The organism is Quatrionicoccus australiensis (genome assembly GCF_020510525.1).
Lineage (GTDB): Bacteria > Pseudomonadota > Gammaproteobacteria > Burkholderiales > Rhodocyclaceae > Azonexus > Azonexus australiensis_B.
On sequence record NZ_CP075188.1, the window covers coordinates 3452465 to 3510135 of the forward strand.

General features: G+C 59.5%; 50 protein-coding genes, 3 tRNA genes and 3 rRNA genes (1 of these 56 cut by a window edge). 14 read left to right on the plus strand and 42 right to left on the minus strand.

The window, feature by feature from the left end; all coding sequences use genetic code 11:
• The 3 genes in view from KI612_RS16440 to KI612_RS16450 are tightly spaced (each overlapping or abutting the next) and all read left to right on the plus strand, a layout consistent with a single transcriptional unit that may run on beyond the window.
• On the plus strand, positions 1 to 486 hold the final stretch of the coding sequence (locus KI612_RS16440; RefSeq protein WP_226441147.1) for a sensor histidine kinase. 1344 nt of this gene lie to the left of the window's left edge; only the last 486 of its 1830 coding nucleotides appear in the window; the start codon falls outside the window, past its left edge; it ends in the stop codon at positions 484 to 486.
• The gene (locus KI612_RS16445) at positions 467 to 829 is read left to right on the plus strand and encodes a 5-carboxymethyl-2-hydroxymuconate Delta-isomerase (protein ID WP_226441148.1); all 363 of its coding nucleotides are present in this window, start codon (positions 467 to 469) and stop codon (positions 827 to 829) included. The genes KI612_RS16440 and KI612_RS16445 overlap by 20 nt, the downstream gene beginning before the upstream one ends.
• Positions 822 to 2156 carry a sigma-54-dependent transcriptional regulator gene (locus KI612_RS16450; protein WP_226441149.1) on the plus strand — a complete coding sequence of 445 codons (1335 nt, stop codon included), beginning with the start codon at positions 822 to 824 and terminating at the stop codon, positions 2154 to 2156. Before KI612_RS16445 ends, KI612_RS16450 begins: the two co-directional genes overlap by 8 nt.
• Here the strand turns inward: KI612_RS16450 and KI612_RS16455 are convergent.
• The 16 genes from KI612_RS16455 to KI612_RS16530 form a co-directional block, all read right to left on the minus strand.
• Complete coding sequence (locus KI612_RS16455; RefSeq protein WP_226441150.1) at positions 2150 to 2842, minus strand: 4Fe-4S dicluster domain-containing protein; 693 nt, start codon at positions 2840 to 2842, stop codon at positions 2150 to 2152. The two genes, KI612_RS16450 and KI612_RS16455, sit on opposite strands and share 7 nt — an antisense overlap.
• Positions 2843 to 2863: 21 nt before the next feature.
• On the minus strand, positions 2864 to 3607 hold the full coding sequence (locus tag KI612_RS16460) for a flagellar brake protein (protein WP_226441151.1): 744 nt from the start codon (positions 3605 to 3607) through the stop codon (positions 2864 to 2866).
• Between the two features lie 3 nt (positions 3608 to 3610).
• Positions 3611 to 4468 carry an NAD(P)-dependent oxidoreductase gene (locus KI612_RS16465; protein WP_226441152.1) on the minus strand — a complete coding sequence of 286 codons (858 nt, stop codon included), beginning with the start codon at positions 4466 to 4468 and terminating at the stop codon, positions 3611 to 3613.
• The gene (locus KI612_RS16470; RefSeq protein ID WP_226441153.1) at positions 4465 to 5334 is read right to left on the minus strand and encodes an NAD(P)-dependent oxidoreductase; all 870 of its coding nucleotides are present in this window, start codon (positions 5332 to 5334) and stop codon (positions 4465 to 4467) included. The genes KI612_RS16465 and KI612_RS16470 overlap by 4 nt, the downstream gene beginning before the upstream one ends.
• Positions 5335 to 5390: 56 nt before the next feature.
• Entirely contained in the window at positions 5391 to 7262 is a 1872-nt protein-coding gene (locus KI612_RS16475; protein WP_226441154.1) for a putative bifunctional diguanylate cyclase/phosphodiesterase, read from the minus strand.
• 176 nt (positions 7263 to 7438) lie between these two features.
• Positions 7439 to 7666: a YgaP family membrane protein gene (locus tag KI612_RS16480; RefSeq protein WP_226441155.1), complete on the minus strand. Its 228-nt coding sequence runs from the start codon at positions 7664 to 7666 to the stop codon at positions 7439 to 7441.
• Positions 7663 to 10881 carry an efflux RND transporter permease subunit gene (locus KI612_RS16485; protein WP_226441156.1) on the minus strand — a complete coding sequence of 1073 codons (3219 nt, stop codon included), beginning with the start codon at positions 10879 to 10881 and terminating at the stop codon, positions 7663 to 7665. Before KI612_RS16485 ends, KI612_RS16480 begins: the two co-directional genes overlap by 4 nt.
• Before the next feature lie 3 nt (positions 10882 to 10884).
• On the minus strand, positions 10885 to 11874 hold the full coding sequence (locus KI612_RS16490; protein WP_226441157.1) for an efflux RND transporter periplasmic adaptor subunit: 990 nt from the start codon (positions 11872 to 11874) through the stop codon (positions 10885 to 10887).
• 513 nt (positions 11875 to 12387) lie between these two features.
• A complete protein-coding gene (locus KI612_RS16495) occupies positions 12388 to 12690 on the minus strand; it encodes a c-type cytochrome (protein ID WP_226441158.1) in 303 nt (100 codons plus the stop codon).
• 76 nt (positions 12691 to 12766) lie between these two features.
• Complete coding sequence (locus KI612_RS16500; protein WP_226441159.1) at positions 12767 to 14158, minus strand: cation:proton antiporter; 1392 nt, start codon at positions 14156 to 14158, stop codon at positions 12767 to 12769.
• Between the two features lie 72 nt (positions 14159 to 14230).
• On the minus strand, positions 14231 to 14542 hold the full coding sequence (locus tag KI612_RS16505) for an STAS domain-containing protein (RefSeq protein WP_226441160.1): 312 nt from the start codon (positions 14540 to 14542) through the stop codon (positions 14231 to 14233).
• Between the two features lie 105 nt (positions 14543 to 14647).
• The gene (locus KI612_RS16510) at positions 14648 to 15691 is read right to left on the minus strand and encodes a potassium channel family protein (RefSeq protein WP_226441161.1); all 1044 of its coding nucleotides are present in this window, start codon (positions 15689 to 15691) and stop codon (positions 14648 to 14650) included.
• A 9-nt stretch (positions 15692 to 15700) separates the two neighbouring features.
• Positions 15701 to 16195, minus strand: a complete 495-nt coding sequence (locus KI612_RS16515) for a DUF3124 domain-containing protein (RefSeq protein ID WP_226441162.1) — start codon at positions 16193 to 16195, stop codon at positions 15701 to 15703.
• 133 nt (positions 16196 to 16328) lie between these two features.
• A complete protein-coding gene (locus tag KI612_RS16520) occupies positions 16329 to 16697 on the minus strand; it encodes a response regulator (protein ID WP_226441163.1) in 369 nt (122 codons plus the stop codon).
• Complete coding sequence (locus KI612_RS16525; protein ID WP_226441164.1) at positions 16694 to 19408, minus strand: response regulator; 2715 nt, start codon at positions 19406 to 19408, stop codon at positions 16694 to 16696. Before KI612_RS16525 ends, KI612_RS16520 begins: the two co-directional genes overlap by 4 nt.
• A 35-nt stretch (positions 19409 to 19443) precedes the next feature.
• Complete coding sequence (locus tag KI612_RS16530) at positions 19444 to 19857, minus strand: hypothetical protein (protein ID WP_226441165.1); 414 nt, start codon at positions 19855 to 19857, stop codon at positions 19444 to 19446.
• Between the two features lie 140 nt (positions 19858 to 19997).
• Between KI612_RS16530 and KI612_RS16535 the strand changes: the two genes are divergently transcribed.
• Complete coding sequence (locus KI612_RS16535; RefSeq protein WP_226441166.1) at positions 19998 to 20705, plus strand: response regulator; 708 nt, start codon at positions 19998 to 20000, stop codon at positions 20703 to 20705.
• A 101-nt stretch (positions 20706 to 20806) separates the two neighbouring features.
• On the opposite strand, the gene KI612_RS16540 is transcribed toward KI612_RS16535, so the two are convergent.
• The 3 genes from KI612_RS16540 to KI612_RS16550 form a co-directional block, all read right to left on the minus strand.
• On the minus strand, positions 20807 to 22669 hold the full coding sequence (locus KI612_RS16540) for a TolC family outer membrane protein (protein WP_226441167.1): 1863 nt from the start codon (positions 22667 to 22669) through the stop codon (positions 20807 to 20809).
• A gap of 157 nt (positions 22670 to 22826) precedes the next feature.
• A complete protein-coding gene (locus KI612_RS16545; RefSeq protein WP_226441168.1) occupies positions 22827 to 24011 on the minus strand; it encodes a HAMP domain-containing sensor histidine kinase in 1185 nt (394 codons plus the stop codon).
• Positions 23953 to 24648: a response regulator transcription factor gene (locus KI612_RS16550; RefSeq protein WP_226441169.1), complete on the minus strand. Its 696-nt coding sequence runs from the start codon at positions 24646 to 24648 to the stop codon at positions 23953 to 23955. Before KI612_RS16550 ends, KI612_RS16545 begins: the two co-directional genes overlap by 59 nt.
• Before the next feature lie 16 nt (positions 24649 to 24664).
• On the opposite strand from KI612_RS16550, the gene KI612_RS16555 reads away from it, so the two are divergent.
• Both KI612_RS16555 and KI612_RS16560 read left to right on the plus strand, forming a co-directional pair.
• Entirely contained in the window at positions 24665 to 24841 is a 177-nt protein-coding gene (locus tag KI612_RS16555) for a hypothetical protein (RefSeq protein ID WP_226441170.1), read from the plus strand.
• Positions 24842 to 25011: 170 nt separating this feature from the next.
• On the plus strand, positions 25012 to 25689 hold the full coding sequence (locus tag KI612_RS16560) for an EF-hand domain-containing protein (protein WP_226441171.1): 678 nt from the start codon (positions 25012 to 25014) through the stop codon (positions 25687 to 25689).
• Between the two features lie 103 nt (positions 25690 to 25792).
• Here the strand turns inward: KI612_RS16560 and KI612_RS16565 are convergent, their stop codons facing one another.
• Together KI612_RS16565 and KI612_RS16570 are read right to left on the minus strand one after the other, a co-directional pair.
• The gene (locus KI612_RS16565) at positions 25793 to 26239 is read right to left on the minus strand and encodes a cytochrome c (protein ID WP_226441172.1); all 447 of its coding nucleotides are present in this window, start codon (positions 26237 to 26239) and stop codon (positions 25793 to 25795) included.
• A 54-nt stretch (positions 26240 to 26293) separates the two neighbouring features.
• Entirely contained in the window at positions 26294 to 27613 is a 1320-nt protein-coding gene (locus KI612_RS16570; protein WP_226444275.1) for a sigma-54 interaction domain-containing protein, read from the minus strand.
• A 282-nt stretch (positions 27614 to 27895) separates the two neighbouring features.
• Here KI612_RS16570 and ccoG point away from each other — a divergent pair, with 282 nt between their 5' ends.
• Positions 27896 to 29308, plus strand: a complete 1413-nt coding sequence (ccoG, locus tag KI612_RS16575; RefSeq protein ID WP_226441173.1) for a cytochrome c oxidase accessory protein CcoG — start codon at positions 27896 to 27898, stop codon at positions 29306 to 29308.
• A 58-nt stretch (positions 29309 to 29366) separates the two neighbouring features.
• Here ccoG and KI612_RS16580 read toward each other — a convergent pair whose 3' ends face one another.
• A complete protein-coding gene (locus tag KI612_RS16580; RefSeq protein ID WP_226441174.1) occupies positions 29367 to 30230 on the minus strand; it encodes an alpha/beta hydrolase in 864 nt (287 codons plus the stop codon).
• A gap of 190 nt (positions 30231 to 30420) precedes the next feature.
• On the opposite strand from KI612_RS16580, the gene KI612_RS16585 reads away from it, so the two are divergent.
• On the plus strand, positions 30421 to 30696 hold the full coding sequence (locus KI612_RS16585; RefSeq protein WP_226441175.1) for a hypothetical protein: 276 nt from the start codon (positions 30421 to 30423) through the stop codon (positions 30694 to 30696).
• 3 nt (positions 30697 to 30699) lie between these two features.
• Here KI612_RS16585 and KI612_RS16590 read toward each other — a convergent pair whose 3' ends face one another.
• Genes KI612_RS16590 through KI612_RS16615 form a run of 6 tightly spaced genes read right to left on the minus strand, consistent with a single transcriptional unit; the run spans position 30700 to position 35386 of the window.
• Entirely contained in the window at positions 30700 to 30915 is a 216-nt protein-coding gene (locus KI612_RS16590; protein WP_226441176.1) for an RNA-binding S4 domain-containing protein, read from the minus strand.
• A complete protein-coding gene (locus tag KI612_RS16595; protein ID WP_226441177.1) occupies positions 30912 to 31562 on the minus strand; it encodes a LutC/YkgG family protein in 651 nt (216 codons plus the stop codon). Before KI612_RS16595 ends, KI612_RS16590 begins: the two co-directional genes overlap by 4 nt.
• The gene (locus KI612_RS16600; protein WP_226441178.1) at positions 31559 to 32515 is read right to left on the minus strand and encodes a D-2-hydroxyacid dehydrogenase; all 957 of its coding nucleotides are present in this window, start codon (positions 32513 to 32515) and stop codon (positions 31559 to 31561) included. Before KI612_RS16600 ends, KI612_RS16595 begins: the two co-directional genes overlap by 4 nt.
• On the minus strand, positions 32515 to 33213 hold the full coding sequence (locus tag KI612_RS16605; protein WP_226441179.1) for an aldehyde dehydrogenase family protein: 699 nt from the start codon (positions 33211 to 33213) through the stop codon (positions 32515 to 32517). The genes KI612_RS16600 and KI612_RS16605 overlap by 1 nt, the downstream gene beginning before the upstream one ends.
• A gap of 2 nt (positions 33214 to 33215) precedes the next feature.
• Positions 33216 to 34658, minus strand: coding sequence for a LutB/LldF family L-lactate oxidation iron-sulfur protein (locus KI612_RS16610; protein ID WP_226441180.1), 1443 nt, complete (start codon positions 34656 to 34658; stop codon positions 33216 to 33218).
• Positions 34658 to 35386, minus strand: coding sequence for a (Fe-S)-binding protein (locus KI612_RS16615; RefSeq protein WP_226441181.1), 729 nt, complete (start codon positions 35384 to 35386; stop codon positions 34658 to 34660). Before KI612_RS16615 ends, KI612_RS16610 begins: the two co-directional genes overlap by 1 nt.
• Positions 35387 to 35516: 130 nt before the next feature.
• On the opposite strand from KI612_RS16615, the gene KI612_RS16620 reads away from it, so the two are divergent.
• Positions 35517 to 36245, plus strand: a complete 729-nt coding sequence (locus KI612_RS16620) for an IclR family transcriptional regulator (protein ID WP_226444277.1) — start codon at positions 35517 to 35519, stop codon at positions 36243 to 36245.
• Positions 36246 to 36286: 41 nt separating this feature from the next.
• Here KI612_RS16620 and pbpG read toward each other — a convergent pair whose 3' ends face one another.
• Both pbpG and KI612_RS16630 read right to left on the minus strand, forming a co-directional pair.
• Positions 36287 to 37369, minus strand: coding sequence for a D-alanyl-D-alanine endopeptidase (pbpG, locus tag KI612_RS16625; RefSeq protein ID WP_226441182.1), 1083 nt, complete (start codon positions 37367 to 37369; stop codon positions 36287 to 36289).
• A gap of 103 nt (positions 37370 to 37472) precedes the next feature.
• Positions 37473 to 39752 carry an NADP-dependent malic enzyme gene (locus KI612_RS16630; RefSeq protein WP_226441183.1) on the minus strand — a complete coding sequence of 760 codons (2280 nt, stop codon included), beginning with the start codon at positions 39750 to 39752 and terminating at the stop codon, positions 37473 to 37475.
• A 244-nt stretch (positions 39753 to 39996) separates the two neighbouring features.
• On the opposite strand from KI612_RS16630, the gene KI612_RS16635 reads away from it, so the two are divergent.
• Positions 39997 to 41841, plus strand: coding sequence for a phosphoenolpyruvate carboxykinase (GTP) (locus KI612_RS16635; protein WP_226441184.1), 1845 nt, complete (start codon positions 39997 to 39999; stop codon positions 41839 to 41841).
• A 73-nt stretch (positions 41842 to 41914) separates the two neighbouring features.
• Complete coding sequence (locus KI612_RS16640) at positions 41915 to 43075, plus strand: pyridoxal phosphate-dependent aminotransferase (protein ID WP_226441185.1); 1161 nt, start codon at positions 41915 to 41917, stop codon at positions 43073 to 43075.
• Here the strand turns inward: KI612_RS16640 and ampD are convergent.
• From ampD to ispB, 6 genes are all read right to left on the minus strand, one after another.
• On the minus strand, positions 43052 to 43621 hold the full coding sequence (gene ampD, locus KI612_RS16645) for a 1,6-anhydro-N-acetylmuramyl-L-alanine amidase AmpD (RefSeq protein ID WP_226441186.1): 570 nt from the start codon (positions 43619 to 43621) through the stop codon (positions 43052 to 43054). The two genes, KI612_RS16640 and ampD, sit on opposite strands and share 24 nt — an antisense overlap.
• Positions 43618 to 44970, minus strand: coding sequence for a sigma-54-dependent transcriptional regulator (locus tag KI612_RS16650; protein WP_226441187.1), 1353 nt, complete (start codon positions 44968 to 44970; stop codon positions 43618 to 43620). The genes ampD and KI612_RS16650 overlap by 4 nt, the downstream gene beginning before the upstream one ends.
• On the minus strand, positions 44961 to 46538 hold the full coding sequence (locus tag KI612_RS16655; protein WP_226441188.1) for a sensor histidine kinase: 1578 nt from the start codon (positions 46536 to 46538) through the stop codon (positions 44961 to 44963). The genes KI612_RS16650 and KI612_RS16655 overlap by 10 nt, the downstream gene beginning before the upstream one ends.
• Entirely contained in the window at positions 46535 to 46765 is a 231-nt protein-coding gene (locus KI612_RS16660) for a PP0621 family protein (RefSeq protein WP_226441189.1), read from the minus strand. The genes KI612_RS16655 and KI612_RS16660 overlap by 4 nt, the downstream gene beginning before the upstream one ends.
• 300 nt (positions 46766 to 47065) lie before the next feature.
• Positions 47066 to 47142 (minus strand) — tRNA-Pro (locus KI612_RS16665).
• A 17-nt stretch (positions 47143 to 47159) separates the two neighbouring features.
• Positions 47160 to 48089: an octaprenyl diphosphate synthase gene (ispB, locus tag KI612_RS16670; protein WP_404818062.1), complete on the minus strand. Its 930-nt coding sequence runs from the start codon at positions 48087 to 48089 to the stop codon at positions 47160 to 47162.
• A 180-nt stretch (positions 48090 to 48269) separates the two neighbouring features.
• On the opposite strand from ispB, the gene KI612_RS16675 reads away from it, so the two are divergent.
• Positions 48270 to 49373 carry an HD domain-containing phosphohydrolase gene (locus KI612_RS16675; RefSeq protein WP_226441191.1) on the plus strand — a complete coding sequence of 368 codons (1104 nt, stop codon included), beginning with the start codon at positions 48270 to 48272 and terminating at the stop codon, positions 49371 to 49373.
• Positions 49373 to 50137, plus strand: a complete 765-nt coding sequence (gene tcdA / locus KI612_RS16680) for a tRNA cyclic N6-threonylcarbamoyladenosine(37) synthase TcdA (RefSeq protein WP_226441192.1) — start codon at positions 49373 to 49375, stop codon at positions 50135 to 50137. Before KI612_RS16675 ends, tcdA begins: the two co-directional genes overlap by 1 nt.
• Before the next feature lie 39 nt (positions 50138 to 50176).
• On the opposite strand, the gene KI612_RS16685 is transcribed toward tcdA, so the two are convergent.
• Entirely contained in the window at positions 50177 to 51124 is a 948-nt protein-coding gene (locus KI612_RS16685; protein ID WP_226441193.1) for an MBL fold metallo-hydrolase, read from the minus strand.
• A gap of 64 nt (positions 51125 to 51188) precedes the next feature.
• Here KI612_RS16685 and KI612_RS16690 point away from each other — a divergent pair, with 64 nt between their 5' ends.
• Positions 51189 to 52034, plus strand: a complete 846-nt coding sequence (locus tag KI612_RS16690) for an alpha/beta fold hydrolase (protein WP_226441194.1) — start codon at positions 51189 to 51191, stop codon at positions 52032 to 52034.
• Between the two features lie 100 nt (positions 52035 to 52134).
• Here KI612_RS16690 and rrf read toward each other — a convergent pair.
• The 5 genes from rrf to KI612_RS16715 form a co-directional block, all read right to left on the minus strand.
• Positions 52135 to 52248: ribosomal RNA gene (gene rrf, locus KI612_RS16695) — 5S ribosomal RNA — on the minus strand.
• Positions 52249 to 52350: 102 nt separating this feature from the next.
• A 23S ribosomal RNA gene (locus tag KI612_RS16700) occupies positions 52351 to 55231 on the minus strand.
• 206 nt (positions 55232 to 55437) lie between these two features.
• Positions 55438 to 55513: transfer RNA gene (locus KI612_RS16705), tRNA-Ala, on the minus strand.
• 96 nt (positions 55514 to 55609) lie between these two features.
• Positions 55610 to 55686, minus strand: a tRNA-Ile gene (locus KI612_RS16710).
• A 62-nt stretch (positions 55687 to 55748) separates the two neighbouring features.
• Positions 55749 to 57286 (minus strand): 16S ribosomal RNA (locus KI612_RS16715).
• Together the 16S, 23S and 5S rRNA genes with 2 tRNA genes alongside form the textbook arrangement of a ribosomal RNA operon.
• Between the last annotated feature and the right edge of the window lie 385 nt (positions 57287 to 57671).

The window sequence follows — 57671 nt, forward strand, 5'->3', positions numbered from 1 at the left end:
GCGACGCCGCAGGCGGTCACCGTGGCCAGCGCGATCGAGCACGCCCTGCTCATCGTCGAGCCGCGCCGGCGAGAAATCGGCGCCCGCATCGAGGTCGCGCCGCCGGCTGCCGACCTGCTGGCGCTGGCCGAAGCCGGCCGCCTCGAACAGGTGCTGGTCAATCTGCTGCGCAACGGCCTCGACGCCATGGCCGGCCAGCCCGAACCGGTGCTCGAGGTTTGCGCCAAGCGTGTCGATGAGCGCATCTGCATCCATGTCCGCGACCATGGCGCCGGCCTGGCCGACGAAGTGCGCACTCACCTTTTCGAACCTTTCTACACCACCAAGCCGGCCGGCGAAGGCCTCGGTCTCGGCCTGGCCATTTCACTGACCATCGTCGAAAGTTACGGCGGCACGCTGGGCGCGCACAATGCGCCGGATGGCGGCGCCGTGTTCGTTCTGACGCTGCCCGCCGCAGGAGAACCCGATGCCCCATCTGACCCTTGAATACAGCACCAATCTCGCCAGTTTTTCGCCGGCGCGCGCCCTCGCCGCACTGAATACGGCGATGTTCGATTCCGGCCTGTTCAGCGAACCCGACATCAAGAGCCGGGCGCTCGCCCTCGAGCATTTCCAGGTCGGCATCCGGCCGGCGCCGCGCGCCTTCGCACATGTCCGCATCGCGCTGCTCGCCGGGCGCAGCGACGCCGAACGCAAGGAACTGGCCGAAGCCGTGCTCGCCGCACTGCGCTCAGCGGTCGACGCATCCACGGAAGCAGAAATCCAGCTCAGCGTCGAGACCGTCGATCTCGACCGCGGCAGCTACGCCAAGGCCGTGCTCAATGGCTGACTTCCCGGTTTTCCTGGTTGAGGACGACGCGGCCGTGCGCAAGGGCTGCGAACAGGCGCTCTCCATCGCCGACATCCCGGTGCGCGCCTTTGCCGATGCCGAGAAATTGCTCGCCGCACTGGCCACGGCAACGCCGGCCCTGGTCGTCAGCGACGTCCGCCTGCCCGGCCGCGACGGCCTCACCCTGCTGCGTGAACTGCGCCAACATGACCGCGAGCTGCCGGTGCTGCTGATGACCGGGCATGGCGACGTGGCCATGGCGGTCGAGGCGATGCGCGAAGGCGCCTACGACTTCATCGAGAAACCTTTCCCGTCCGAGCGCCTGGTCGCCGCGGTCAGGAGCGCCCTGGAAAAGCGCGCCCTGCTGCGCGAGAATCGCCAGCTCAAGGAACGCCTGGGCAGCGGCAGCCAGATCATCGGCCAGTCGCCGGCGATGCAGCAGGTGCGCCAGTTGGTCGGCACGCTCGCCCCGACCGGCGTCGACATCCTGATCAACGGCGAAACCGGCTGCGGCAAGGAAGTCGTCGCACGCGCCATCCACGATGCCAGCGGCCGGCGCGGCCCCTTCGTCGCGATCAACTGCGGCGCGCTGCCGGAAACGGTGTTCGAGAGCGAACTCTTCGGCCACGAGGCGGGCGCCTTCACCGGCGCCGGCAAGCGCCGCATCGGCCGCATCGAGCACGCCAACGGCGGCACGCTGTTCCTCGACGAAATCGAGTCGATGCCGCTCAACCTGCAGGTCAAGCTGCTGCGCGTGCTGCAGGAACGCAGCGTCGAGCGCCTGGGCAGCAACACCGCGATCCCGGTCGATTGCCGCCTGGTCGCGGCGAGCAAAACCGACCTGAAAACGGCGTCGACCGCTGGCCAGTTCCGCGCCGACCTGTATTACCGCCTGAACGTGGTCAGCATCGACCTGCCGCCGCTGCGCCAGCGCCGCGAGGATATCGCGCTGCTCATGGCGCAGTTCCTGCAGGATGCCGCGACGCGCTACCAGCGCCCGGCCGCGGCGATGACGCCAGCCGACCTGGCGCGCTGGACGGCGCACGACTGGCCGGGCAATGTGCGCGAACTGAAGAATGTCGCCGATCGCTGGGCGCTCGGTCTGCCCGATGGTCTGGCGCAGCCGGCCAGTGCGACACAGCCCGGCGGTTCGCTCGCCGAGCAGGTCGATGCCGCCGAAAAGGCCGCCATCGAGAAGGCCCTGCAGGCGGCTGACGGCAATGTCGCGCGCGCCGCCGAGGCGCTGCAATTGCCGAAGAAAACCCTGTACGACAAGTTGACGCGGCACGCCCTCGTCGCCGAGGATTTCCGCCGCCAGGCTCAGTAATACTGCTCGATCATGCGCAGCGAGATGGCGTAGCTGTGCCGGATCTGCTCGCCGCAGTAGCGGTGCTCGCTGGCCACCGGGCAGGCGAGGCGGGCCAGGCAGGCGGTGGCGCAAGTCGAGGCCGGCTGGCGGCGCCAGGCGATGCATTTGTCGAGTGCGAATTCACCGCCGGCCAGCGCCTCGGCCGGACAGGCGGCGATGCACGGCGGGGTGGCGCAGGCCAGGCAGGGCGAGCTACCGGTCAACGGCGGCGTCGGCGCAAAATCCGTATCGGCGAGCACGACGGCGCGATAGGCGTACCAGCTGCCCCAGCTCGCGTTGATGCCGACCATGAAGGGCGAATCGTGATGCCAGCCGGCCAGTTTGCCGAGGGCCTGCAGGCCGACCGGGCAAGCGCCGGGATAAAGCACGCGGTAACGCTGCGCCGGCATTTCGGCGGCAAACCAGCGGTCGACCGTTAGGCGCGTGAAATCATCGATCGGATCGGCCGAAACGATGCCGGAACGCTGCACGGCATCCCACAGCGCGCGGCCGCCATGGCCGAGCAGGATGAGCTGGCGAAAATCGCCTGTTTCGGCGAGTTGACCGAGCAGCGCCGACGGCAGGTCGGCAATATTGAAAACTGCCTGCAGGTTGAGGCCGGCGGCATTGAGCCGGGCGCTCTCGGACGCCTGACGTTCAGGCATTATCATCAAGCAAGCGACCGCTCAGGCCAGGTCGCGGCGCTCGTGCTCAAGCCGGGCAATGTAGCGCTGGATGCGGTTGGCGTCGGCGGTCGGCAAATCGTTGAATTGCAGGCCAATGCGGAACAGACGCAGGCCGGCACGGCCCTCCAGCTCGGTGATATTACGCAAGGTGGCCGCGCAGAAAAGGTCGCTGGCCTCTTCCGGCAGCGCAAAACGACAGTTGGGCAAGACGACGCCAACAGCAAAACTGTCCGGCACGTTATTCGCCGACAAACCGATGCCAGCCACCGAGATGTCGTGCACCGGGCTGTTGAACAGGGCTCCATCGGCCAGTCGGGCAAAAAACTCCAGCGGCCGCACGCGCGGCGTCTCGATCCGGAAATGCTCCCGCCGCTGCAAACGAACCAGTACCTTGGGCAATTTCACGGCAAAGGCGCGCGCCCCTTCGAAATTCACGTCGATGGCCGGGCCGGTGGAAAAATGAACCAGAATGCCGCCCGGATGGGCGGCGAAGCTGAGCTGCTCGCTATCGAGGAGGCGCCGGTTGGTTTCCTGACTACCGCTGCAATCGAAGATCAGGCGATCCTTGTCTGGCTGTACCGCGAGCAGGAGAGTCTGAAAGGTATCGCGATTGACACCGAACTGGACGCTGAACGACTCACGCTCCCGCACAAAGCCGGCCAGCATGAACTGGATGGCGGTGCGACTCGGAATGTGGAAGCGTTCTTCGATTTCCGCTTCGGATAGTTGGGCTAGCTGACTCATGGCTCAGGAGTTTACTTCGAGAACGCGCAGCAGAGAAGCCGTGTCATCGCTCCCCCAGTCTTGCGCCATCAGGCTGTTCAGTTGCTGTGCGACGGCAGCGGTCAACGGCACGGGAACGCCGCTTTTGCGCGCCGCCTCCAGGACCAGGCCGAAATCCTTGTGGTGCAGGCGCGCCTCGATGCCGGCAGCGAAGTCGCGCTCGACCATGCGCTTGCCCATCACATCCAGCACGCGCGACCCGGCCGAGCCGCCGGCCAGCGCGTCCCTGACCTTGCCGCAATCAACGCCGGCGGCACGCGCCAGATGCATCGCCTCGGCGGCGGCCTGGATGGCGGCGACCATGATCATCTGGTTGCAGGCCTTGGCGACCTGGCCGGCGCCATTCGGGCCGACATGCACGATGCGCTTGCCGAGACAGTCGAGCAGCGGCCGCACCTTCTCCAGCACTGCGGCGTCGCCACCGGCCATGATTGCCAGCGTCGCGTCGATGGCGCCCTGGGCGCCGCCGGAAACCGGCGCATCGAGCATGGCAATGCCCTTGCGCCCGAGTTCATCGGCGATGCGGCGGGCGACGTCGGGTGCGATGGTCGAGCAATCGACCAGCACCGTGCCTGGCGCCATGCCGGCAATCAGGCCGTCCGGCCCGAGGGCGACCGCCTCGACGTCAGCGCTGGAAGTAATGACCGTGAACACCACCTCGCAGGCCCGGCCGAGCTCGGCCGGGGTCGCATGCAAGGTCGCCGGCAAACCGGCGGCGCTCGCCGGTCGCCGTGCCCAGACGTGCAATTCGTGGCCGGCGCGCTGCAGGTGCAGCGCCATCGGCCGCCCCATGACGCCGAGACCGATGAAGCCGACCTTCATGCGTCCTGCCCGGACAGGCCTTCGAGCAGCTTGAGCACGGCGATCGAGTCTTCCTCGCCGTGGCCGGAGCCGACCATGGCATTGAACATCTGCGCCGTCGCCGCCGAACCGGGCAGGCAGAGGCCGAGTTCGTGCGCCGTTTGCATGACGATGTTGAGATCCTTCTCGTGCATCCAGCTCTTGAAGCCGGGCTTGAAATTGCGGTCGAGCATGCGCTGGCCGTGGTTTTCGAGAATTTTCGAGTAGGCAAAGCCGCCGAGCAAGGCCTCGCGCACCTTGGACCGGTCGACGCCGTTTTTACTGGCAAAAGCAAAGGCCTCGGCGACCGCCAGCACGCCCATGCCGGTAACGATCTGGTTGGCCGCCTTGGTGACCTGGCCGGCACCGCTGGCGCCGACGTGAACGATGTTCTTGCCCATGCAGGCGAATGCCGGCTGCGCCTTGGCGAAGGCCGCTTCCGAACCGCCCGCCATGATCGACAGCGTACCGGCAATGGCGCCGACCTCGCCACCGGAAACCGGGGCATCGACGAAATCGACGCCGGCCGCCGCCAGTTCCTCGCCGATCCGGCGCGCCGCGGCTGGCGCAATCGTGCTCATGTCGACGGCGACCAGGCCAGGTGCGGCCCCGGCGGCAACGCCGCGCATGACGTCGGCGACATCCGGTGCATCGGCGACCATCGAGATGACCAGTTCGACGCCAGCTGCCGCTTCGGCCGGGCTGGCCGCGCCACTGGCGCCGGCGTCGAGCAGCGGCTGCATCGATTCGGCGCGACGCGCCCAGACGGTGACCTGATGGCCACCCTTGATCAGATTGAGGGCCATCGGGCGCCCCATGATGCCGAGGCCAAGGAAAGCGATTTTCATGCGGAACTCCGGAGCGGGAAGGCCCAGATTCTAGGGGCTGTCCCCTTAACCGGCAATCAGGCCGGCTTCGGCACCAGGCCGGCAACAACGATATTGTCGGCCAGCACCGGGCGACAGAAGTGGAAGCCCTGACCACGCTCACAGGACATTGCGCGCAGGAAGTCGGCCTGTGCCGAATTTTCGACGCCTTCAGCGACCAGCTTCAGCCCCAGCGAACGACCCAGCGCGATGATCGAGGAAACCAGCGACGCGGCATCGCTATCCGACTCCAGGTCGGCAACAAAAGTCTGGTCGATCTTCAGGCGGTCGATCGGAAAGCGGCGCAGGTAGGACAAGGAAGAATAACCAGTGCCGAAGTCGTCGATCGCCAGCTTGACGCCCATCGCCTTCAATTCGGCCAGGGTCGCCACCGACGAGTCGGCGCTGTGCATGACCGTGCTCTCGGTGATTTCCAGCTCCAGGCGCTCGGCGGGCAAACCGGTTTCGGCAAGCACGGCACGCACCGACTGGACGAATTCCGGCTGGCGGAACTGGTGCGCCGAAATATTGACGGCGATTTCACCCATGTCCACACCCTCGTCCAGCCAGGCACGCGCCTGCCGGCAGGCGGTGAGCAGCACCCAGTGCCCGAGCGGCAGGATCAGGCCGCTTTCTTCGGCAACCGGGATGAAGTCGCCCGGCGGAATCATGCCGCGTACCGGATGCTGCCAGCGCACCAGTGCCTCGACGCCGACGATGCGTCCGCTCGGCAAGTCGACCTGCGGCTGGTAATGCAGCAGCAGCTGGTTCTCGGCCAGGGCCTGCCACAACTCGTTTTCGAGATGCAGGCGCTTGTTGGCGGCAACGTTCATCGGCGCCGCGAAGAAGCGGTAATTGTTGCGGCCGCTCGCCTTGGCGTAATACATCGCGGTATCGGCATTGCGCATCAGGGCTTCCGGCGTGTCGCCGTCCGCCGGGTAGAAGCTGATGCCGATCGAAGGGCTGGTATGCAACTGGTGGCCATCGATCTCGCACGGTTCGCTGATCGCCTGGACCAGAGCATGCACCTTGCTGACCACGGCATCGGCATCGCGCACGCCTTCAAAAACCAGTACGAATTCGTCGCCGCCCAGGCGCAGGACATGATCGAACTCGCTGGCGAAGCCATGCAGACGGCGGGCGACTTCGCACAGCAGTTGATCGCCGGCATGGTGACCGAGCGAATCGTTGACCGTCTTGAAGTTATCCAGGTCAAGCAGGAGGACGGCGAAGCAGCCTTCCAGACGACGCGCCGCGAGCAGTGCCCGCGCCAGACAGCCGTCGAGTGCGGCACGATTGGGCAGGCCGGTCAGCGGATCGTGATGGGCCAGATACTCGATGCGTGCCTCCTGGGCCTTCTGGGCACTGATATCGGAAAAAACGCCGACATAATGTGTCCGACCACCCGGCTCGGCAGGATTGATGGCGCTGATGTACAACTGATGCGGCATGATCTCGCCGCCCTTGCGGCGATCCCAGATTTCACCCTGCCATGCACCGCTGGCCGTGATGCTGTCCCAGAGCGCCCGATAAAAACCGGCATCGTGCCGCCCGGAGCTGAGCAGGCGCGGCGTCTGGCCGATCGCTTCGGCCGCCGGATAACCGGTAATGCGTTCGAAAGCTGCGTTCACCGCCAGGATGCGCAAACTGCCATCGGTCAGCATCATCGCTTCCGACGTGTAATCGATGAGCTGGCGGTGCAAATCGATCTGCACACCAGTCTGGCGCAAGGACCAGCCCAGCGCCGAATAACCGCGCCACAGCAGGACACTGAGCAGCAACGCGATGGTCAGCGGCCAAACGGCCAGACCAGGCTGCAACCAGAGGTTATAGCCTGCCAGGGACCAGACCAGAATAATCGCGCCGACCAGAATCAGACGAAATTTACGAAAAGCCAGCGCTGTTTGCATCAAGATTGAAACGACCCGAAACCACAAAAAAGACTTGGAGAGCGGGCAGTTTAACCGAGTTGCAACAATGTTTTCAGCGCTTATTTTGGCGCTGAAAAAGTTAACATAATTACATATATTACAAGCGCTTAGGATCGAACATTAAGGCTTGATCACAAACGAAATAAGGCGCTTTATCAGCTGCAGCAGCCACCACCATTACCGCGCTTTACACCCAGTTTTGCCAGCAGTTTTTCCGGCGGACAGAAGCCGGTGAAACCACTCTGCAACAAATTGAAGCCGACGAAGGCGGTGAACGCCAGGAACCAGCGCGAAACGAAAAGCGGGCTTTCCTCGACGCCCAGCGCCAGGGAAAGAAGGATGAAAAAGCCCGCCATGATGCGGATGATGCGTTCGATGGTCATTGTTGATGCTCCTTGCGGAAAGCCGAGAAATAGAGAACGGGGATCACCACCAGCGTGAGCAGGGTGGAGACGAGAATGCCGAAAATCATGGAGAGCGCCAGACCGTTGAAGATCGGATCGTCGAGAATGAACAGCGCGCCGAGCATGGCGGCCAGTGCGGTCAGCGCAATCGGCTTGGCACGCACCGCGGCCGATTGCACGACGGCCTCGGCGAACGGCATGCCGGCGGCGACCTGCAGCTTGATGAAATCGACGAGCAGGATGGAGTTGCGCACGATGATGCCGGCCAGCGCGATCATGCCGATCATCGAGGTCGCGGTGAATTGCGAGCCGAACAGCGCGTGCCCGGGCATGACGCCGATGATGGTGAGCGGGATCGGCGCCATGATGATCAGCGGCACCAGGTAGGAGCCGAAATGCGCCACGACCAGCAGGTAGATCAGGATCAGGCCGACCGCGTAGGCGAGGCCCATGTCGCGGAAGGTTTCATAGGTCACCTGCCACTCGCCGTCCCACTTGACGCTGTAGCCGGCATACGGATCGGCCGGCTGGCGGATGAAGAACTCGCCAAGCGCGCCGCCTTCCTTGAGCGCCATGCCGTTGATCTGCGAGCGCACGTCGAACATGCCGTAGAGCGGCGAATCGAGCTGGCCGCCCATGTCGCCGACGACATAGACCACCGGCAGCAGGTCCTTGTGGTAAATCGCCTTTTCGCGCGCCACGTCGCGCACTTCGACGAGTTCCGAAACCGGTACCAGCTGACCGTCGCGCGAACGCACACGCAGCTTGAGCAGGGCGTCGAGATTCGACTGTTTCTCGGCCGGCAGCGTGATGCGCACCGGAATCTCGAATTTCGATTCGGTATTGCGCGCCGGCGTCACGTCCTGCCCGGCCAGCCCCATGCCGACCACCTCGATGATGTCGCTCTGCGCCACGCCGAGCAGCGCCGCCTTGCTTTGCAGCACATGCAGCACGGCCTTTCTGGAATCGGCCTCGATATAGTCGTCGACCGCCACGAGATCGGCCGTCTTCTCGAACGCAGCCCGCACCTGCTTGCCGACGCTCATCTGCCCCTTGTAATCGGGACCGTAGATCTCGGCGACGATCGGCGACATCACCGGCGGCCCGGGCGGCACTTCGACGACCTTGGCGACGCCGCCATTCTTCTTGCCGATCGCCTCGATGCGCTCGCGCAGCGACACCGCGATTTCGTGGCTCTGACGCGAGCGATGATGCTTGTCGGCGAGATTGACCTGGATGTCGCCCTTTTCCGGCGCGGCGCGCAGGTAGTACTGACGGACCAGGCCGTTGAAATTGATCGGGCTGGCCGTGCCGGCATAGGCCTGGTAATTGACCACATCCTCGACGCCGGCCAGTTCGCTGCCGATTTCGTGCAGCACGCGCGCCGTTTCTTCAAGCGGCGTGCCAACCGGCATATCAAGCACGACCTGGAACTCGCTCTTGTTGTCGAAGGGCAGCATTTTCAGCACGACGAGCTGGAAGTAAGCCAGCGACACCGAACCAAGGATGAGCAGGACAACGGCTATGCCCAGCTTGAGCCGCATCGCGGCGCCCTTGACCGGATCGAGGAAGGGCGTCAGCAGCTTGCGGAAGGTCGCATCGAGCCGGGCGTCGAGTTTCGACTGTGCCGGCAGCGCATGCCCGGCCGCGTGCGACTTCATCAGCTTGCCGGCCAGCCAGGGCGTGACGACGAAGGCGACAGCCAGCGAAATGGCCATGCCCATCGACGAATTGATCGGAATCGGGCTCATGTACGGCCCCATCAAGCCAGTCACGAAGGCCATCGGCAGCAGCGCCGCAATTACCGTCAGGGTCGCCAGGATGGTCGGCCCGCCGACTTCATCCACGGCGCCGGGAATGATTTCCAGCAAGCTCTTTTCCGGATACAAGCCCTGCCAGCGGTGAATGTTCTCGACGACGACGATCGCGTCGTCGACCAGGATGCCGATCGAGAAGATCAGCGCGAACAGCGACACGCGATTCAGCGTGAAGCCCCAGGCCCAGGAAGCGAACAGCGTCGCGGCCAGGGTCAGGGTCACGGCGACGCCAACGATCACCGCCTCCCGCCGGCCGAGCGCAAAGAAAACCAGCAGCACGACAAAAGCGGTGGCAAAAACGAGTTTACCGATCAGCTTCTGCGCCTTCTCGGTCGCCGTCTCGCCGTAGTTGCGCGTCACGGTGACTTCAATGCCTTCCGGGATCACCGTGTTTTTCAGGCTTTCGATGCGGTCGACCGCTGCGCTCGCAACATCGGCCGCATTGACGCCGGGCTGCTTCGACAACTGCATGGTGACGGCCGGGAACTCGCCTTCCTTGCTGCCGAACCAGGCATAGGCCTTGGGCTGGTCAGCACCGTCCTCGACCGTGGCAACGTCGCTCAGGAAAACCGGCTTGCGCTCGCCGGCGCTGCCGCGCACGGCGATCACCAGTTGCTTCACGTCGGCCGCCGATTCGAGGTAAGTACCGGTCTGCACCAGCACCTCGCGATTGCCGGCAGTCAGGCTGCCCGACGATTGCAGTGCGTTCGACACCTTGAGCGCGGCGGCGATGTCCTGCGGCGTGATGCCGTAGGAAGTCATCCGCTCGGCATCCATCAGCACGCTGATGGCGTGCTCCGGCCCGCCGATGGTCGATACGTCACGCGTGCCCTTGATCCGTTTCAGTTCGATTTCGACGGCGCGTGCCACCTGCTGCAGGTCGAAGGCCGAACGGTTTTCATCCCGCGTCCAGAAAGTCAGCGAGACGATGGGCACATCGTCGATGCCGCGCGGCTTGATCACCGGCTCCATGACGCCAAGATTGGGCGCCAGCCAGTCGCGGTGCGACATCACGGTATCGTAGAGGCGCAGCACCGCATCGTTGTATTTGACGCCGACGTCGAACTGCACGGTCACCACCGCACCACCGGGGCGCGAGGCGGAATAGACGTGCTCGACGCCATGCATGCGCGACAGCACCTGCTCGGCCGGCCGCGCCACCAGGTTCTCGACGTCCTTGGCCGAGGCACCAGGGAAAGCGATCAGCACATCGGCCATGGTGACGTCGATCTGCGGCTCTTCCTCGCGCGGCGTGACCAGGGTTGCAAACAGGCCGAGCAAAAAGGCGACCAGCGCCAGCAACGGCGTCATGCGCGAAGTCAGGAAGGCGGCGGCGATGCGCCCGGAGATGCCGAGCTTTTCCTCTGTGTGCGCCATGGCTTACTTCGCCGACTTGAGCTGGATACCGGCCTTGACCGGATCGGCCACCACCTTGTCGCCGCTGGCCAGACCGGCCAGCACTTCGATCTCGCCCTGGCCGACCGCATCGCCCAGACGCAGCTGGCGCAGGCTGGTACGCCCGTCGGCGGCCTGCACGTAAACCGCTGCCACCTCGCCACGCCGGACGATGGCAGTGGCCGGCACGGTCAGCTTTTCGGCCTGGCCGACAACGAAATGCACGCGGGCAAACATGCCCGGTATCGCTTCCGGCATCGGGGGCAATTGCACACGTACCTGCGAGACATGGGTGGACGCATCCGCGGTCGGCAACAGTTTGACCGAGACGGCATCGACCCACTTGCCGAGCTCAGGGAATTCGACCCGTGCCGCCTTGACGCCCTGCATTTCCTTGAGGCGATATTGCGGCACGCTGGCGGTGACGCGCAGGCTACCCGGCTGATAAATGACGAACAGGGGCTTGCCCGGCGTCGCCATGTCGCCAAGCTCGGTCAGGCGGCGGGCGACGACACCGTCCATCGGCGCCACGATCGCGGCATGACTCTGGCCGGCCCCGGCGGCGGAACGATTGGCAGCGGCCGCATCGAAATCGGCACGCGCCTTGTCCACGGCAGCCTGGCTGACGAATTTCTGATCCTTCAGGCTCTTGTGCCGCTCGTAATTGAGTTTCGCATTGATGTACTGCGCCTCGGCCGCCCGCGCCGCCTCATCCGCCTCGCGCGCATCGATGCGCATCAGCAGGTCGCCCTTGCGCACCGTCTGCCCGGCATCGGCCCTCACTTCAACGACCCGACCGGCGATCTGCGCCCCGACGGTTGCCTGTTGCACCGCTTCAACCAGCGACTCGGCCGGGAAGCCCAAGGCAACCTGATGTGGCTTGACGACGATGACCGGCAGCGACTCGGCCGCCAGTACAGCGGTCGACGTTCCCAGAAGGGCAAAAACCAGAGCTTGGATAAGTTTTGAATTCATGTATATAAGAATACTCTAATTAAGCTTGCCGCGACAAGGCCGACTGCGGTCGACCATTGATTTCAATCGTTTTTCACGGGGTGGCAGGATCGTCATGACAGCGCTGACCAAGCGGGACTTGCGGCGGCCGCAGGTGGAGTATCCCGGACATCGAGAGCCCTCCACAGATGCAGCGGGTGGGCAAGGCGGCGGGGACGCTTGGACGCGCCAAATCCCGGGCAAGGGCCGAAACCGGCTGGCGTCACGAACTTCCTGATCCTTGTGGCGAACCAGTGCCAAGCCAGCTGCAACAAGCGCGGCAAACCAGCTGTCAGGGAAAACGATGCAGACAAGATTGCCAGCTGCATCACCGGTGCTGCGATACTCGCCTCTTTCGGGCTCATGTCATTACAACTCGAACCCGATTTCCAGACATATTGTTGCCCTCAGGCAAGCCCGAGGCTGCAGCTGCGCACCAGCCTCCCGGCATACGGTTGCGGCGCCCCGAGCCAAACGGGGCGCCGGGTCATGCGATCACTTGTGGTTAAGCACCCACTTGGCCAGCGTAGCGGCTTCCGCATCGGTCACGTTGTTCGGCGGCATCGGCACGGCACCCCATTCGCCCTTGCTGCCATTCTTGATCTTGCCAGCCAGCGCAGCCTCGACGCCCTTCTCACCGGCGCGCTTGGCCACCACATCCTTGTAGCTCGGCCCGACGATCTTCTTGTCGAAGGAGTGGCAAGTCATGCAGTTCTTGGCTTTCGCAAGCTCATCGGAAGCCATGGCCTGACCGGTCAACAAGCCGGCAGCAACAAAAATCGCGATGCAGTGTTTCATTTTTTCCTCCAGAGAGTCACGAACCAGTCAGGGCGCTGGTTTACAGGCACAGTCTAACCCGGCGAATGGACGTAGCCTACCCCTGGCGACGCAACAAGGCGGTCAGTACCGGCGGGGTCATCATGGTGGTCAGGATGACCATGATGACGATGACCGAAAACATGCCTTCGCTCATTACCCCCAGATTTTTGCCAACCATCGCGAAAATCAGCCCGACCTCACCACGCGGCACCATGCCCCAGCCAACCACCCAGGGATTGTTGGCACGGCCGGCAACGAAGCCGGCACATAGCTTGCCGATGACGGCGGCGAGGGTGATCCCCAAGGCGACGAGCACCGTCTGCGGATCGCTCAAGGTCCTCAGATCGACCTGCATGCCGGTCAACACAAAAAATACCGGCACAAAGAAATAGCCGATCGGCTCGAGCATGTGTTCATGCTGGTGGCTGCTGTGGCGAGCCAGAACTTCGCGAATCTGCGTCTGGCTGGCGGCACCGCAATTGTCCGGCAGCAGCGGCTCGATATCCTGCACGAGTTTCGGCGTCTCGAATTCCTTGAGGAAAACCGGCTCGAACAGCAAGCCGGCGGCAAAGGCGCCAATGATCGGCGCCAACCCGGCCGCATGCGCCAACCAGGCCATGAACAGGCCAACCACCAGGACCAGCGAAAACAGCATTGAATGGCCATTATCGAGCCGCGAGACGCGGCGCAACAGGAATGGCGCAACCGCCCGACCGATCAAGATCGAGCCACCAAGAAAAAGAACCGCCTTGGCAATGATCCAGCTCACTTCGCTGGCACTCACCGTCCCCACCTGTACCAGGCTGCTGACCACGGCCAGGATGACCAGCCCGAGTACGTCGTCGATCACGGCGGCACCAAGCACGATCTGCGCTTCAGGCATCTTGAGACGACCGAGATCGCGAAAGACACGGCCGGTAATCCCCACCGAGGTGGCAGCCAGCGTTGCGCCGAGGAACAGGTAAGCGTTGAACGTCATACCGGGCAGCAGCAAGGGCCCCGCGACAAAGGCCCCCAGTGCAAACGGCACGGCAATGCCGACCGAGCCCACCAGCGAGGCCTTCGCGCCGACGCTGACCAGATCGCCAAGGCGCGTCTCCAGACCGATTTGCAGCAGAAGGATGATCACGCCCAGCTCGGCCATGAACAGGATGATCGGATCGGTCGCCACGGCAGCGAAATAATGCACGCCCAGCAAACCGAGATTGCCCAGCACCACGCCCAGCAACAGTTCGCCCAGGACGGCAGGAAAGCCGATACGCTGCGCCAGCGGTGCGAAAAGTCGGGCCGACAGGATGATGATGGCAAGCCACAACAGGTTCTCGCCTACCGCACCGGCACTCGCCGCCAGAGCCGGGCCGGCCGAGACCAGCAAGATTAGCGGCAACACGCGCCGCAGGCGGCCGACATCAAGGAAAAGGGGAGAAACTGGGGGCTGGGCAGGCATGGGCTTCTCGACAAACAGGATGACCGATCGATTCTAGCATCGACCCATTGCCGCCAGCGGCAAGGCCGGGACTCAGGAAACGCGGAACAGCCGTCCGAACTGGACCGTCCCGAGAATTTCCCGCACACCGGCATTGCAACCAAGCAGGGCCACCGTACAACCAAGATTGCGCGCCCGGTCGCGCACGACCAGTAACAAGCCCAGGCCGGAACTGTCGAGATAGGTCAGGTTGGCGCAGTCGAGCTGCACTTCGACCGGCATCGAAAGTCCGTTGAAAAAGCCGTCGACCGCTGCAAGAAACTCCTGGCGCCGGGTGAAATCCAGGCGCCCGGAAAGAGATAGAACAGGAGTACGCTCCCCGACTCCGCGGCTGTCAATCTGCATCGCCTTCCCCTGATAGGCACATCTGAAGCAAGCCTTTTCTCTGGCTCTACTTCAGGCAAATCTTACGCCAAGCGAGCGGGGAATCAAGCCTGGACAGCCCCCCGCTCAGGAGGCAAGATCAATCAGCAAGGCCTCGATTTCCATGCGACCAACCGGACTGGCCATGGCAATCAGCGTGAAGCCTGGCTTGATCAGGAAGTCATTGTCAGGATTGAACTGCCATTCGCCATTGCGCTCGCGCACGGCCAGCAACACATAATTGGCGCTACGCAGCTTGAGCGCAGCGATCGGCTTCGGAATAAAACCGGCAGGAACCGGAACCTCCTCGACACGTAGGTTTTTTTCCGACTTGAGCATTTCATCGAGGAAAGAAACCACATGCGGCCGGATCATCGCCGAGGCGATGCGCATGCCGCCGGTAAAATCAGGAGAAACGATGGCATCGGCACCGGCCTTGCGCATTTTCTCCATGTTGCGGGTTTCCATGCAACGGGCAACGATGCGGACATTGGGCTTGAGCTGCTTGGCCGTAATCACGATCATCAGATTGCGCGAATCATCGCCGGTGACGGCAAAAACGCCTTTGGCATCCTCGAGATCAGCCGCCATCAGGATATCGTCGTCGCTTGCATCACCATGCAGATAGAGCAGGCCGGGATTCTTTTCCTTGTACTCCTGCAGGCGGACATTGTCTTCGTCGATGGCGACGTAGTGGCGGTTGGTTGCTTCCAGCTCATGCGCAATATTCCGTCCGACCCGGCCAAAACCGCAGAGGATGTAATGTCCCTTGAGCTTCTTGATCGTCTTTTCCATACGTTTTCTCTGCAGAGTTCCATTCAGATCGGTTTCAAGCAACGCAACCGTCACGACCGAGAACAGCATCGACAGATTGCCGGCGCCCAGAATGCCAAGCACTACCGTCAGCATGCGGGCAGGCTGATTGCTCGACATGTCGATGATTTCACCAAAGCCGATTGTGGCGACAGTGATGAAGGTCATGTAAAAGCAGTCAAACCACGAGTACTTGCCATCGGTCAGGTACATGTAGCCCAGGGTGCCGAACACGTGCACCGCCAGTAACCCCACCAATGCGACATAGAGCAGGCGAAAGATGTAACTGATCAGGGATGCTTTGACGGCGGATGTCACGACATGAACCTATTCGCCAATCGGCACGGACTGGGTCATGAAAATGACGGCTTTCCCGCCATCCATATTGGCGTGCAGGGCTTCAAGCAGAGGTGGGCTGATCGCAGTATCCGCATCCCATTTGACAACAAAATTGGCGCCGGACCCGCCCGAAGCGTCATTCAGTTCGACAAACAATTCAAGCGTACCCAAAGGCGGGATAGTGACAGCCGTCGGCACCCGCTCGCCCAGCAATTTGCCCTGAGTATCGAAATAGCGAGCCGACAAAACACGCAGAGGGCGACGGACATCTGTGTTGCGGATGCTGACCAGGGCTGAAAGCAGCACATAAGATGCCTTGCCGCTCTTGCCAAGATTGCCATAGAGCATATGGGAGTAAATCGGCAAATACAGCGTCTGGCCTTTGGTCTGCGGGCGTAACTCCTGAGCTGCTGCAATTCCGGACAACAGCAACAGCCCGCACGCACCCGATAACAGCTTGCGCAGCAAATTCCCCGGTTTCATCGTCTCCCCTTTCGATCAAACAGACTGGCTCTATGCATTTTTCGGCCGATGATACCTGCAGGCGGGATTTCCCGCACAGCTGAAGACATCCCCCGACAGGAAAAACCACTCAAGCACTGGCTGCAGAACAACGCTACGCCAGCAAGGTTTTCAACTGGGTGGAGATCAATTGCCAATTTACCGGTTTGGCAATGTAGCTCGCATTCAGCGCCTCCGCCCTGGCAATACTCTCAGGATTACGATGACCACTCACCAATACCACCGGGAGATCACGCCCATGACTTTGGCGAATGGCGGCGCAAACCTCAAAACCGTTCATCCCCGGCATTTCGACATCAAGCAGCACGATATCCCAAGGCATGCGCCTGAACTCGGCAAGCGCATCCAGACCATTATCCACAACGACAACCGAAAACTCTTCCGGATCAAGCGCTACCGGCATCAGCAGGGCAACCGTCGGATCGTCATCGGCAACGAGGACCCGGTATATTGGCTGGCTCATGCGGGATCCTCGGCAAGCATCTGGTTGATGGCCAGGCTAACCCTCCCCCATTCGACCATCAGGGACTCGACATGCAGGGAAACTTCCGTCAAGTCACCCGCCCGACCTCCCCCCTCGATATTCCGCAGGATTTCGGCAAAACGATTGGCCCCGACATTAAAGGAGCTGGACTTCAAACCATGCGCCGCGCTTGCCAATTGCTCGACGTCTTCCCGCCGGAAGGCCGACTCCAGGCGCTCCATCTCCTGCGTCGCCGCCTTCAGATAGACGTTCAGCAGTTGCCGGACAAGCAGCTCGGCCCGCGCCGGAGAGAGGGCCCGAATCTTGTCGAGCGCAGAGGGATCGAGAGGACTGGCAATCACCACATTTTCCGGATCAGGCTCGGTCGAATCAACGGTCAATTGACGTCGCTCGGCGGGCAACCAGCGCTGGAGTATCGCCAGCATCTCATCCCCACTGTAGGGTTTGGTCAGGTAATCATCCATGCCCGCCTCCATGCAGCGGGCTCGGTCACCAGGCATGGCGTTGGCCGTCAAGGCAACGACCGGCAGGTGCAAACCACTACCCTGCTCACGCTGACGCAGTAATCGAGTCGCCTCGAAGCCATCAAGCAAAGGCATCTGGCAATCCATCAGGACAAGATCGAAACGTTCGTCGGCGAGCATTTCAAGTGCCTGTCGCCCATCACTGACAGTGCTCACCTTGACTCCTGCGCGTTCGAGATGGGCCCGGGCAACGATCAGATTGCTTTCGTTATCTTCGGCAATAAGTACTCTCCCCCGCAAACGCGGCGGAATTGCCGAAACCTTGCTGCCGGCACGGACAGCCCTCCGGCTGAGCGCCAACTCGATGGCCTCGAAAAGCTCTGCCTGACGGACCGGCTTGACGAGACAAGCCGAAATATCAAGACGCGCCTGATCCTCCCTGGCGATCAACTCGACCGAAGATGAAAGGACCACGATCCGCGTTGCCTTGAGGCGCTCGTCGCTGCGAATTGCGCTGGCGACATGCAAGCCCGGCAAACCGGGCATATGCAGGTCAAGCAACACCACCGAGAATGGCTCCCCCGCTTCGGCCGACTCACGCAAACGGGCAAGCGCCTCCACACCGGAGCCGGCAGCTCCGACATCGAAGCCCTTTTTCCTGGCCTGACCCAGCATCACGTCAAGGCTGGTCTGGTTGTCATCCACTACCAGCATGCGAGCCCCAGTCATGCGGACTGTCGGGAGTGGCTCTTGCGCTTCGACCAGCTGACCAAACGGCAAACTGAGGGTGACTACGAAACTGGAGCCTTGTCCAGGCTGGCTGAACACGGACAAATGCCCCCCCATCATTTCGACCAGACTACGGCAAATGGCAAGCCCCAGTCCGGTCCCCCCATACTTGCGGGTAGTCGAACCATCCGCCTGCAAAAAGTGCTCGAATATCTTTTCCTGAGCTTCGGGCGGGATACCAATCCCGGTATCCCTTACGGTCAAGGTCAGATTGAACCTGTTTTCGTCGGAAATACCGAACACCAGTGACAATACTATTTCGCCATGATCGGTAAACTTCACCGCATTGCTCAACAGATTGGCAATCACCTGCCGCAATCTTAGCGAATCCCCTCGCACCACCAAGGATTCGGCCAGGGGCAAATCAGCAACCAATTCGAGGCCCTTCTTTTGGGCTGGCTGCGAAAACAGTTCAAGCGACTCTTCAAGCAGCCCCAGAAGATCGAAATCGACTTCCTCAAGCTCGAGCTTGCCAGATTCAATTTTGGAAAAATCCAGGATATCGTTAATGATGCCCAGCAGATGGCGACCAGAACGCTCGACGGCTTCAACAAACTGACGCTGCGTTGGCTCCAGGCGGGTATTGAGCAGCAATTCGGTCATTCCCAGCACACCGTTCATCGGGGTGCGGATTTCGTGACTCATCGTCGCCAGAAACTCACTTTTGGCCTGACTCCCTGCTTCGGCAAGATCCTTCGCGCTCCGCAACTCACGTGTACGCTGCTCAACCATCTGCTCCAGGCTGCCCAGATGCGATGCCAACCAGCGGTCACGCTCCCGGATCTGTTCGACCATGGCATTGAACCCCTCCCCCAGCAGGTCCAGCTCCGCCACTCCGGTTTCAGCCGCGCGGGTATCAAGCTGCCCTCTCGACACCTGCGCCATGTTTTCGGTAAGCACAAGTAGCGGATTCATCAAGCGATCGATCTGGCGAGACTGGAGACGCAGGGCAATCATCAAGGCAACAGCCGTCTCCAGCAGGAGCAAACCAAGGAACCAGAACACTTGTTGATAGATTGCCGAGAGATCAATGACCAAGCGTATCCACCCCCGCTCAGCCCGATCGAGATGCGCATATGCCAGAAAATCAATCGTCGCCCAATGAAATTCGTACCCTAGCTGAGCGTCGACCGGTAGAAGCCCTCCTGCTTGCTCAGATCCGGCATCCCGTTCATAGGCGGCAAATAACGTGCGATCGCGACGAAACACCGCAACCGTCTGAACATCCGGCAGGGCACGCAAAGAGCTCAGCAATTGCATCGCAGCAGCCCGATCGTCCGATGCAAGGGCCGGCGCGAGAGTCGCGTTCAGCAATTCAAGGCGCGTCTCTCCATCGAGAACCTGAGTACGCACGGTGATACAAGCGGACGTCAAAAGAATCACTAAAGAAACGAAGGCTATGGCGGAAGCCAGAACATAAAAATTGATGCTGGCCAAGCGTGCTCGCAAGGACGGCGATTGGAAAAACCTGCTCATGGCTTATTCTGCGGCAATATCGATGCGCGGAGTTTGGCTTCACTCGCAGCACGCCAGGCTTCGCGAAAACAATCCTGCAAGTACCAGCGCACGCTTGGCGGAACCGGGACCTGTTGGCCAGCCAAGCGCATTGATAGCAATTCTTCAAGCACCGCCGCAGCGCAGGACAATTTATCAGCCCCGACATTGGCCGCAGCACTGCGCACTGCATGAACCTTTTTTCGCTCCGCCTCGTCATCTCCGCGCGTAGCAAGCCACTCCCGCTCCCATTCAGAGAAGTGCTGGACAAAAAGCCCGAGCGCCTGCCACCACAACACTGGCTGCCCCAGCATGCGTTCCACAGCAGAATCTATGTCAAAACCTTGAATGGATTTAGGAATAAGCATCGGAATGAAACGGAGGTCACCCAAAAACTATGGCGCAAGAGGGAATACTGACATACGGATTGTCACAGTAAAAAGAATTGTAAAAACATGGGAATGGTAAAACAATTCAAAGGTTTTACATTGGATTACAATGCCATCTTTACAAACTCGCTTACGTCAAACTTATGCGCCAGACTGCGCTCATTGTGGAAGACGATCCGGGAACACGCCATGTTCTCAGCGCCACGCTGTTAACGGCCGGCATTAATAGCATATTTGCTGAAACCGGCGCACAAATGTGGCAGCAACTCTCCGAGAACCCCGACGTCATCATTCTTGATCTCAGCCTGCCCGACTCAGATGGGCTGGAACTCCTGCGCCAGTTACGACAACAATCGGAAATTCCGGTATTGATTCACTCGACTCGATCAGACGAAGTCGAACGTATCATCGGCATTGAAATCGGCGCCGACGATTTCTTGCCTAAACCTTGCAATCTCCGCGAACTGGTTGCACGAACCCGCGGCTTGCTGCGACGGACGCAAGGACGTCAGCCCACCCCAAAAAATGAAGCTCGACGCATGCATTTTGGTAACTGGACACTTGATACGGCATCGCGCGAACTTACCGATGCCGAGGGCCGCCCAGCACCACTCGGCGTTTCCGCCTTCGCTCTGCTCTCCGCATTTCTCGACCATCCATTTGAGCCGCTTTCCCGGGAATTGCTTTCCCGCGTACTAAAACGCGAATACGTCCCATATGATCGAATCATTGACGTCCATGTCAGTCAGATTCGCCGCACCCTCGGCAAGCAAGCGGATGGAAGCAGTTTCATCAAAACCCTGCGCTCCCAAGGATATGTTTTCATCGCGGCAGTGGAAACGTCTCAATAACAGACCACCACGCCAGACCGGATTCCATTACCTGCAATACGAAAGCCAACGTGAAAAAGCCGCCTCAAGGCGGCTTTTTCAATTCCAGCAATGGCTAGCTACTACTTGCCACCGGTGACCTTACAGCCACCAACTGTATTCCCCGCACAAGGAGAAGATCCCTCGCGATTGATCAGCCACTTGCCACCAACCAGAATCATTTCGAGTGTCTTCTTCGTGACATCGCGGTACTGATTTGACTGGTAGACCTGACGGAAGTCAGCGAAGGCGCGATCCTTTCCATCCATGCGAACAGTGACTTCCTGAACATCGACGCTGATATTGTCACGTGTCGAGATCCGGCTGCGGCGCAACTGCGCCCAGTCTTCACGATTCAGACCGCCATCCGGGGTGAAAGTCGGTGCATAGAAACCGGCATAGTCAGAATAGTTCTTGGCGGACCAAGCGGCAGCCCAGGACTTGACCTGACGAATGATGTCATCGTTGGCGCTTGCTGCAGCAGGAGCAAAAGCAACCTGCGGAGCCATCGGCTTGGTATTGAGCTGGCTCATTGCACGAGCATTCAAAGCCTCGCGATCAGATGCAAAGGTACTGATCGAATCATTCGGACAGAATTGGCTGGCATCAACCGAGGCAAGTTCGCTGCTTTCAGGATCACGAACATCCAGCTTCTGCAAACCGAGGTATTCAAGCAGGGTACCCATGCCGGCGTAAGTACGCAGATAGGCGAGGCTGAGATCGGTATCGGCATTGACTGCATTCCGACGGGCGCTCAGCAACTCGTTTTCGGTATCGAGCAAGTCGAGCAAGGTGCGCTGACCGACATTGAATTGATCCCGATAAGCATCGCGGGTCTTTTCAAGCAAGCTGACTTGAGTCGCCAGATAATTGGCCTGTTCCTTCAGCCGCAAGACATCATTGTAGGCAATCGAGAGGGTCTGACGGGTATCGCGACACGCCTTTTCGCGCAAATCAAGAGCAATGTTCTTGCGCTCACCATACTGCCGCTCCCGCGCCCGATCTGAACCGCCATTGAACAGGTTCCAGTTGATTACCAGTTCAGCAACATTCTGAACACGATCACCATCTACGCCGAGGTAATTCTTGGTGTGATCGGTCCGCGCACGAAAATCCAGTTTGGGCGAGTAAGCAGCACGCCGCACAGCCATATCGCGCTCAGCCGCTTCGATGTTTTCAACAGCAGCCAACAAGGCGGGGTTTTTCTTGTACAAAACATCCTGAGCTGCTTTCTGGCTTGCCGGCAAACCATTGCTCAACTGACTCGGCGGAATCACCGAGCCCGGCGGCTGGCTGTTAACCAAGCGCTGATAGCGAGCCGTGACGTCATGCAGGTTTGCCGTCTCGGTCGTCAGATTGATTTCAGCCAAGGCCAGACGGCTCCCGGCTTGCTCAAGATCGACCCGGCGCCCCACACCAGACTGGGTGCGACGAATCAGTTGTTCATGAGTCGCCTTGTGCTGAACGTAGTTATCTTCGGCGAGATTAACCAGGAAGCGGTAGCGCAAAACATCAAGATAAGCACGAGCGGCTTCAAGCGCGATGTTTTCTGATGCATCAAGCAACTCGTAGTAACGAACCAGGCGAGCCTTGTCGAGGCGCTTGACTTCGTTGTGGGTTGCAAAGCCATCAAACAGCATTTGGTTCAGGCTCAAGCCAAAACCACTGCGCGTGTAATTATTGCTTTCATTCGTCGGAGGTTGCTTCAGACTTTCGCGACCAACCCCGGCCGTCGCATCAATCCGCGGCAAAAAGCCACCGCGCGCAACGCCGACTTCCTCTTCCGCCGCTTTGTAGTTGTGCCATTTCGAAGTCACTTCCGGACTGCTCAGCACCGCCTGTTGAGCAACCTCTTTTAGTGTCGCAGGGGCGCCATCGGGAGCAGCCTGCGCAAGCACCGGAAACACTGTGGAGAGAAGCAAGGCAAGAATAGTGTTTGGTTTCATGAGCATTCAATCAGAAAAAAGCATCAATTAATCCACCGACACACATGACAAGGCGCTCACCGGCAGGGCACGAATTATTGGAAGCATAAGCATTGCTTCGAGTGAGCCGATTATAAACAAGCAAAATGTCAGCTATGTAAGTTTTTGTAAACTGTTACTACACTCGCAAAAGCACCTTGACCACCAAGCCGCCAGCCTCTCCATTACTTGCGACTATTGAACCATTGATCGCCACAAGCACCCTTTTCGCGATTGCCAACCCCAGTCCGTAACCACCACCTGAGCCCTGCCCTCCTTGACGAAAGAACGGAGCAAAGATTGCCTCAAGATCAGCATCTGGTACTCCGGGGCCCTGATCCGTGATTGAAAACGCAAAAAAGCCGCCCTCCCGCCCAGCCTTGACCACCACCTTCCCGCCCTCCGGTGAAAAACGCAAGGCATTGCGAACGATGTTTTCAATGGCGCGGTGCAATAACTCTGCATTGGCTCTGACCTCAACCATTTCCCCTGCCACAAAATCTATCTCGACTCCCCGCACCACGCCCTCAAATCGAGCATCTTCAACAATGCCAACGAGCAACTCACCCATATCGACATTTTCGAAAGCACCAATCACCCCGGCCTCCAGGCGTGACAATGTCAGCAACTCGCCCACCAGCTGATTGATCCGTTCCCCCTCCCGCTCAATGCGATCAAGCGAGTCCCCCATCCTTGAAGGCTGTTGCCGAGCCAAGCCAATGGCTGCCTGAAGGCGGGCCAGCGGAGAACGTATTTCGTGAGAAACATCATGCAGCAGGTTCTTCTGCCCCTCCATAAGCACGCGCAAACGCTCAGTCATATGATCAAAATCACGCGCGAGATCGACCAGTTCATCATCACGCCCCCCCATGCGCTGCCCGATACGGACATCAAGATCGCCCTCGGCCGCTGCATCAAAGGCCTCGCGCAAAATGCGGATGGGCTTGGCGAAATACCAGGCCAGAGCGAAAGCGCAAGCCAGACTTGCAAGCAAGGTCGCCAGCGCAGGAACAAACGGGATGCGAAACTCGCCCGGCGGCGGGGCGGGATGATCGCCCTGCGGGGGGCCTCGTCCAAAATCAGGAGGAAGCCTGCGCAAAGCATCGAAATGTGGAGGCGGCTCGGGCAAGGACATTGCCCTACCTGACTCAACCATCTGATCTGTCCGGCGATGTTCCAGCCAGAAAACCAGCCCGACCCCCAGAATGCCAGCAAGTTGAGCCAGCCAGACAAACAGGAAGAATTTCCAGAAAAGGCGCCCCACGCTATTCACGCAGTAGCTGATAACCTTGCCGATAGACGGTCTGGATGCAGGAACGACCATCGAGCAGAACCCCGAGCTTGTGCCGAATGCTCGACAGATGAACATCTATGCTTCGATCGTAGCGAGCCAATGGGCGCCCGAGCGCCTGCTCCGACAGGTCACTCTTGCTGACCGGTCGACCTGCATTTCTGGCCAGAATCTCCAGCAGGTTGAATTCGGTACTGGTCAACTCGACGGGAGCCCCAGCCCATTCAACCCGGCGTTGTTCGGAAAGAACGCTCAAGGCGCCAATCACCAGGGGTGCGCCGGATGCAGCCTCACCGGGGAATTGCGTGCGACGCAAGATGGCGCGCAAGCGGGCAGCCAATTCACGAGGAAGACAGGGCTTCGGAACATAGTCATCCGCCCCCAGTTCAAGGCCGACGATGCGATCCATGTCATCTCCCTTGGCGGTCAGCATCAACACCGGAATCGCACTGCCTGCCCGAATTCGCCGCAAGGCCTCAACACCATTGACGCGAGGCATCATGACATCAAGAACAACGATTGCATACTTTCCGGAAAGCGCTTCCGCCACACCGCTCTCGCCATCATTGACCGCCGTTGCAGCAAAACCATCCTGGATCAGGTAGTCGCACAACATGCCTGAAAGCTCGACATCATCGTCGACCAGCAAGATATGGGTACCCGGATTCATTGCAGACTCATCGTATATGGATGCTCGCGATCATAACCAAGCAAGGGGCCTCAAGGTACCGGATTTACAGACTTTTACCGGCAGCACACCGTATTTTGCGGTGCCATTTCAAAAGCCCCCCTCGGTTGGCAAAGAACAGAAAGCGGCAACGGCAAATTTTGCCGCCCTGAAAAATTTGCCGGATCCGGGATAAATCTTGAAAGATATCGAGAAAAAGAGACAAAAATCCGGTTTTCCTTAACAGCTTTTTACCTCACTTAACATTAAACACCACTGATTTCCCCTGTTCCAGGCCGATAACTTGCTCAAAGAGATCACCCCGCAAGCGGGCAAGGCCGTTTCAATAAACAACAGGAGGTAATCATGGTCAGCAGCATCAGCAGCACCGCATCCATCAGCCAGTTATTCGCCAAGCTGGACAGCAAGAGCCAGGGATATATCGAGAAAAGCGATCTACTCTCGGCCTTTAGTCAGATCAACTCAAGCAGTAGTGATAGCTCCGAAATTGATGATGTCTTTGCTGCACTCGACAGTGACAGCGATGGCAAGGTTACGGAAAGCGAGTTTTCCACCACGCTCACCAAGTTGCAGGAAGAACTTGACAGCCAGCTCAACGAAATGCGCATGAACGGCTTTGGCGGCAACCAAGGCAGCAGTGGCATGGCAAGCATGCCGCCGCCCCCGCCACCACAAGACGACAGCGGTTTCACCAAAGAGGAGCTGACCAGCCAGCTCGACGAAATCGGCAGCACCGACAGCGAACGCACCAGTTTCATTTCCAACATCGTCAGCAACTTCGAAGCAGCCGATGCCGACGGGGATGGCAAAGTGACCTTTGCCGAAGCACAGAGCTACAACAGCGACTCGAGCAGCACCTCAACAACGAGCGAAAGCACCACCAGCAGCACTTCAAATACAACGGCAAGCAACAGCGAAGCCGAGATCATGATGAAAATCCTGCAACTGATGCACGCCTACGGCAGTTCGGATCAGGACCAGCAGAATACGACTGCCAGCAGTCTGCTTTCGGTTTCAGCCTGAAAATTGCGACACAGCAAAACAGGCTGGTTTGAACAAGCCAGCCTGTTTTATTTTCAATAACGACAATTGCCTGGCACCTGCCATGCACCAGCCGCTCACCTTGTCAGTCCTTGAATACCTTGTGACAGCTGCGGCACTGCTCATGCACGGCCTCGTAAGCGGCACTCACCCTTTTCAGATCACGACTTTCTGCGGCCAACAGCAGATCTCCGGTGGCAGCCAGAAAAGCTTGCCGCTGCCTCTCGAAACTTGCCACCTCACTCCAGACCTTTGCCGTGGCATGCGTTGGCGGATAGTTGGTGTCCGGCCCGAAATATTGCCATGGCCCATCCTTGGCCGCATCCAATGCCTTGGCATGCAGGAGGAACTGGTCAGGCTTGTATTGCCCCTTGCGCAATTGCTGCCCCATCGGCTCAAAAGCATGCAGCATCTGCCCGAAAGCTTGCCGACGATGAGTGACCGGCTGGCCCGGACGCGTATCGGCCGGCTCGCCGCAAGCCGCCAGAAACGAACAAAGCAGGCCAAGAATCAGGATTTTGTTGCGTTGCATTGACAAGTCTTCAATTCATTCAAAAAACAAACAAGAAATCGGAGCGGCCCAGGCCTAATGCGCCCTGGCCTCTTTCAGCTTTCGGTACAAGGTGCGCTGACTGACCCCCAACAATCGGGCCAACAGCCCGGGATCACCGGGCATTTGCGCTTCGGCCCAGGCAATGTAGCGCATCTCCAGCTCGGCCAGTTCGACCACGGCAGCCAATTTGAACCCAGCGCTCGGGTCGACAGGCGCCGGAGCGACATCATCAGCCATTTCAGTCAGATGCGGCAGATCTATCCTGTCGCCATCGGCCAGTAGTGTGGCGCGCTCGATCAGATTGCGCAGTTCGCGGATATTACCGCTGAAACGACGACAGGACAGCCAGGCCAGCGCGGCAGGCGTCAATTGTCTGCGGGGTTTGCGATCGACCCGTTCGAGCAGCGAAGCCGCCAGCAAGGGAATATCTTCGACCCGCTCATGCAGAGCCGGCGTATGAATCGGGAAGGTATTGATGCGGAAATAGAGGTCGCGGCGAAATGTCTCGGCTTGAACCATGCTACGCAAATCGCGGTGGGTCGCCGCAATCAGGCGAAAATTCGCCGGCAACCAGTCCAGCCCGCCAACCCGCCGGTAAGTTCCCGTCTCCAGCAAGCGCAACAGCTTGACCTGCAGCGCAAGGGGCAACTCGCCAATCTCATCAAGAAACAGCGTGCCGCCGCTGGCCGCCTCCACCAGCCCCTGCTTGCGATGGTTCGCGCCGGTAAATGCACCTTTCTCATAGCCGAACAACTCGCTCTCGAACAAGGTTTCGGTCATGCCGGCACAGTCGACCGCGACGAATGGCCCCTCTTCCCGGGCACTCGCTTCATGAATGGCTTGCGCTACCAATTCCTTGCCGGTGCCCGTCTCGCCCAGCAACAAAACCGATGCATTCGAATTGGCAACGCGCAGGACCTTTTCCAGCATGCTGACAAAAGCCGGAGAACGTCCGACCAGCCCCTGAGCCGCTGCCCGACTGCTCGCCTGGCGAACAATGCGCATGGTCTCGACAAAATAGACCACTTGCCCTTGGTCGTCGCGAATCGGTGTTGTTTCGACATCAACATGCTCTTCACCCCGAGGAGTGTGATGCAAATGCAACACTCGCTGCGGCGCGCCGGCCTCAAGGCTCTGCTTGAGCGGGCAGGACTCGCCGGCTTGATCACAAGGCACGCTGAAGTGATGCGACACCTCGTAACAGCAGCGCCCGGCAATCGGCGCACCATCCCCGAACTCCTTCAAGTAGGCCGCGTTGGCCGCGATGATGCGGTATTCTCCATCCATGATGATGCGCGGCTCCGGCAGGCCATCAAGGAAGGAAATCAATTCGCTGAGAAAATGTGCCGTCATGCCACCCTCGCCATTTCTGTCATCATTGTCAGACAATTTTGACATACATTGCTCATTTGTAGCTGAGTGTTGTATATAAGCAGCTGATTTTGAAACAACAAGGTACGAAGCGCCCGCAGGCATGCATCTTGTTAATAGCACCACAGGAAACCGGCAGATTCCGTCTCACCAAGGTCGCTGCGTCTTTTTTCATTCGCCCCGCAGGCATGCTTTGACGCAGTTGCCGCTTGCTGTTGGTAGTGCCGGTTTCCGACCTAATTTTTCTCATCAATGAAAGCCGAGATGAATCAACCAGCCGACAAGACAGAAGAAATGAAACCAACCGGGGTTTCCTTCTACGAAAAACGTAAAAAAATCTTCGCCAAAGGGGTGCGCGGCTACTTCGACAACTGGCGCATCGCGCTCGTTGTCCTGACTCAGGTCATTTTCTACGGTGGCCTCTGGCTTGAGTGGAATGGCCGACAAGCGCTGCTGCTGCACCTGGTCGAACGCAAGTTCTACATCTTCGGCGTCGTCTTCTGGCCGCAGGATGTCATTTACTTGGCGACCCTGCTGATCGTCTCGGCCTACGCACTATTCCTCGTCACAGCAATTGCCGGCCGCTTGTTCTGCGGCTACGCCTGCCCGCAAACGGTCTATACCCAGCTTTTCATGTGGATCGAGAACTGGGTCGAAGGCGAGCGCAATCAGCGCATCAAGCTCGACAAGGAACCGATGAGTGCCCGCAAGCTGCGCATCCGCGCCACCAAGCACGGCCTGTGGCTGCTGCTGTCGCTGTGGACCGGCTTCACACTGGTGGGTTACTTCACGCCGGTCAGCGAACTGATCGAGAACGTGCGCACCAACAATCTCGGTTCGTGGGAAATCTTCTGGATCTTCTTCTACGGCGGCTTCACCTACCTGATGGCCGGCTTCATGCGCGAACAGGTATGCAAGTACATGTGCCCGTACGCCCGCTTCCAGAGTGTGATGTTCGACCCGGACACGCTGATCATCACTTACGATCCGGAACGCGGCGAGCAGCGTGGCCCCCGCAAGAAGGGCGTTGATGCCAAGGCGGCCGGTCTCGGCGACTGCATCGATTGCGGCTTGTGCGTCCAGGTCTGCCCGACCGGCATCGACATCCGCAACGGCCTGCAATACGAGTGCATCGGTTGCGCCGCCTGTATCGACGTCTGCGACCAGGTCATGGACAAGGTCGATCTGCCGCGCGGCCTGATCCGCTACTCCACCGAGAATGCGCTGGCCCGTCACCTGACGCGCAAGGAAATCCTCGCCCACATCGTGCGCCCGCGCATCCTGCTCTATACCGCGATCCTGGTGCTGATCACCGGCCTGGCCACCTGGTTCCTGGCGCACCGCATTCCGCTCAAGGTCGACATCATTCGCGACCGCTCGACGCTGGCGCGCGAGGCCGACGACGGCAGCATCGAAAACGTCTTCACGCTGCAGATCATGAACACCGAAGAGCAAGCGCATCGCTACAAGGTGGTGGTGGATGGTCTGGATGGCGTCAAGATCACCGGCACCAGCGATGTCGAGGTACCGGCGGCAACACTCCAATCCTTCATGACCGTCATCAGCGCTCCGCCGGAAGCCGGTCAGAAGGGAGCCAATCCGATCCACTTCGAAATCGTCGCCCAGGAAAATCCGGACATCAAGGTTCGCGAAAAAGCCTCATTCATGATGCCCTGAGTCGCAGCAAGTCGAACTCAAAGGAGCGGGAGCTGGTCTCCCGCTCTTTTTTGTCCACTCAAACGGCAGCAGGCAAGAGTGCCGTTGCGAGAAACCCGAGCATGGCAGGCAGATGCAACTCGATATCACCGTAATCATCGTGACTGCCCGGAACCAGCAATAGCTCAACCAGATCCGTCGCACGCGCGGCGAATATCTCCTGTGCCTCACTGAACGGTACCGTTTCATCGGCCAGGCCATGCACTATCAGCACCGGACAGAACAGCCGCGAGATGCTGCGCGAAGGCGCGATATCATCGAAACGGTAGCCGATGACCCGCTGCACATAAGCCAGGATGTAGGCCCCAAGCGGCCAATAAGGAACATGCATCGCCGCCAGCCAGCGCCGCATCATGCCGGCCGGATGCGCAAAAGCCGCCAGACTGACGACTGCCTTGACGGTCGACTGCCGCGTTCCGGCCAAAAGCGCAGCACCCGCACCGACCGAATGCCCGATCAAACCGTAGGCGACCGGATCAATACCGGGCTGGCGCTGCAACCAGACCAGACCGGCCTCGATGTCTTCGGCAAAGCGCGGCAACGAGGCAAAACTGTCGGCATCGCTGCGTCCGTGACAACGCGCGTCCAGAAACAGCAATGTGTAACCTGCGCCATGCAGGGGCGCCGCGAGCGGCAGCATGGTCTGGGCATTGCCACCCCAGCCATGCATGACGACCAGCGCCGGTGCACGACTCGGGCCGGGGATAAAATAGCCGAACAGTTTTTTCCCGTTCGCCGTCGGCACCGCAACCGCCTGCCATGGCAGGCCTTCCGGCACGGCCGTGGAAACCAGGCGCGGCGCGGCCAGGCCGCGGCGAATCGCCCAATTGAGCAGCGTAACGCCGGCCGCCATCAAGGGCGGCAATAGCCACCAGGCACTCATCCTGAGCAACCCGGCAGACAAGAACAAGCGACAGGCATCAGTCGCCCCGCCCTGGACAGGACAGCAGGAATCACCCCGTCCCGGCACGAATTCGAATTGCTCACGGCAGACCCACAATATAAGAAAATACTAATTTTACTACCGGCAAAAAGCCGCAGATCGCCGATGGCTGCTTTCTTCCCGGCCGCCGTTGAACAACACCAAGGCCCTGCGGGCGCGCGCAGCCGTATGCCTGATTCGTGTAGACTCGGGCACAGGAATTTCAACTAGAGCGGCCATGAAGACCAGCCCGAAACCGAGAAAAGAAAACGATCGTCGCCAGCAGGACAACGGGCCGCCAGCCGGCTGGAGCGACCGCCGGCGATCAACCGAAAGGCGCATTCCGGAAATCGAGGAGTGCGCGATCAGCGAAGCGGAATGGGAGCTTTATTTCGGCAAGACAGACGCCGGCAAAACCGGCGATTGACGCCTACTCGGCGACCAGTTCGACCGTCTCGCCGCCTATCGTCACCTTCTGCCCCGGCCGCAATTTTGCCCTTTTTCGGGTGTCGACCGCTGCGTCGACCTTGACCCGGCCTTCGGCGATCGCGGCATGCGCCGAACCGCCCGAATCGCACAGGCCGGTCGCCTTGAGCAGTTGATCGAGTTGAATGTATTCGCCGCGCACGGCAAAGCGGATGCTCATGAGTTTTCTCCGGTCAGTATCAGATGCACCCGGCAGGGCCCATGGGCACCGAGGACAATGGTTTGTTCGATGTCGCCGGTCCGTGACGGGCCGGAGATGAAATTGAGGGCGCGCGGCACGCTGCCGCGTTCGGCACGCAGCAGGGCGAAGGCGTCTTCCATGGTGGCAACGATGCGCGCCACCGGCACCAGCGCGATGTGGGTTTCCGGCAGCAGGCTGACCGTCGCCGGCGTCGCCGCCCCCGATAGCAGGAGCAGCGTGCCGGTTTCAGCAATCGCGCAGAAGCAGCCGGAAATGCCCACTTTATCGGCGTCGACCGCTGGCCGCACGGCCACCTCGAGACCGCTGGCCGCCCAGTCGAGCGCAGCCAGATCGCCGGTCAGCACGGCCTCGCGACCGAGCCCGCCGGCCGCCAGATAGCGTGCCACCGCTTGCGGCGCCTCGGTCGGGGTCGAAACGCTGTCCACGCTGCTAGCCAGGCTCTCCGCCTTGGCGCGGAAGCGCTGCACCAGATCGCCATCGAGCACCGGCTGCGGCCCGCGGACCGGCGCCGCAAGCAGCGCCTCGGCGCGCGCCCGGCGCGCCGCGAAATCGTCCTTGCCGACGCCGGCCCGGACCCGGCCGAGAATTTCGTCACGTGCGCTCATACGACGCGGTTCCTTGGCTTGCCCGCCACGAAGGCTTCGATGTTGTCGATCAGCTGATCGGCCAGCGCTTGCATCGCCGGGCGACTGGCCCAGGCGACATGCGGCGTCAGCAGGAAATTGGGTAGCGCCAGCAACTCGGGCGCCAGCATCGGATGATCGGCAGGCGGCGGCTCGGCGGTAAGCACGTCGAAACCGGCGCCGGCAATCCAGCCTTCGCGCAGCGCGCGGATCAGCGCCGCCTCGTCGACCAGCCCGCCGCGTCCGGTGTTGATCAGCAGGGCGCTGGATTTCATTGCCTGCAGCTCGTCGACCGCTATGAGATGGCGCGTTTCGTCGTTCAGCGGGCAATGCAGCGAAATCGCATCGGCTTCGCGCAGCACCGTGGCAAACGCCGTGTAGCCGGGACGCACCACGGCCGCCCCCTTGTGCTCGGCGCGCAGCACGCGCATGCCGAAGGCTTCGGCCAGGCGGGCAACACCGCTGCCCAGGCTGCCGGCACCGATCAGGCCGAGCGTCGCGCCGTGCAGGTCGCGGATTGGATGATCGAACAGGCAGAACTGCTCCGACTGCTGCCAGCGCCCGGCCTGCAGCGAGGCACGCCAGGCGATCAGGTTGCGCGACAGGGCGAGAAGCAGCGCGAAAACGTGCTCGGGCACGGTCTGCTCGGCGTAGCCGCGGATGTTCGAGACGACGATGCCGCGCGCCCGGCAGGCGTCGAGATCGACGATATTGGTGCCGGTCGCCGCCACCGCGACCATTTTCAGCTCGGGCAACAGGTCGACCGCTGAGGCCGGCAAGGGGCACTTGTTGATGATGGCGATATTCGCCCCGGCCAGGCGCTCGACGACCTCGCCCGCCGCCGTCCTGGCGTACTCGGTCCAGGTATGTGCGAAGTCCGGCCGCCGGACGTCGGCAACCAGCGCATCGCGTTCGAGGTAGACGATGCGCTGCATCAGCCGCCCAGCGTTTCGAACGGCGTGCCGGCAGCGGCGGCAATCCGCCCGACCTGCTCACCGAGCGCCGGATTGCCGGCATAAAGCAGGCGATCAACCGCGGCCGCGCACAGGCCTTCGACCGCCGCCGTGTCGCCCTGGAGCAGGTTGAGCACGCCAGCCGGCCATTCGACGCGCGCCGACAGCTCGCACAGCGCATAGATCGCCGACGGCGCCTTCGGGCTGGGTTTGACGACCAGGGTTGCCCCCGCCATCAGCGCCGGCGCCAGCGCCGCAGCAAAGGCTGCCAGCGGCCGCACCGGATCGAGCACCAGCCCGACCACGCCGGTATCGCCGACCGCAGCCGACTGCAAGGCTTCAACGGCAGCGGCGACTTCCGCGCTGGCCGCCGCATCATCAAGCAACGCTTCCTGTTGCAGCAGCTTGGCGAAATGCCCGGCGTAGGCATCCAGCGCCTCGGCCAGGCGGCCCAGGCAAACCCGGCGCGCCTGCATGCCCATGTCCGCCCACAGCGGCTGCGCGGCACGCGCTGCGGCGACGGCTTCGGCCGCCTCGCTGGCGCCACACAGCGGCACGCGGCGGATCGCCTCGCCCGTTGCCGGATTGGTCACGTCGAGGAAACCATCAGCCACGGTCAGAAAGGCGCGGCCGTTGATCCAGAGGGGAATGGCCTGCGGGCCTTCGGGAGTGAAATCCATGCTCAAGCTCTCTTTCTTGCTGCGTATTGTTCGTGGAAGGTCTTGCCGGCCGGCACGCTGAGGTCGCGCCCGGCGGTCCACCCCGGCGCCATGCCCAAAATGCGGATGCGGCCGCTGTCGTCGGCCAGCCAGTTGAGATAACGCGAGGCGCGCCGCACCACCCAGCGGTAAAGGCGCGGTTTGCCGGCCAGCCAGGCCCAGGCCTTGAGCGCAAAACTTTCGCCGAGCGGGCGCAGGCCGCGTTCGACCTGTTCCTCGCGCAGGCGATGCATCAGGCCGGGCAGCGGAATGCGCACTGGACAGACCGTGCCGCACTGGTTGCAGCCGGTCGAGGCATGCGGCAGGTCAAGCGCGTTTTCGATGCCGGTGTATAGTGGCGTCAGCACCGAGCCCATCGGGCCGGGATAGACCCAGCCGTAGGCGTGGCCGCCGAGCGAGAAATAGACCGGGCAATGGTTCATGCAGGCACCGCAACGGATGCAGCGCAGCATTTCCTGGTACGCCGAGCCGAGCAGATTGGCGCGACCGTTGTCGACCAGGATGAAGACCGTCTTCTCCGGGCCGTCGCTGTCGCCCGGCTGTTTCGTACCGGTCAACAGCGAAACATAGTTGGAAATCGTCTGCCCGGTCGCCGAACGCGGCAACAGGCGCATCAGGGTCGCAAAATCGTCGAGCGTCGGCACGATCTTCTCGATGCCGGTGACCACGACATGCACGCGCGGCAGCGTCGTCACCATGCGGCCGTTGCCTTCGTTGGTAACCAGCGCCGCGCTGCCGGTTTCGGCAATCAGGAAATTGGCGCCGGTGATGCCCATGTCGGCGCTCAGGAAATGCTGGCGCAGGACTTCGCGCGCTTCCCGCGTCATCGCCGGGATATCGGCAGAAGTACGCGTTTCCAGCGGTCGACCGTGTTCCTCGGCAAATAATGCCTCGACCTCTTCGATGGTCTTGTGCACGGCCGGCGCGATGATATGCGACGGCGTTTCGCCGGCAAGCTGGATGATGTATTCGCCGAGATCGGTCTCGACCGGCCGGATGCCGGCCGCAGCCAAAGCCTCGTTGAGATGCGCTTCCTCGGACAGCATCGACTTCGACTTGGTCGCCTTGGTCACGCCATGCCGGCGCGCCACGTCGATGACCAGGTCGCAGATTTCGTCGCCATCGCGCGCCCAGAGCACCTCGGCGCCGGTCGCCTTCGCCTTTTCCTCGAACAGTTCGAGCCAGACGTCGAGATCGCCCAGCACTCGGTTGCGGATATCGACGCAAGCGCTGCGCAGCGCCTCGAATTCGAAGCCGTCCTCGGGCAGCGCCGCCATCGCCTTGGCACGCTTGCCGACGAAGAGCGGCTTGGCCTTCTGCAAGGCCTTCTGCAGCACCTTGTTGCGGATCTTCTCGCCGGCCCGCGCCTGGAAGAACATCGCCTGCGAATGCTTGGCGCCGGCCATCAGGATTCCTCTCCGGCCAGCACTTCAGCAATGTGCAGGACGCGCGTCGTCTCGTCGCCGCGCCGGCGCAGACGGCCCTCGATATTGATCAGGCAACCGAGATCACCGCCGACCACCGCATCCGCGCCGACCTTGGCAATCGACTCGCACTTGCGATCGACGATCTGCGTCGAGATATCGCCGAACTTGACCGAGAAGGCACCGCCGAAACCGCAACACTCCTCGCAATCGGCCATTTCATCGAGAGTCAGGCCGCGCACCTTGAGCAGCAATTCGCGCGGCTGGCGCTTGATGCCCAGACCGCGCAGGCCCTTGCAGGAGTCGTGGTAGGTGACGCTGCCGGCGAAATCGGCGAGCGGCAGCTCGACCCTCAGGACATCGGCGAGAAAAGTCGTCAATTCGAAGGTCCTCGCCGCCAGTTGCTGCGCACGCGGCGCCCAGACCGGGTCGTCGGCCAGCAATTGCGGATAGATATTGCGCACCTGATCGGTACAGGAACCGGAAGGAATCACGACGTAGTCATAGCCCTCCAGCTCACTGATCGCCTTCTTTGCAAGCTCGGCAGCAAGCGGCCGGTTTCCCGCACTCCAGGCCGGTTGACCGCAGCAGGTCTGGCTTTCCGGGACAATGACTTCACAGCCGGCCGCTTCGAGCAGGCGCAGGCTCGCCATGCCGACCGAGGGTCGGATCAGGTCCACCAGACAAGTAACGTAGAGGGCTAAGCGCATGCTAATATTGCGGCGCACAAGAAAATAAAGTGGCTAATGCTACTCAAACAGCACCAATAAAGGAATCCAGTTGTCCGAAGCAGCCCAAGGGTCCGCGAAAAATCCCGGCTCCATTCAGGTCATCGAGCGCATGATGTCGCTGCTCGACGCGCTCGCCAACTCGTCTGAACCGGCCAGCCTGAAACATCTCGCGGCGACCACCGAACTGCATCCGTCCACGGCGCACCGCATCCTGGCCGCGATGAGCAATGCCCGCTTTGTCGAGCGCGAGGACGCCGGCACCTACCGCCTCGGCATCCGCCTGCTCGAACTCGGCGCCATCGTCAAATCGCGCATCAGCCTGCGCGAAGTCGCGCTGCCCTACATGCAGCAATTGCACGAAACCATCGGCGAGGCGATCAATCTCGGCGCCCGCCACGATGACGAAATCGTCTATCTCGAACGCACCTCGTCCGGCCGCTCGCTGGTTCGCGTCGTCTATCTCGTCGGCGGGCGTGCACCGCTGCACCTGACTTCGCTCGGCAAGCTCTTCCTTGCCGCCGACGGCCCGCAGAAGATTCGCGAATACGCCAAGCGCACCGGCCTGCCCGGCAAGACGCCGCATTCGCTGACCACGCTGACCGCTCTCGAGAAGGAACTCGACAAGGTGCGTCGGCACGACATCGCCTACGACGACGAAGAAGCAGAAATGGGCCTCAAGTGCGTCGCCGCACCGATCCGCGACGACGAAGGCAACATCATCGCCGCCCTGTCGGTTTCCGCCCCCGCCGACCGCCACGACCCGGAGTGGGCAGCGCAGGTCAAGGGCGCGGCTGACGCCGTGTCGAAAGCCCTCGGCTACACCAGCCCGAAAAAATAAAGGCCGCACACAGCGGCCTTTTTCTCTGAACGCAGTATCGCTCAAACGCGCTTGCGCTCGCTGGCCAGACTGGCACTTTCCATCCAGCGCTTGATCCGGTTCGCGTCACCGACCCGCGTCATCTTGCCTTGCGAGTCGAGCAGCACGATAACCACCGGCTTGTCGGCAACCCGCGCCTGCATCACCAGGCAACGCCCGGCCTCCGAGATGTAACCGGTCTTCGACAGACCGATTTCCCAGTTGTCGCTACGCACCAATGGGTTGGTCGTGCCGAAATTCTGGACGCGGCCATTGAGTTCGACCTTGGCCTCGGCCGTGGTCGAGAAATGCCGGATTTCAGGGTAACGCGCCGCCGCCGTCACCATGCGTGCCAGGTCATGCGCCGTGGACACGTTGTTGCTCGAGAGGCCGGTCGGTTCCTCGAAGCGGGTGTTGTACATGCCGAGCGCCTGCGCCTTCTTGTTCATCGCAGCGACAAAAGCCGGCAGGCCACCCGGATAGTGGCGACCGAGCGCATGCGCAGCGCGATTTTCCGAGGACATCAGGGCAAGCAGCATCGCCGTTTCGCGCGTCATCGTCGTGCCGACCGGCAAGCGCGAACGCGTGCCCTTCAGGCCGTCGACGTCTTCATCGCCAATGGCAATGACGTCCTGCAAATTGAGATTGGCATCCAGCACCACCATGGCGGTCATCAGCTTCGAGATGGATGCAATCGGCGTGACCGTGTCCGGGTGCTTGGCAAGCACAGATTGACCGGTACTTTGATCAATGACCAATGCCGAAGAAGAATAGAGCGCCAGACGACTGGGATCGATATCGGTCAGGGAAACACGACGCACCGGCTGTTTGGCCTGGCTCTGCGCCAGTTGCGTGGACTTGCCCGATTTGGCGGTTTTGGTCTTGATGGACGGGGCGCTTGCCGCAACCGTCTTGCTGCGATTGCTTACCGCGGCTGATTTGAGCACGGGCTTGCGCGCGGCTTGGACTTTCTTGCTTGCCGGGGCTTCACTCTTCTTGCTGGCCTGCTGCACCGGCTTTTTTGCACCGGAAGCCTGCACCTGAGGCGCCACACCGACGCTCAGCAAAGCACTGAGCAACAGGACTGATCTAAATTTAAACTTCATTCGCTACCTCCTGCCAACACCGGGAAATTGTAGCCCAGTTTGGCCGGAGATAGTGAAATCACAACAAAAATAAATAGATACAACAACAACTTAAAGCAACAATTTATACAGCGTCAACCACAGTAAGTGCCGTCATATTGACGATGCGACGCACGGTTGCCGTCGGGGTCAGGATATTCACCGGCTTGGCCGCCCCAAGCAGAATAGGGCCAACCGTCAGGTTGTCGCCGGCGGCCACCTTGAGCAGGTTGAACGAAATGTTCGCCGCATCCAGCGTCGGCATGACCAGCAGGTTGGCCTGGCCCTTCAGACGCGAATTCGGGAAAGCAGCCAGACGAATTTGCTCGTCCAGTGCCGCGTCACCGTGCATTTCTCCTTCAACCTCGAGATTCGGCGCCCGCTGCTGCAGCAAGCCCAGCACCTCGCGCATTTTCAGGGAGGTTGGCGTGTCTTCCGTGCCAAAGGTTGAATGCGAAAGCAGCGCCACTTTCGGCTGAATGCCGAAGTTGCGGATCTCGTCTGCCGCCAGCATGGTCATGTCGGCAAGCTGTTCGGCCGTCGGGTTGTAATTGACGTAGGTATCGCCAATGAAGACCGTACGTTCCGGCAGCATCAGCAGATTCATCGCATACAGGCGATCCAGGCCTTCGCGCGCACCGATGACGTTCTCGACATATTCACGATGTGTTTCATGACGCCCGAAGGTGCCGCAAATCAAACCATCGGCATAACCCAGACGCACCATCAGGGCACCGTAAAGCGTGGCCCGGCGGCGAATCTCGCGGCGCGCATATTCCGGCGACACACCGCGCCGCTCCATCAGCGAATGGTAGGTCTGCGCGAATTCGTCGAGATGCTCGTCAAAGAACGCACAGTTGTCGCCATGCACAACCTCGAAATCCTCGCCCTCGCGAATGCGCAGACCAGCTTCTTCGATACGCCGATTGATGTCGGCATGACGGCCGATCAGCACTGGCCAGGCAATGCCTTCATCGCGAATCACCTGCACGGCGCGCAGCACGCGCTCGTCCTCACCCTCGGCGAAAACGATGCGCTTGGGCGCCATCTTGGCCTGCGAGAACACCGGCTTCATGATCATGCCGGAGTGGTAAACGAATTCATTCAAGCCCTGGACGTAGGCCGCCCAGTCCTTGATCGGACGCGTTGCAACACCCGAATCCATACCGGCCCTGGCTACGGCCGGCGCGATCTTGACGATCAGACGCGGATCAAAAGGCTTGGGAATCAGGTATTCCGGACCGAAGCCCGACACCTTCTCGCCATAGGCCGTGGCCACGATTTCCGACTGCTCGGCACGCGCCAGTTCGGCAATTGCCTTGACCGCCGCCATCTTCATTTCTTCGGTAATCGTCGTCGCACCAACATCGAGTGCACCACGGAAAATGAAGGGGAAGCAGAGGACGTTATTGACCTGGTTCGGATAATCGGAACGACCGGTGCACATGATCGCGTCGTCGCGCACGCTCTTGACCAGCTCCGGTGAAATTTCCGGCGTCGGGTTGGCAAGCGCCATGATCAGCGGCTTCGCCGCCATCTTGGCGACCATTTCCGGCTTCAGCACACCGCCGGCAGAAAGCCCGAGGAACACATCGGCATCGGCAATCGCTTCGCCGAGCGAGCGCTGATCGGTTTTCTTGGCGTAACGCGCCTTGATCTCGTCCATTTCTTCGACGCGACCGTCGTACACCAGGCCCTTGATATCGGTCACCCAGATGTTGTCGACCGGTGCGCCGAGCATGACCAGCAGGTCAAGACAGGCAAGCGCCGCAGCACCGGCACCGGAGGTGACGATCTTGACGGTAGCCAGGTCTTTGCCGATCAAATGCAGGCCATTGAGCACTGCGGCACCGACCACAATGGCCGTACCGTGCTGGTCGTCATGGAAAACGGGAATCTTCATCCGCTCGCGCAGCTTCTTTTCGATGTAGAAGCACTCGGGCGCCTTGATGTCTTCGAGATTGATGCCGCCAAAGGTCGGCTCCAGCGAAGCGATGGTATCGATCAGCTTGTCCGGATCACGCTCGTCGATTTCCAGATCGAAAACATCGATGTTGGCGAACTTCTTGAACAGCACGCCCTTGCCTTCCATCACCGGCTTGGCAGCGAGCGGGCCAATGGCTCCCAGGCCGAGCACGGCCGTACCGTTGGTGATGACACCAACCAGATTGGCACGGGAAGTGAGGGTGCTGACTTCGGCCGGATTGGCGACAATTTCCTCGCAGGCGAAAGCAACGCCCGGAGAGTAAGCCATCGACAGATCATATTGATTGGTCAGCTGTTTGATTGGGGTGACCGCAATTTTGCCCGGCTTGGGCTGGCGGTGGTAATAGAGCGCGGCTTCGCGCAATTGTCTCGGATCCATGTCTGCCTCCATTTTATATCGTGAAACGCGATTTTGAATCGCGGAAGATCATACCATGTTCAGATACGGCTTCCACCTTCGGTAATCACGTATAACGCCAACGTCAAGTAGATGTTTACCCTAATTTGTTGCATAATTATGGGCTTCCCAGCCGACGGCCTTCAGCCGCTCTAAGTCTTGGTGGCAGCTCCCGGCGACTGGCGAAAAGTTAATCTATTTCAGTAACTTGGAGAGAGACATCGCCATGACCGCACCGCTGAACGCACCTGCTTACGTCAAACATGAAGGCCTGAAAAAATGGGTCGCCGAAATCGCCGCGCTGACCCAGCCGGACAACATCCACTGGGCCGACGGATCGCAGGAAGAGTATGACCGCCTGTGCGCCGAAATGGTAGAGGCCGGCACGCTGATCAAACTCAACGAAGCCAAGCGCCCCAACTCCTATCTGGCCTTCTCCGATCCGTCCGATGTGGCACGCGTCGAAGACCGCACCTACATCTGCTCAGCCAAGAAGGAAGACGCCGGCCCGACCAACAACTGGGAAGAACCCGCCGTCATGCGCGAAACCCTGAACGGTCTGTTCAAGGGCTGCATGAAGGGCCGTACGATGTACGTCATCCCGTTCTCGATGGGCCCGCTCGGTTCGCCGATCGCCCACATCGGTTTCGAAATCACCGATTCCGCCTACGTCGTCACCAACATGCGCACGATGACCCGCATGGGCAAGGCCGTCTTCGACGTGCTCGGTAGCGATGGCGAATTCGTGCCCTGCATCCACACGGTCGGCGCTCCGCTCGAACCGGGCCAGCAGGACAGCAAGTGGCCGTGCAACCCGACCGTCAAGTACATCGTGCATTACCCGGAAACCCGCGAAATCTGGTCCTACGGTTCCGGCTACGGCGGCAACGCCCTGCTCGGCAAGAAGTGCTTCGCCCTGCGCATCGCCTCCAACATGGCACGCGAACAAGGCTGGCTGGCCGAACACATGCTCATCCTCGGCGTCGAATCGCCGGAAGGTGAAAAGTCCTACGTCGCGGCCGCCTTCCCGTCGGCCTGCGGCAAGACCAACTTCGCCATGCTGATTCCGCCGAAGACCCTGGATGGCTGGAAGATCACCACCATCGGTGACGACATCGCCTGGATCAAGCCGCGCGTCGACAAGGACGGCGTCACCCGCTTCTACGCCATCAACCCGGAAGCCGGTTTCTTCGGCGTTGCCCCGGGCACTTCGGAAAAGACCAACTACAACGCGCTGGCCACCCTCAAGGAAAACATCATCTTCACCAACGTCGCACTGACCGACGACGGCGACGTGTGGTGGGAAGGCCTGACCAAGGAAGCTCCGGCTCACCTGATCGACTGGCAAGGCAAGGACTGGACGCCGGAAGACGGCAAGAACGGCCGCAAAGCTGCGCACGCCAACTCGCGTTTCACCGCCCCGGCCAACCAGTGCCCGTCCGTTGATTCGGCCTGGGAAGATCCGGCCGGCGTGCCGATTTCCGCCTTCATCTTCGGCGGTCGTCGTGCCACCACCGTACCGCTGGTGTACCAGGCTTTCAACTGGAACTACGGCGTCTACATGGCAGCCACGCTCGGCTCCGAAACCACCGCTGCCGCCTTCGGCCAGCAAGGTGTCGTGCGTCGCGACCCGTTCGCCATGCTGCCCTTCTGCGGCTACCACATGGGTGATTACTTCAACCACTGGCTGAAGATGGGCAAGACCGTCGATGCCACGCCGAAGATCTTCTGCGTGAACTGGTTCCGCATGGACAAGGACGGCAACTTCATGTGGCCGGGCTTCGGCGACAACATGCGCGTCCTGAAGTGGATCGTCCAGCGTTGCAAGGGCACCGTCGGCGCCAAGGAAACCACGCTGGGCTGGATGCCGAAGTTCGAAGACATCGACTGGACCGGCCTGGACATCAACAAGGCCGATTTCGAAGCGCTCAGCACGATCGATCCGGAAGCCTGGAAGTCCGAACTGGCCGGCCACAAGGAGTGGTTCGACAAGATGGGCGAAAAGATGCCGCGCGAACTTGTCCTCAAGCGCGAACTGTTCGAAATGGGCATCTTCAAGGATGCCGAATAATCCGCAGCAGTAAGCAATAAGCAAACGGCCACCGCGGTTCAAACCCGGTGGCCGTTTTACATTGGAGTCGCCCATGTACCGCCCCGCCGCCCGTCTTGCCGAGATCGAACCCTTCCACGTCGTCGAACTGCTGACCCGCGCCCGCCAGTTCGAAGCAGAGGGCCGCGACATCATTCACATGGAAGTCGGCGAACCGGACTTTCCGACGCCGGCGCCAATTGCTGCCGCAGCGGTCGACGCGATCAAAAGCGGCAAAACGCTATACACGCAGGCACTCGGCCTGCCGGAACTGCGCCAGGCGATTTCCGCCTTCTATCAGGAGCGCTATGGCGTTGCCGTGCCAGCCAGCCGCATCGCCATCACCAACGGCGCCTCCGGTGCGCTGAACCTGGCTTTCGCTGCCCTCGCCGATCCGGGCAGCGAATGGCTGCTCGCCGATCCGGGTTATCCGTGCAACCGCCACATTTTGCGTACTTACGAAGGTCGACCGCTGAGCATCCCAGTCGGCCCGCAAACCAACTTCCAGCCGACACCGGAATTGCTGCAACAACACTGGACGGCAAAAACCGCCGGCCTGCTGGTCGCCTCACCGGCCAATCCGACCGGCACACTGCTCACGCTCGCTGAAATCCAGGCTCTGGCCGGCGTCTGCCGCAGCAGGGGCGGCCACTTCCTGGTCGACGAGATTTACCACGGGCTGACATACGAGACGGATGCCCCCAGCGCCTGCGCCGCCGGCGACGACATCTGGGTCATCAACAGCTTCTCGAAGTATTTCCAGATGACCGGTTGGCGCCTGGGCTGGATGGTCATTCCCGAAGCCTATGTGCGCGATGTCGAAAAGCTCGCCCAGAATCTCGTGCTCTGCCCCTCGACGCCGGCCCAGTACGCTGCACTGGCGGCCTTCCTGCCGGAAACCATCGCCATTCTCGAAGAACGCCGCGCTGAATTCCGGCGCCGCCGCGATTTTCTCGCACCGGCCCTGGAAGCCATCGGCCTGCGTGTCACTGCCCGCCCGGAAGGCGCCTTCTACCTGTATTGCGATTGTTCGGCAGTGAGCGATGACAGCTTTGCGCTGGCCCGCGACCTGCTGGAAAAAACCGGCGTGGCCGCGACGCCCGGACTGGACTTCGGCAGCAACGCGCCGGAGAAGCACATCCGTTTTGCCTACACCACGAGCGTCGACCGCCTGGCCGAAGCCGTGCGCCGACTAGGCGCCTACTTCGGCCGGTAAGGCGAGCGCCGGCCAATGCTGCCGGATAAAACGCCAGTCGAAGGCCGGGCCGGGATCGCTTTTGCGTCCCGGCGCGACATGGCAATGCCCGGCCACCGCCGTGATCGGATAACGCGCCTGCAAGGCATCGATCAGTTCGCGCAAGGCACCATATTGCGCCGCGGTGTAAGGCACCGCATCAGCGCCCTCGAGTTCGATACCGACCGAGTAATCATTGCAATTTTCCCGTTCCAGCCAGGTCGACCGTCCGGCATGCCAGGCGCGCCGGTCACAATCGACAAACTGCACGATCTGTCCGTCACGGCGCACGTAAAAGTGCGCCGACACCTGCTGTCCGGCGATTTCCGCAAAATACGGATGCGCCGCCGGATCGAGCTGATTGAGGAAAAAGCGCGCCACCCAGTCGCCACCAAATTCGTTCGGCGGCAAGCTGATGTTGTGAATGACGATCAGGGAAACCTCGCCGCCATCCGGTCGACTGCCAAAATTCGGCGAAAATACCTGCCGCACCCCGGCCAGCCAACCACCACCACGCCACGGCCTCATTCGATGCCCAGCCGTTCGAGCCGGTAACGCATCGAGCGGAAGGTGACACCGAGCAGGCGAGCCGCCGCCGTCCGGTTGCCATCGGTCTTCTGCAGCGCCTCAAGGATGGCCTGGCGCTCCAGGCGGCCAAGATAATCATCAAGCGTCTCGCTGCCGCGGCCGAGACTTTCACCGCACATTTCCTCCGGCTCGAGATGCAGGTCGGCCGCCTCGATGACCTCGCCGGAACAAAGCGCGGTCGCCCGCTCGAGAATATTCTCCAGTTCGCGCACATTGCCGGGGAATGGATAGAGTCCGAGCGCCTTGAATGCACCCGCCGTCAGTTGCGGCCCGGCCTCGCCAAACAGGCGCTGCAAGATGGCCGCAACGAGCGGCTCGATGTCCTCCAGACGCTCGCGCAGCGGCGGCATGCGCAGCTCGATGACATTCAGGCGGTAATACAAATCCTGACGGAAGCTCCCCTTGTCGACGCACTCCCGCAAATTGCGGTGCGTCGCACAGATGATGCGGACATCCACCGGCTCCTCGGTGACGCTGCCAACCTTGCGCACGCGCTTTTCCTGGATCGCACGCAGCAGCTTGACCTGCATCAGCAGCGGCAGATCGGCGACCTCGTCGAGAAACAGCGTACCGCCACTGGCGGCCTGAAAAAAGCCGTCACGATCGCTGTCGGCCCCGGTGAACGCGCCTTTGCGATAACCGAAAAACTCGCTTTCCATCAGGTTTTCCGGGATTGCACCGCAGTTGACCGGCACGAAGGCGCCGGCGCTACGCGCACTACGCAAATGGATCAGACGCGCCGCCAACTCCTTGCCGCTCCCCGACTCGCCGGAAATATAGACAGGGGCCTGGCTGCGCGCCAGTTTTTCGATCATCGCCCGCACCTGCTGCATGCTCGGCGAATCGCCGATCAGCGACTGCAGCGGATCATCATTGACCGCCCCGACATCCGGCAAGCGCAAGGCCGACTTGACCAGGGTGCGCAGCTGATCCAGCCCGACCGGCTTGGCGAGATAGTCGAATGCTCCCGCCTTGAGTGCCGCAACTGCATTTTCCGCACTGCCAAAGGCGGTGATCACCGCCACCGGCGTCTGCGCATGCTGCTCGGTGATGCAGCGCACGATTTCCAGCCCGTCACCATCCGGCAGGCGCATGTCCGTCAAACAAAGCTGGAAACGTTCTGCCGCCAGCGCCTGACGCGCTTCGCCGACCGTGCCCACACATTCCGCCACCAGCCCCATGCGCGCCAGCGTCAGATCGATCAGTTCGCGGATGTCGGGTTCATCATCGACGACCAGAACCCGGGCCAGCTCGCCACGCGGACGTCGTTCTCCATTTACTAGTGACACGTATCGTTTCTCCCGATCAGAATAAAGTGGGCGCCGGCTTGATCCGGAGCCAGTTCGAGCGAGGCGCCATTGGCCGCACAGAGCTCGCGCGCGATGAACAAGCCAAGACCCGTGCCTTGGGTATGGGTCGTGAAAAAGGGCTCGAAAATCTGCTCGCGCACCGCCTCCGGCACACCGGGACCATCATCCCTGACATGCAACTCCACACGCCCATCCATCGAGCCACGGCAAACAAGCAGACGGACCGCGGCCGCGCCGCGGCTGGAATAGCGCAAGGCATTACCGAGCAGGTTCCAGAGCACCTGATGCAAATGTGCGCGATCGAAGCAGAGCATGGCATCCGCCTCGATCTCCAGATGCAGGACGTCACCCGCCAAACCTTCCGCCGCCGCAAAACTCTCGACAAAAGCCGTACAAAAATCACTCATCACCAGCAACTCGGGCTCGGCACGGTTCTGACGCCCCAGTTGCAAGACATCGGTGACGATACGGTCGAGGCGTTGAATATTGTCACCGAGAATGCGCAACAAACGATCCTGGATCTCACCTCGCCGCTCCTCACGCAACAACTCTCCGGCATGACTGATCGCCGACAGCGGGTTACGGATTTCATGCGCAATGCTGGCGGTCAACCGCCCCAAAGAGGCCAGTTTCAATTGCTGGGCGCGTTCCTTGATACGCCCGACATCTTCGAGAAAGATCAGCAGCTCGCCATCCGAACTGCTAGTCCTTTCAAACCGGGCCCGCAATTCCTTGCCATCGCCGCCAACAAACAGCGAAGTTTCCGGCCCGTCGCCGGAAACCCATGCAACAAGATCCACATGCAGTGCCGGCACAAAGCGGGAGAGTGCCCCACTCAACTCCAGTGGAATGCCGAGCATGCTGATCGCCATCGGATTATGCCGAAGCACCAACCCGTCACGACTGAGCACAAGAATGCCATCCAACATCCGCTCGACCACCCGCTGGCTGATCAGGCTCTGATTTTCGAGAGCCACGCCACGTCGACGCGCCAGATCCTCGTTGATCATCACGCGCTGACCAAGCAACCGGGCCAGAATGGCGGTCGCAAAGAACCCGGCGGAAAGAATTCCTGCCTGAAAAATGCTGGCCGGATCGAAGCCGCGCGCAAAGACGCCATAGAGCTGACTAAGCAGGGCGCCCAGGGTTGCCAGTGCCGCATAAAACAAAACCAGCCGACCACGGCCAACCATGCTCGCAGCCGCCAGCGAGACCAGCAACAGAACACCAATGCCGCTACCGACTCCCCCCGCCGCATACATGAACAGGCTGACCACAACAACATCGACGACCACCTGCAGGGAAAGCTGGAAGTTGAAGTGCTGCTGCCAGTGAAAGGAAAGGAACAAGCCACCCAGAATCACGAACAGATAAGCAATTGCCAGGGCCAGCAAGGAACCGCTCGCTGCCAGATCAAGGCGTGCGGTCCATTCATGCGGCAAAAGAATGGCAAGGAAAAACAAGCCCGCCAGCACCAAGCGATAAAGGTTGAAATACTGGAAAGGTCGCCAGTTGGCTTCCCAAGTGGTCGAGAGCCAGTCAGTCATCCGCGCGTCTTCGCCCGAACCGCCTGCAGGTGCGCCTGACCGCAAAATATTTGACCGCCATCGTTCAGGGCATCACTTTCAGGAAGATGCACGCCGCAATGGCAACAGACCACCATATTCTCCGGCTTCGGGTCGGCTGTGCGCTCAAATCGTGTCGGGCGCTCATGACGCTTTTTCCAGCGCCACCAAATTACGCCGATCAAGGCCAAAAGTAACAAGTATTTCATCACGTCCTCAAAAACGGGATCAGGCTGTCCGGCACAAAAGAAAAAAGCTTACGAACGCCGTAAGCCTCAATCATTCAAAAGCAAAAAACCGCAGCGAAAATCACGCCACTCTTGCGCACACCCGCAAAATGTATCAATAGCGTTAAAAATCATGGTTTTAGTAGGCATCCAGAGAACAAGGATACACCACCGGTCTATTGACTGCCACCCGCCGCACTTCATCAGATTGCTTCAAACAGGCGAAATCCGGCCCTGGAATGAAAAAACCCCGTAATTCTTTCGAATTACGGGGTTTTTAATTGGTCGGAGTGACAGGATTCGAACATGCGACCCCTGCGTCCCGAACGCAGTGCTCTACCAGGCTGAGCTACACTCCGATGCGGATCAAGATCAATCAGTGATTTCTCTCAACCGCGAAGAACGACAATTGTAGCAGAGCTTTTTGATAATTTGAAGCCCCCAGACAAGAAATTGCTTCTCTTGCGAGTTCTGCTTCCTGCTTTGCCCGCATACGCGCATGTTCCAGTGCTCCGCTTTCACGAATAGCACCCATAACCGCAGGAAAGTCCTCGCGGCCACCATTTTCAATGGCTTTTCTTACACATGCGGCTTGCTCCGCTGTGCCATGCTGCATGACATAGATCAGCGGCAGGGTCGGTTTGCCTTCGGCCAGATCATCCCCCAGATGCTTTCCGGTATCGGCTTCATCACCGGAATAATCGAGCACATCGTCAATCAGCTGGAAAGCAGTCCCGAGATGCATGCCATAAGCCGCCATGGCTTGCTCAACCTGCGGACTGGCCTGACCGAGAATGGCTCCCAGTTGCGCAGCGGCTTCGAATAGTTTGGCCGTCTTGTAATGAATGACCTGCATGTAGCGAGCCTCATCGACATCGGCATCATGACAATTCATCAATTGCAGGACTTCACCCTCGGCAATGATATTCGTCGCGTCCGACAACACCCGCATGACGCGCATGTCGTCAACGGCAACCATCATCTGGAAAGCGCGTGAATAGAGAAAGTCGCCGACCAGAACGCTGGCCGCATTGCCGAACATGGCATTTGCCGTATCGCGTCCACGCCGCAATGCCGATTCATCGACAACATCATCATGCAGCAAGGTCGCGGTGTGGATGAACTCGACCACGGCAGCCATGTCGTGATGTTGCGTTCCCTGGTAGCCGAGCGCCCCGGCGGCCAACAATACCAAGGCCGGGCGCATGCGTTTGCCGCCGCTGTTGATAATGTATTCAGCAACCTGCCGGACAAGCACTACATCGGAGTGCAATCGGTCGCGAATGACCGCATCTACGGCCTTCATGTCTGGCCCGATAAGGGCGTAAAGCTGATCCAGTGTCACAATAGACAATTCTAGGGGGAAGCGCGGAATCTTAGGTGGCGAAGCCAAGCCCGTCAAGGCCGCCAGATCAATAGATCCACTCTGAATTGAAAGCAGTTTGGGCTAAACTCGACAATTCAAAAACAAAACAGGGAGGCGGGTATGGATGTCCATTCGATAAGAGCGCCGGTGATACAGGACCGCGAGGCACTTGAGGAGTTTGCGGATGTCCTGACCGATCGCGCCCCGGAGGTTGAGCGCGATGTTGCCCGCCTGAAAAAGCACCCGACGGACCGTGAACTCATTGCCGACCTGTTTCGGGCGATTCACAACATCAAGGGCGATGCTTCTCTCTGCAAATTTGAATTAGGCGTCGTCATTGCCCACCCCATTGAAACGATGATGTCCCGTTTCCGGGAAGGTGAAATCCCGTTCTCCGACCTCCTGGCAGAAATGATCCTGCTCGCCGTGGACCGCCTAGAACTGGCCACCGATGCGCTTCTCTGCAACAAATCCCTGGAGAACCTGCATCTTCTTGCCTTGGTTGAGGGGCTGGAAAAACTTTCACTGGCATCCGTACAGGATATCGACGTCAAGTGTGCCGAACTGATTGAAGCTGTTACCGGTTTCTCACCGGTCATTGGCGACATATCAAGCCGGGCTCCCCGCGTTGGCAAACCCAGTAGCGAACAGAAAAACGCCAGCAGCGACCTGCAGTTTTTCCGCTCCCTGGCCTTGCAACTGGAAGGGCGCTCCCCATTGTTCAAGGGGCGCACCATGCGCATCCTGCGTCTCGCCCTGGAAACCAACAAGGCAGGCGGCTCCGTCGTCGATCCCGTACAACTGGAAGCTGCTGTCTATCTGCACGATGTCGGGATGATGCTGATGCCTGAAGCCATCTGGCTGAAGGTCGGCAAGATGACCGAGGAAGACAAACTGGCCTTGCGTAACCACCCCGGCTTTGCCGCCGGGTTGCTACAGCGCATTCCCGGCTGGGAGGCGGCCGCCGAGATGGTTGCCCAGCACCATGAAATGCCGGATGGTGGCGGCTATCCCAAGGAACTGCGCGATAAGGAAATCTGCACGGGAGCCAGGATCCTGGCCATTGTCGACGCCTTTGAAGCCGTCATGCTCAAGCACATCCATCGCGGCAAGAATCGCTCCGTATTGCGTGCCATCGCCGAAATCAATGCCTGCGACAAACAGTTTGCGCCGGAATGGATTGCCCCTTTCAACACCGTCATCCGCAAGACAATAGAAACCTGATGAGCCTGGAACAAGATCGCCGTTTCGGCGGCGTAGCGCGACTTTATGGACACGAAGGAGCGCAACGTTTGCGCGAAGCGCATGTCTGCATAGTCGGAATTGGCGGCGTTGGCTCATGGTCGGCGGAAGCACTAGCCCGCACCGGCGTCGGCCGGATTACGCTGATTGATCTCGACATGGTTGCCGAATCGAATACCAACCGGCAAATACATGCACTGGGCGACATCTACGGCAAAGCCAAGGTCGATGCCATGGCCGAACGCATGCAGGCGATCAATCCGGGTTGCCAGGTCACCTGCATTGAGGATTTTGTCACGCTGGACAACGTTGACCGCATGCTGGATCAGGACTTCTCGGTCGTGATCGATGCAATCGATCAGGTGCGCGCCAAGGCCGCCATGATTGCTTTTTGCCGGCGCCGACAATTACCGATCATCGTTGGTGGGGCGGCCGGTGGCCAACTCGACCCGACCCAGATTCGCAGCAGTGACCTCAGCCAGACCATTCAGGATCCGTTGCTCGCCAAAGTGCGCTCCTTGCTGCGCAAGGAATATGGCTTTCCCCGCGACGGCAAAGGCAAATTCAACGTGCCAGCGGTATTTTCCACAGAGCCATTGCGGTACCCGGACAGCACGGCAAGCTGCGCAACCGATCGCGGTCCGGCCGGACTCAACTGCGCCGGTTTTGGCTCATCAGTCTGCGTAACATCGGTTTTCGGGATGGTTGCGGCCGCCCAAGCAATCAAATTGATCACCGAGCAGTGAGCGCGCGCTGAAAATCCAGCCCGGCTCACACTCAGACGCTCAGTCCTTCAAGGTGTCCAGCCAGACACCAAGCCCCTGCGCATTCAATTCGAGATCGGTGGCCCAGATTGACTGCAGTTCGGAGTCCGGCAACGTACAACCGTGCGCCCGGATTGCCGAGAGCAAATAAGCGCTTGTTCGCTCCTTGATCCGGACGTGGCGTTCGCCACCCGCAGCCTTTTCCTTCAAAGCGATATTGACCATGGCATCGAGGTGATGCAGCAGGGCATCAGCCTTGGAGGCAACATCGCCAACCTGGCTGTAATGCGTCAAATACATCGCCTCCGGCCGGTAAGAAAGCAGGCGTGCAATCGACTTCCGCATCTCGTCCGGCTCGAACTGGGTCGGGGTCGTCGTTGGAAAAATGAATTGGCGATCACCGACATCCAGTTCGCGATACGACAGGCCAAACATGTCTCCGGTAAAGATTCCGGTCGTTCGGGTATCGACAATACAGATATGGTGACGCGCATGCCCCGGCGTATCGAGGCAAAGCAGTTCGCGGCCGGCCAGTGACACAACATGCCCATCAGCGGCTTCAATAATACGCTCGGCAGGAATGGGCTGAATTTCCCCATAAACCCGCTCGACATACTCGGCACCATAGACCGCACTTACACCGGCAATCAGCTTTGACGGCTCAGCCATATGCCGGGCACCGCGCGGATGCACAACCAGTCGTGCATTGGGAAAATGTTGCAGCATGCGCCCGGCACCACCTGCGTGATCCAGATGAATATGTGTCAAAAAAACATAGTCGACCGCTGCGGGGCCCAGTTCCAGCCTTTCGAGCGCGGCAAGGGCATTGGGAAGAGAGTCATTGCTTCCCGTATCAATAACTGCAACGCGGCCATTTTCGACCACCATGTGAATTGCCGCCAGGATAGGCCGCACATAGCCGGCATCGAAGGCAACAATCCCGTTTCCGTAATCTCTCCAGTCGAACATATTCCATACTCCAGCGTATTGACCCGCGGATTATACTTGCCTCCCCGCAACGTCTTTTCCTCCCATGACACACTTCTTTGCCGATGATGGCGCGAAACTGCACGTAAAAATTTCTGGCGAGGGCTCGCCTATCGTCATGCTGCACGGCTGGACCTCGAGCAGTCAGGAATGGTTTCCTTTTTTGACTGAACTGAACAAGCGGCACCGGGTATATCGATGGGATGCCAGAGGCCACGGCGGGCACAAACAGGACGTCAAGACTCCGCCCACGGTCGAGCGAATGGCCCGAGACTTGAGCGATCTCCTGGATCATTACGGGCTTGAACAAGTCACAATGGTTGGGCACTCCATGGGCGCCCTGACCCTGTGGCAATATATTCGCGACTATGGAACGAAAAGAATTTCACGTCTTTGCTTTATCGATCAATCGCCCAAACTGCTCACCGACGCAGATTGGGGTCACGGAATTTACGGTGACTTCAATGGTGAAAAATCGCAGGAAATGCTGGGGACGCTGAACGACGATTTTGCCGAAGGCGTACTCAAGCTTACGGCTTTCGGCCTGAATGCGAGGGCCCGTGAAAAATATTTGGCCGGGGCAAGTGGCTGGGAACGTTCCCGATCAGCTCTCCGGGCACAGGATCCAGGGCCGTTGATCAAGTGCTGGGAAAGTCTGACCAAGGCCGATTATCGCGATGTACTGGCCAGCATCGATGTTCCATCGATGCTGATCTATGGTGGTGAAAGCAACTTTTACCGCACCGAAACAGCGCATTATGTTGCGGACCGGATCCCCAACGCACTCCTTCAGATCTACGAAGGGACGGATCACTCGCCCCATCAATGGCAACGAGAGCGCTTTGTGCGCGAGCTGATGGCCTTCATCGAGCAGCCGCCCCAAGCGGTGTAACAAGGCACGAACGCGCTCAATTTCATTCGCTCGCTATTTTCTGTTGGGTAGACGCACAAAAGCCCCGCTAGCGTTAGCTAGGGGGGCTTTTGAAATGGGAGCCTGGCGGTGACCTACTTTCGCGAGCGAAATACTCACTATCATCGGCGCTTTGCTGTTTCACGGTCCTGTTCGGGAAGGGAAGGGGTGGGTCCAGCAGGCTATTGCCGCCAAGCGTAACTTGTGTGCCTGCCGCGGAGGGCGTCAGGCCAAATTGGGATAGAAGGTTGTTGTTGTGACTGCTATGAGTATTGCTTGCAGTGTATTACAAGGTTATAGGATCAAGCCGTACGGGCAATTAGTATCAGTTAGCTTAACGCATTACTGCGCTTCCACACCTGACCTATCAACGTCGTGGTCTTCGACGACCCTTTAAGGAGTTCAAGACTCCGGGAAATCTCATCTTAAGGCGAGTTTCACGCTTAGATGCTTTCAGCGTTTATCTCTTCCGAACATAGCTACCCGGCGATACGACTGGCGTCATAACCGGTACACCAGAGGTTCGTCCACTCCGGTCCTCTCGTACTAGGAGCAGCCCCCTTCAAATTTCCAGCGCCCACGGCAGATAGGGACCAAACTGTCTCACGACGTTTTAAACCCAGCTCACGTACCTCTTTAAATGGCGAACAGCCATACCCTTGGGACCGGCTACAGCCCCAGGATGAGATGAGCCGACATCGAGGTGCCAAACACCGCCGTCGATATGAACTCTTGGGCGGTATCAGCCTGTTATCCCCAGAGTACCTTTTATCCGTTGAGCGATGGCCCTTCCATACAGAACCACCGGATCACTATGACCTGCTTTCGCACCTGCTCGACTTGTGGGTCTCGCAGTCAAGCACGCTTTTGCCATTGCACTTTATGGACGATGTCCGACCGTCCTAAGCGTACCTTCGTACTCCTCCGTTACCTTTTGGGAGGAGACCGCCCCAGTCAAACTGCCCACCATGCACGGTCCCCGATCCGGATTCACGGATCAAGGTTAGAACCTCAAATAAATCAGGGTGGTATTTCAAGGTTGGCTCCACCGAAACTAGCGTCCCGGTTTCACAGCCTCCCACCTATCCTACACAGACCGATTCAAAGTCCAATGCAAAGCTACAGTAAAGGTTCATGGGGTCTTTCCGTCTTGCCGCGGGGAGATTGCATCTTCACAAACATTTCAACTTCGCTGAGTCTCAGGAGGAGACAGTGTGGCCATCGTTACGCCATTCGTGCAGGTCGGAACTTACCCGACAAGGAATTTCGCTACCTTAGGACCGTTATAGTTACGGCCGCCGTTTACCGGGGCTTCGATCAAGAGCTTGCACCCCATCACTTAACCTTCCGGCACCGGGCAGGCGTCACACCCTATACGTCCACTTTCGTGTTTGCAGAGTGCTGTGTTTTTATTAAACAGTCGCAGCCACCATTTCACTGCAACCCCATCGGGCTTTCGTCGCGAGGACTTATACCCTACCGGGGCACACCTTCTCCCGAAGTTACGGTGTTAATTTGCCGAGTTCCTTCTCCTGAGTTCTCTCAAGCGCCTTAGAATTTTCATCCTGCCCACCTGTGTCGGTTTGCGGTACGGTCAATTCTAGACTGAAGCTTAGTGGCTTTTCCTGGAAGCTTGGTATCAATCACTTCAGCACCGTAGTGCCTCGTCGTCACGCCTCAGATAATTCCCCCGGATTTGCCTAAGGGACACTCCTACACGCTTAAACCACCTATTCCAACAGATGGCTGACCTAACCTTCTCCGTCCCCACATCGCATCTAGAATCGGTACAGGAATATTGACCTGTTTCCCATCGACTACGCATTTCTGCCTCGCCTTAGGGGCCGACTCACCCTACGCCGATGAACGTTGCGTAGGAAACCTTGGGCTTTCGGCGAGGGAGCTTTTCACTCCCTTTATCGCTACTCATGTCAGCATTCGCACTTCTGATATCTCCAGCAACCTTCTCAAGTCACCTTCACAGACCTACAGAACGCTCCCCTACCATATCTTTCGATATCCGCAGCTTCGGTGCACAGTTTGAGCCCCGTTACATCTTCCGCGCAGGACGACTCGACTAGTGAGCTATTACGCTTTCTTTAAAGGATGGCTGCTTCTAAGCCAACCTCCTAGCTGTCTATGCCTTCCCACTTCGTTTCCCACTTAACTGTGTCTTGGGGACCTTAGCTGGCGGTCTGGGTTGTTTCCCTCTTGACAATGGACGTTAGCACCCACTGTCTGTCTGCCACACTCGCACTCAACGGTATTCAGAGTTTGCCATGGTTTGGTAAGTCGCGATGACCCCCTAGCCATAACAGTGCTTTACCCCCGTTGGTGATATGTGACGCACTACCTAAATAGTTTTCGGGGAGAACCAGCTATTTCCGGATTTGTTTAGCCTTTCACCCCTATCCACAGCTCATCCCCTAATTTTTCAACATTAGTGGGTTCGGACCTCCAGTACCTGTTACGGCACCTTCATCCTGGCCATGGATAGATCATCCGGTTTCGGGTCTACGCCGTGCTACTAAACGCCCTTATCAGACTCGCTTTCGCTACGCCTCCCCTATTCGGTTAAGCTCGCAACACAACGTAAGTCGCTGACCCATTATACAAAAGGTACGCAGTCACCGAACAAGTCGGCTCCCACTGTTTGTATGCATGCGGTTTCAGGATCTATTTCACTCCCCTCCCGGGGTTCTTTTCGCCTTTCCCTCACGGTACTAGTTCACTATCGGTCGATCACGAGTATTTAGCCTTGGAGGATGGTCCCCCCATGTTCAGACAAGGTTTCACGTGCCCCGCCCTACTTTTCGCTAACTTAGTACCACGGATTGGTTTTCATGTACGGGGCTATCACCCACTACGGCCGGACTTTCCATTCCGTTCCATTAACCATTCCGCTATCACTAGCAGGCTGCTCCCCGTTCGCTCGCCACTACTTGGGGAATCTCGGTTGATTTATTTTCCTCCGGCTACTTAGATGTTTCAGTTCACCGGGTTCGCCTCCCTGACCTATGTATTCAGTCAGGGATACCTCATAAGAGGTGGGTTTCCCCATTCGGATATCGGGGGATCAAAGCTTCATTGCCAGCTCCCCCCCGCTTTTCGCAGGCTTGCACGTCCTTCATCGCCTGTGATCGCCAAGGCATCCACCACATGCACTTAGTCGCTTGATCCTATAACCTTGTACTCTCTTAACGAGAGCGGCTACAGGCAAACTCATATTTGTGCTGTATCGTCCGAAGACGTTACAGATGCAATCACAACGCATCACCCATGCCTCATCAGCACGAGTGACACAACCTTCTTCCAATTTGTTAAAGAGCGTAGCAATTGATTCCTCAAAAGCTAAAGATAAACATCGCTGCTTATCTTTAGGTTCTGGTGGAGGATAACGGGATCGAACCGTTGACCCCCTGCTTGCAAAGCAGGTGCTCTCCCAGCTGAGCTAATCCCCCGTTAAGCTTCGCATTACGTCGTTGCTCAACATCTTGCATACCAAGGTATGCGGCGATGTCTCGCGCCTCGTACTGCTCGCTTACTTGATTTGACGTTGGTGGGTCTGGTTGGAATCGAACCAACGACCCCCGCCTTATCAAGACGGTGCTCTAACCGACTGAGCTACAGACCCTCGTCTGTTTGCTACTCATTGAACAACCGATAGGTTGTGGGTGCCAGAGATGCTTTCTCTAGAAAGGAGGTGATCCAGCCGCAGGTTCCCCTACGGCTACCTTGTTACGACTTCACCCCAGTCACGAACCCCGCCGTGGTAAGCGCCCCCCTTGCGGTTAGGCTACCTACTTCTGGCGGAACCCGCTCCCATGGTGTGACGGGCGGTGTGTACAAGACCCGGGAACGTATTCACCGTGACATGCTGATCCACGATTACTAGCGATTCCGACTTCACGCAGGCGAGTTGCAGCCTACGATCCGGACTACGATCGGCTTTCTGGGATTAGCTCCACCTCGCGGCTTGGCAACCCTTTGTACCGACCATTGTATGACGTGTGAAGCCCTACCCATAAGGGCCATGAGGACTTGACGTCATCCCCACCTTCCTCCGGTTTGTCACCGGCAGTCTCGTTAAAGTGCCCAACTAAATGATGGCAATTAACGACAAGGGTTGCGCTCGTTGCGGGACTTAACCCAACATCTCACGACACGAGCTGACGACAGCCATGCAGCACCTGTGTTCCAGTTCCCTTTCGGGCACACCCAAATCTCTTCAGGCTCCTGGACATGTCAAGGGTAGGTAAGGTTTTTCGCGTTGCATCGAATTAATCCACATCATCCACCGCTTGTGCGGGTCCCCGTCAATTCCTTTGAGTTTTAACCTTGCGGCCGTACTCCCCAGGCGGTCAACTTCACGCGTTAGCTCCGGTACTAAATGGTTTTACCCACCCAACACCTAGTTGACATCGTTTAGGGCGTGGACTACCAGGGTATCTAATCCTGTTTGCTCCCCACGCTTTCGTGCATGAGCGTCAGTATTGGCCCAGGGGGCTGCCTTCGCCATCGGTGTTCCTCCACATCTCTACGCATTTCACTGCTACACGTGGAATTCCACCCCCCTCTGCCATACTCTAGCCTTCCAGTCACAAGCGCAGTTCCCAGGTTGAGCCCGGGGATTTCACGCCTGTCTTAAAAAACCGCCTGCGCACGCTTTACGCCCAGTAATTCCGATTAACGCTCGCACCCTACGTATTACCGCGGCTGCTGGCACGTAGTTAGCCGGTGCTTCTTATTCCGGTACTGTCATCCACACCAGGTATTAACTGATGCGATTTCCTCCCGGCCGAAAGAGCTTTACAACCCGAAGGCCTTCTTCACTCACGCGGCATGGCTGGATCAGGGTTGCCCCCATTGTCCAAAATTCCCCACTGCTGCCTCCCGTAGGAGTCTGGACCGTGTCTCAGTTCCAGTGTGGCGGATCATCCTCTCAGACCCGCTACAGATCGTCGCCTTGGTGAGCCTTTACCTCACCAACTAGCTAATCTGATATCGGCCGCTCAAAGAGCACAAGGTCTTGCGATCCCCTGCTTTCCCCCTCAGGGTATATGCGGTATTAGCGTAACTTTCGCTACGTTATCCCCCACTCAATGGTACGTTCCGATACATTACTCACCCGTTCGCCACTCGCCACCAGGATTGCTCCCGTGCTGCCGTTCGACTTGCATGTGTAAGGCATGCCGCCAGCGTTCAATCTGAGCCAGGATCAAACTCTTCAGTTCAATCCAACATTACTACTCACAATTCACTGACGGTAGAATTTAACTTCTACCTCGATGGATCTCTCCATCCGTGTGATTGCCTTTAATACTTTTGTGTGACCTAAGCCACTAGCATCAAGGCACCCACACCTATCGGTTGTTCAAATTGTTAAAGATCATTTCCACCGCGCCGTCTCGTTAAATCCGTCAGCAGCAGAGAAGCGAGATTATGAAGAACTTCAGCTAAACCGTCAAGCAAAATTTGAAATCTTTTTTCTGCTCAACCCGCCAAAACCCAAACCACCACTTCCTCCCTCCACCGCCCGTAGAACCAAGCGCTGCAAGGAGGGGCGCATTATATAGATCTTCTGACGATGGTCAATAGCCCACGCAGAAAATTATTGAA

What these genes read in the sequence shown, in the direction of transcription:
- KI612_RS16540 (WP_226441167.1), bottom strand. Translation starts at nt 22,669, where the DNA reads ATGAAACCAAACACTATTCTTGCCTTGCTTCTCTCCACAGTGTTTCCG.
- KI612_RS16480 (WP_226441155.1), bottom strand. Translation starts at nt 7,666, where the DNA reads ATGACCATCGAACGCATCATCCGCATCATGGCGGGCTTTTTCATCCTT.
- KI612_RS16610 (WP_226441180.1), bottom strand. Translation starts at nt 34,658, where the DNA reads ATGGCCGGCGCCAAGCATTCGCAGGCGATGTTCTTCCAGGCGCGGGCC.
- KI612_RS16550 (WP_226441169.1), bottom strand. Translation starts at nt 24,648, where the DNA reads ATGAATCCGGGTACCCATATCTTGCTGGTCGACGATGATGTCGAGCTT.
- KI612_RS16450 (WP_226441149.1), top strand. Translation starts at nt 822, where the DNA reads ATGGCTGACTTCCCGGTTTTCCTGGTTGAGGACGACGCGGCCGTGCGC.
- KI612_RS16605 (WP_226441179.1), bottom strand. Translation starts at nt 33,213, where the DNA reads ATGGATTTCACTCCCGAAGGCCCGCAGGCCATTCCCCTCTGGATCAAC.
- KI612_RS16675 (WP_226441191.1), top strand. Translation starts at nt 48,270, where the DNA reads ATGGATGTCCATTCGATAAGAGCGCCGGTGATACAGGACCGCGAGGCA.
- KI612_RS16655 (WP_226441188.1), bottom strand. Translation starts at nt 46,538, where the DNA reads ATGACTGACTGGCTCTCGACCACTTGGGAAGCCAACTGGCGACCTTTC.
- KI612_RS16520 (WP_226441163.1), bottom strand. Translation starts at nt 16,697, where the DNA reads ATGAGCCAGCCAATATACCGGGTCCTCGTTGCCGATGACGATCCGACG.
- KI612_RS16560 (WP_226441171.1), top strand. Translation starts at nt 25,012, where the DNA reads ATGGTCAGCAGCATCAGCAGCACCGCATCCATCAGCCAGTTATTCGCC.
- KI612_RS16445 (WP_226441148.1), top strand. Translation starts at nt 467, where the DNA reads ATGCCCCATCTGACCCTTGAATACAGCACCAATCTCGCCAGTTTTTCG.
- KI612_RS16635 (WP_226441184.1), top strand. Translation starts at nt 39,997, where the DNA reads ATGACCGCACCGCTGAACGCACCTGCTTACGTCAAACATGAAGGCCTG.
- KI612_RS16500 (WP_226441159.1), bottom strand. Translation starts at nt 14,158, where the DNA reads ATGCCTGCCCAGCCCCCAGTTTCTCCCCTTTTCCTTGATGTCGGCCGC.
- KI612_RS16615 (WP_226441181.1), bottom strand. Translation starts at nt 35,386, where the DNA reads ATGCGCTTAGCCCTCTACGTTACTTGTCTGGTGGACCTGATCCGACCC.
- KI612_RS16590 (WP_226441176.1), bottom strand. Translation starts at nt 30,915, where the DNA reads ATGAGCATCCGCTTTGCCGTGCGCGGCGAATACATTCAACTCGATCAA.
- KI612_RS16545 (WP_226441168.1), bottom strand. Translation starts at nt 24,011, where the DNA reads ATGGTCGTTCCTGCATCCAGACCGTCTATCGGCAAGGTTATCAGCTAC.
- KI612_RS16465 (WP_226441152.1), bottom strand. Translation starts at nt 4,468, where the DNA reads ATGAAGGTCGGCTTCATCGGTCTCGGCGTCATGGGGCGGCCGATGGCG.
- KI612_RS16580 (WP_226441174.1), bottom strand. Translation starts at nt 30,230, where the DNA reads ATGAGTGCCTGGTGGCTATTGCCGCCCTTGATGGCGGCCGGCGTTACG.
- KI612_RS16515 (WP_226441162.1), bottom strand. Translation starts at nt 16,195, where the DNA reads ATGAAACCGGGGAATTTGCTGCGCAAGCTGTTATCGGGTGCGTGCGGG.
- KI612_RS16490 (WP_226441157.1), bottom strand. Translation starts at nt 11,874, where the DNA reads ATGAATTCAAAACTTATCCAAGCTCTGGTTTTTGCCCTTCTGGGAACG.
- KI612_RS16555 (WP_226441170.1), top strand. Translation starts at nt 24,665, where the DNA reads ATGGATGCTCGCGATCATAACCAAGCAAGGGGCCTCAAGGTACCGGAT.
- KI612_RS16595 (WP_226441177.1), bottom strand. Translation starts at nt 31,562, where the DNA reads ATGAGCGCACGTGACGAAATTCTCGGCCGGGTCCGGGCCGGCGTCGGC.
- KI612_RS16475 (WP_226441154.1), bottom strand. Translation starts at nt 7,262, where the DNA reads ATGCAAACAGCGCTGGCTTTTCGTAAATTTCGTCTGATTCTGGTCGGC.
- KI612_RS16570 (WP_226444275.1), bottom strand. Translation starts at nt 27,613, where the DNA reads ATGACGGCACATTTTCTCAGCGAATTGATTTCCTTCCTTGATGGCCTG.
- KI612_RS16460 (WP_226441151.1), bottom strand. Translation starts at nt 3,607, where the DNA reads ATGAGTCAGCTAGCCCAACTATCCGAAGCGGAAATCGAAGAACGCTTC.
- KI612_RS16455 (WP_226441150.1), bottom strand. Translation starts at nt 2,842, where the DNA reads ATGCCTGAACGTCAGGCGTCCGAGAGCGCCCGGCTCAATGCCGCCGGC.
- KI612_RS16620 (WP_226444277.1), top strand. Translation starts at nt 35,517, where the DNA reads ATGATGTCGCTGCTCGACGCGCTCGCCAACTCGTCTGAACCGGCCAGC.
- KI612_RS16495 (WP_226441158.1), bottom strand. Translation starts at nt 12,690, where the DNA reads ATGAAACACTGCATCGCGATTTTTGTTGCTGCCGGCTTGTTGACCGGT.
- KI612_RS16505 (WP_226441160.1), bottom strand. Translation starts at nt 14,542, where the DNA reads ATGCAGATTGACAGCCGCGGAGTCGGGGAGCGTACTCCTGTTCTATCT.
- ccoG (WP_226441173.1), top strand. Translation starts at nt 27,896, where the DNA reads ATGAATCAACCAGCCGACAAGACAGAAGAAATGAAACCAACCGGGGTT.
- KI612_RS16640 (WP_226441185.1), top strand. Translation starts at nt 41,915, where the DNA reads ATGTACCGCCCCGCCGCCCGTCTTGCCGAGATCGAACCCTTCCACGTC.
- KI612_RS16630 (WP_226441183.1), bottom strand. Translation starts at nt 39,752, where the DNA reads ATGGATCCGAGACAATTGCGCGAAGCCGCGCTCTATTACCACCGCCAG.
- KI612_RS16485 (WP_226441156.1), bottom strand. Translation starts at nt 10,881, where the DNA reads ATGGCGCACACAGAGGAAAAGCTCGGCATCTCCGGGCGCATCGCCGCC.
- KI612_RS16600 (WP_226441178.1), bottom strand. Translation starts at nt 32,515, where the DNA reads ATGCAGCGCATCGTCTACCTCGAACGCGATGCGCTGGTTGCCGACGTC.
- KI612_RS16685 (WP_226441193.1), bottom strand. Translation starts at nt 51,124, where the DNA reads ATGTTCGACTGGAGAGATTACGGAAACGGGATTGTTGCCTTCGATGCC.
- pbpG (WP_226441182.1), bottom strand. Translation starts at nt 37,369, where the DNA reads ATGAAGTTTAAATTTAGATCAGTCCTGTTGCTCAGTGCTTTGCTGAGC.
- KI612_RS16535 (WP_226441166.1), top strand. Translation starts at nt 19,998, where the DNA reads ATGCGCCAGACTGCGCTCATTGTGGAAGACGATCCGGGAACACGCCAT.
- KI612_RS16470 (WP_226441153.1), bottom strand. Translation starts at nt 5,334, where the DNA reads ATGAAAATCGCTTTCCTTGGCCTCGGCATCATGGGGCGCCCGATGGCC.
- ampD (WP_226441186.1), bottom strand. Translation starts at nt 43,621, where the DNA reads ATGAGGCCGTGGCGTGGTGGTGGTTGGCTGGCCGGGGTGCGGCAGGTA.
- KI612_RS16660 (WP_226441189.1), bottom strand. Translation starts at nt 46,765, where the DNA reads ATGAAATACTTGTTACTTTTGGCCTTGATCGGCGTAATTTGGTGGCGC.
- KI612_RS16690 (WP_226441194.1), top strand. Translation starts at nt 51,189, where the DNA reads ATGACACACTTCTTTGCCGATGATGGCGCGAAACTGCACGTAAAAATT.
- ispB (WP_404818062.1), bottom strand. Translation starts at nt 48,089, where the DNA reads ATGAAGGCCGTAGATGCGGTCATTCGCGACCGATTGCACTCCGATGTA.
- tcdA (WP_226441192.1), top strand. Translation starts at nt 49,373, where the DNA reads ATGAGCCTGGAACAAGATCGCCGTTTCGGCGGCGTAGCGCGACTTTAT.
- KI612_RS16565 (WP_226441172.1), bottom strand. Translation starts at nt 26,239, where the DNA reads ATGCAACGCAACAAAATCCTGATTCTTGGCCTGCTTTGTTCGTTTCTG.